The sequence below is a fragment of the Streptococcus mitis genome (assembly GCF_002096845.1).
GTDB lineage: Bacteria > Bacillota > Bacilli > Lactobacillales > Streptococcaceae > Streptococcus > Streptococcus mitis_A.
The window spans coordinates 9,446-66,134 of the sequence record NZ_NCVK01000004.1; the positions used below are offsets into that span (position 1 = coordinate 9,446).

Consider the following 56,689-nt stretch of genomic DNA (forward strand, 5'->3'; position numbering starts at 1 on the left):
AAACACAAAATAACCGAGGAATTCGCTCAAATTAATGAGCGATTCCTCGGTTTTCACTTTATTAAAAGTAAGAGACCTATTTTTTCAGTGGACTCGCTTAAACTCCTCTATCGTCAGGAAAAGGCAGACAAAGGTTTGATAAGCCTAGATGGAAAGCCTCTGGAACAATGGAGGCTCAAAGAAACAGCCAAGCAAATGGCGGTCGTTACCCAGTTTAATCAATTGCAGTTTGATTGTACAGTTGAGGAAATCGTCTTGCTGGGAAGAACTCCCCATCTCTCTTTTTTACAGAAGGAAAAGGAAAGGGATTACGCTCTCGTTCAAGATGCCCTCGTTAAGGTGGATATGCTTGAGAAGAAAACTCGTCTCTATTCGTCTCTGTCAGGGGGAGAGAAACAGCGGGTCTTACTAGCCCGTGCCTTAGCGCAAGAACCGACTCTCTTACTCCTAGACGAACCAACCAATCACCTGGATATCAAGTATCAGTTAGACTTGTTGGCCATTGTGAAGGAGCTCAAGGTCAATGTTCTAGCTGTTCTGCATGATATTCAACTTGCTTGTCGCTATTCGGATTATCTCTATCTAATGAAAGAGGGAGAAATCCTTTACCAAGGGACTCCAAAGGAGACCGTCACCCCTGATTCATTGCAAACTGTATACGGAGTTCAAAGTCAGGTGACTTGGACCGAGGATCAGCAAGCCATGATTCACTATTTATAAAAATGAAAAGGAAAATAAGATGAAAAAAACACTAAGCATTTTACTGGTAACAGTAGCTACCTTAACTTTGGCAGCTTGTGGTAACACTACTACAGAAAAAGCTACCACACAATCAAGCGCAGCAACAAGTCAAAAGGCTAACGCAGAGACGACTTATCCGCTAACTATCAAAACTTATGATGCTAAGGGAAATGAAGTCGAACAAGTTTTTGACAAGGCACCTGAAAAAGTTATCACCAACAATCTTTCAACCACTGAAATCTTATTGGAGTTGGGGTTGAAGGATAAAATTGTTGGCATGCTCAATCCAGACAATGCTGTGATGGACAAATACAAGGACGCGATTGCGACTATTCCTCAAATTGGGGATAAAAAAACAGTCTCACAAGAGACAGTCCTTTCTTATGAGCCAGACGCTGTGATGGGTCGAAACATGATGTTTTCTGAAAAATCCTTGGGGACAGTTAGCACTTGGAATGAAAATAAAATCCCAGTTTATACACAAAAAGCCTCTCTCTCAACGATTCAGCAAGATTTGGGGAATATCGTAGAAGATGTCAAAAATCTTGGAATGATTTTTAATGTTCAGGACAAGGCTAATGAATACGCGACCCAATTACAAACTAAAATTGACGCTGTTAAGAAAGCAAACCCAGCAAGCCAAGGTGAAAAGAAAAAGGCTTTGATTATGGTTGCTTATAATGATGAAACCTTTGGTGCCTACAAGTCTGCTTTGCAAGAAAGTTTGCTGAACCAACTTGGTTATACAAACGTTGCTACGGGGACATCGGGCTTGACCTTGGAAAACCTCGTGTCAATGGATCCTGAATTGATTATCTATGTAACCAGCGACCGCAATAAAAAATTGGATGAAAAAGCAGTAGAGTTGATGAAGGCAAATGCTGTTTTGGAAAGCGTTCCTGCTATTAAGAATCAAAAAATCATGACTATTTCTTACGATGAGTTGATGGATTATGGTCCAGCAGTGATTGATTCCCTTGAGAAAATCAATGACTTTATCAATAAATAATGAGTTTGATTGGGAAGGAATTCAAGTCAAAATCAGCCTTCCTTCTAACTACGACCCCAATCAAACTTATCCGGCTATTTTATTGAATGATGGAAACTTGGATTTCCTATCGTCCCTTTCCGAATCTGTGATTTTAGTGGGCTTGACCTCTAAAAATCGCTTAGATGACTACACTCCCTGGGTGACATCGGCTCTGAGAGATGGATTTTCAGATTTTGGAGGTCAGGCCAATGTCTATCATGATCATTTATTTGGAGGTCTTTTAGACAAGTTGCAGTCGCTTTATCGACTGGATGAAAATCGCCTTGCTTATGGAGGTTATTCACTAGGTGGTTTGGCGGCAGTATACAGTCTTTTCAGCTTTGACAAGGTTTCCTGTGTCTTTTCGATCTGCGGTTCCTTTTGGTATCCTGATTTTGTGACTTACTGCAAGGCAGAGACAGTGAAAAATCTAGACTGTTTGCTGTATTTACAGAATGGTCAATCAGAAGGAGCACACCATACTAATCGCTTGGCTCAAGCACCAACCTATGCTGAGCAGATTCATACCAGTCTTCAGAAACGCTATCCGAACGGTCAGTTTGTCTTTGATTCTTATGGACACCATGAACAAGTGGATGAGCGATTTCTAGCCTTTTCCAGCTGGTTGGCCCAAAAATGGAAAATCGAATAAAAGATTTATCCCTTGGCTTTTGCCAAGGGATTGTTGTATTTATTTAACCAAGTTTTTCTCTCTTTTTATCTGGATTCCATACGAAGCTTGCGATAAAGCTAAAGATGATAGTTAGGATAGCGAGGATAATCGCAAGGATGAGGGCAGGAATGCGGATAAACCACCAGAGTGGATTTGGTTTTTTATCGTTGTGCCATTGTTTCGTTTCTTGGTCCAAACGTTGGAATTCTGTTTGGATACGATTGGCGACTGTTTCAATGCCTTCATCATTCATTTTCTTGATATCTGAGATATCGATTGGATTTCCAAAGTTCATATCGACACGTTCGCGGCTAACCAAGCCTTTTAAGGTCATAGGACCTGTATAGGTAACCGGCATGATACGAACCTTGGCCATTTTGGCAATTAGAGCTACGCCACCCTTGACATCGTTTGAGTGACGGCTACCACTTGGAAACATGATGAGAGAGCGATCACTTTTTTTAAGAACATTGATAGGGTATTTGATGGCTGAGGCGCTAGGATTTTCCCGGTCGATGGGAAAGGCACCACACATACGAATCCACCAACCAAATATACGGTTGGCAAAGAGTTCTTTTTTGGCCATAAAGATAAACTGTTTTGGTTTGGTCGCAAAGGCCATGTAAACAGGATCCCACCAGGTGCGGTGAGGTGCAACCAGAATATAATTTTCATCTTGATTAGGAATTTTATCAGTATTATGATAGTGGGCATTGCCATTGATGGACCATAGGAGCAAGACAACCAATCCACGTAAATAAGTATAAAACATGCGGTCTCCTTCGATTATTTTCTTGTTATTATTATACCTTATCAAAGGAGGGCTGGCAAACTTTTCCCTTAACTAGGTGTATATTTGGGATGAGATTAGAATTCTTTTAGAAAAAATGATATGATAGAGTTTATGGATAAAAATAAGATTATGGGATTAACCCAAAGAGAAGTCGAGGAAAGACAGGCTAAGGGCTTGGTCAATGATTTTACTGCATCGGCCAGTACCAGCACTTGGCAAATCGTTAAACGAAATGTCTTTACCCTTTTTAACGCTTTGAACTTTGCCATTGCTTTGGCCCTTGCCTTTGTGCAGGCTTGGAGCAATCTGGTCTTCTTCGCTGTTATCTGCTTTAACGCTTTTTCTGGGATTGTGACCGAGCTGCGGGCTAAACACATGGTGGACAAGCTTAATCTCATGACCAAGGAAAAGGTCAAGACTATTCGTGATGGCCAAGAAGTGGCTCTGAATCCTGAAGAATTGGTGCTAGGAGATGTCATTCGTCTGTCTGCCGGAGAGCAGATTCCCAGTGATGCCTTGGCTTTGGAAGGCTTTGCGGAAGTCAATGAAGCCATGTTGACGGGGGAAAGTGATTTGGTGAAAAAGGAAGTGGATGCCTTGCTTTTGTCAGGAAGTTTCCTAGCTAGTGGGTCAGTTTTAGCTCAAGTTCACCATGTCGGTGCAGACAACTATGCTGCCAAACTCATGCTGGAAGCCAAGACCGTTAAACCGATCAACTCTCGTATCATGAAATCGCTGGACAAGCTAGCAGGTTTTACTGGGAAGATTATCATTCCTTTTGGTCTGGCTCTCTTGCTAGAAGCTTTGATTTTAAAAGGCTTGCCTCTTAAGTCATCCGTTGTAAATTCGTCGACAGCTCTTTTAGGAATGTTGCCCAAGGGAATCGCCCTTTTGACCATTACTTCGCTCTTGACTGCGGTGATTAAGCTTGGTTTGAAAAAGGTCTTGGTGCAGGAGATGTATTCTGTTGAGACCTTGGCGCGCGTGGACATGCTCTGTCTGGACAAGACGGGCACCATCACCCAAGGAAAGATGCAGGTGGAGGCTGTTCTTCCACTGACCCAAGAATATGGTGAGCAAGTGATTGCCAGCATCTTGGCCAGCTATATGGCCCATAGTGAGGATAAAAATCCAACAGCTCAAGCTATTCGCCAGCGATTCCAAGGTCAAGTAGCCTATCCTATGCTTTCCAATCTCCCCTTCTCAAGCGACCGCAAGTGGGGAGCCATGGAGTTAGAAGGTTTGGGAACAGTTTTCTTAGGGGCGCCTGAGATGTTGCTGGACTCTGAGGTCCCTGAAGCCAGAGAGGCCTTGGAGAGAGGTTCACGTGTCTTGGTCTTGGCTTTCAGTCAGGAAAAACTGGACCATCATAAACCACAGAAACCTTCTGATATTCAGGCTCTGGCCTTGCTGGAAATCTTGGATCCGATACGAGAAGGAGCAGCAGAGACGCTGGACTATCTCCGTTCTCAGGAAGTGGGTCTTAAGATTATCTCTGGTGACAATCCAGTTACGGTGTCCAGCATTGCCCAGAAGGCTGGTTTTGTGGACTACCATAGCTATATAGATTGTTCAAAAATCACTGATGAAGAATTGATTGCTATGGCTGAAGAGACAGCTATTTTCGGACGTGTTTCCCCTCATCAAAAGAAACTCATCATTCAAACGCTGAAAAAAGCAGGGCATACAACAGCTATGACAGGGGACGGGGTAAATGATATTCTGGCCCTTCGTGAGGCGGATTGTTCCATCGTAATGGCGGAAGGGGATCCAGCGACTCGTCAGATTGCCAATCTGGTTCTCTTGAACTCTGACTTTAATGATGTTCCTGAGATTCTCTTTGAAGGTCGTCGTGTGGTCAATAACATTGCCCATATTGCACCGATTTTCTTGATAAAAACCATCTATTCCTTCCTCTTAGCAGTCATCTGTATTGCCAGTGCTTTACTAGGTCGGTCTGAATGGATTTTGATTTTTCCTTTCATTCCGATTCAAATTACCATGATTGACCAGTTCGTGGAAGGTTTCCCACCATTTGTTCTAACTTTTGAGCGAAATATCAAACCTGTTGAACCAAACTTCCTCAGAAAATCCATGCTTCGTGCCCTACCAAGTGCTCTTATGGTCGTCTTCAGCGTTCTATTTGTCAAAATCTTTGGGGTTAGCCAAGGCTGGTCTGAAATAGAAATCTCAACCCTCCTCTATTATCTCTTGGGGTCAATTGGTTTCTTATCCGTATTTAGAGCCTGCATGCCATTCACGCTTTGGCGTGTCCTCTTGATTGTCTGGTCAGTAGGAGGCTTCCTAGCTACAGCTCTCTTCCCAAGGATTCAAAAACTACTTGAAATTTCGACCTTGACAGGACAAACGCTACCTGTTTATGGTGTTATGATGTTGGTCTTTACGGTAATTTTCATCCTGACCAGTCGCTATCAAGCTAGAAAATAAAGACAGACTGCAATCTGTGGATTGTGGTCTTTTTTAGCTGCAAGATAGCTAGCTGAAATGTGGTATAATAAGAGGGAATAGAGTTTTGGAAAGTGAGAGAAGATGATTTCAAAGAGATTAGAATTGGTAGCTTCCTTTGTGCCACAGGGAACCATTTTACTAGATGTGGGGAGTGACCATGCTTATCTGCCTATCGAGTTGATTGAAAGAGGACAGATCGAAAGCGCCATTGCAGGTGAGGTTGTGGAAGGTCCCTACCAATCTGCAGTCAAAAATGTTGAGGCGCACGGCCTAAAGGAGAAAATCCAAGTCCGTTTAGCAAATGGATTAGCAGCTTTTGAAGAGGCAGATCAAGTATCGGTCATCACCATTGCTGGTATGGGTGGTCGTTTGATTGCTAGGATTTTAGAAGAAGGCTTGGACAAGTTAGCTAATGTAGAGCGTTTGATTCTCCAGCCCAATAATCGTGAAGACGACTTGCGTATCTGGTTGCAGGACTACGGTTTTCAGATTGTAGCCGAAAGCATCTTAGAAGAAGCTGGCAAGTTTTACGAGATTTTGGTGGTGGAAGCTGGACAAATGAAGTTATCAGCCAGCGATGTCCGCTTTGGTCCTTTTTTGTCCAAAGAAGTCAGCCCAGTCTTTGTCCAAAAATGGCAAAAAGAAGCTGTTAAGCTAGAGTTTGCCCTCGGACAAGTCCCAGAAAAAAATCTGGAGGAACGTCAAGTTCTAGCAGATAAAATTCAAGCCATCAAGGAGGTGCTCCATGTTAGCAAGTGAAGTGATTAAAGCGTATGAAGCTTTTTGCCCTCAGGAATTTTCTATGGAAGGAGACAGTCGCGGCTTGCAAATTGGCACTTTGGACAAGGATATCCAAAGAGTCATGATTGCTCTCGATATTCGTGAAGAAACGGTGGCTGAAGCCATTGAAAAGGGTGTGGATTTGATTATTGTCAAGCACGCACTGATTTTCCGTCCCATCAAGGATTTGGTAGCTAGCCGTCCGCAAAATCAGATTTACATTGATCTCATCAAGCATGACATTGCAGTTTATGTCAGCCATACCAATATTGACATCGTTGAAAATGGCCTCAATGACTGGTTCTGCCAGATGCTAGGAATCGAGGAGACGACTTATCTACAGGAGACAGGTCCTGAACGTGGAATTGGACGTATTGGGAATGTTCAGCCTCAGACATTTGGGGAAATGGCCCAACATGTCAAGCAAGTCTTTGGCCTAGATAGCCTTCGAACGGTGCATTATCAAGAGAATGACTTGCAGAAGCCTATTTCAAGAGTGGCCATCTGTGGTGGTAGCGGGCAGTCTTTCTATAAGGATGCTTTGGCAAAGGGGGCAGATGTTTATATCACTGGTGACATCTACTACCACACTGCCCAGGATATGTTGTCTGATGGCTTGTTGGCGTTGGACCCAGGCCACTATATCGAAGTGCTTTTTGTGGAAAAAATTGCAGAGCTCCTTAATCAGTGGAAAGAGGAAAAAGGCTGGACTATCGATATTGTACCTAGTCAAGCATCGACCAATCCTTTCCACCATATCTAGTTAGAAAGTGAAAACAATGAAAAAAGTTGCCATTATCGGAGCAGGGATTGTAGGTGCAACAGCTGCCTACTACCTCTCTAAAGAAAGTGACCTAGAGGTGACCGTTTTTGACCATGGACAAGGTCAAGCTACCAAGGCCGCAGCAGGAATTATCAGTCCTTGGTTTTCCAAACGCCGCAATAAGGCCTGGTACAAAATGGCGCGCTTGGGGGCTGACTTTTATGTGGATTTATTAACTGATTTAGAAAAGTTAGGGCAAGAAATTGATTTTTACCAGCGTTCGGGAGTCTTTCTCCTGAAAAAGGATGAAACTAAGTTGGAAGAACTCTATCAACTAGCCCTCCAGCGTAGAGAAGAATCTCCTTTGATAGGGCAATTAGCCATTCTGGACCAAGCATCAGCTAATGAATTATTCCCTAGCTTACAGGAATTTGACCGCCTACTCTATGCTTCTGGTGGAGCGAGAGTAGATGGTCAACTCTTAGTGACTCGTTTGCTAGAAGCCAGTCAGGTCAAGCTGGTCAAAGAAAAAGTGACTCTGACACCTTTAGCATCAGGTTACCAGATTGACGAAGAGGTGTTTGATCAGGTTATTTTGGCGACGGGAGCTTGGTTGGGGGATATGTTAGAACCCTTGGGTTATGCTGTGGATGTCCGTCCTCAAAAAGGACAACTCCGAGATTATCAGCTGGCCCAAGACATGGAAGCTTACCCTGTGGTTATGCCAGAAGGGGAGTGGGATTTGATTCCTTTTGCAGGTGGGAAATTATCCCTAGGCGCTACTCATGAAAATGACATGGGATTTGATTTGACGGTAGATGAAACCTTGCTCCAGCAAATGGAGGAGGTGGCCTTGCATCATTATCCAGTTTTATCTAAAGCGACTTCAAGAACTGAGCGTGTGGGAATCCGTGCCTACACCCGTGATTTCTCTCCTTTCTTTGGGCAGGTGCCAGAATTGGCAGGTGTCTATGCAGCCAGTGGACTAGGTTCATCAGGCCTCACAACTGGTCCTATCATTGGCTACCATCTAGCTCAACTGATCCAAGGCAAGGAGTTGACCTTGGACCCTCTAAACTACCCAATTGAAAACTATGTCAAACGAGTAAAAAATGAATAAGCATTTTACTGAAATTTTAGTCTCCCCTCTAGGATGGCAAATGACATTCCCTATCAAAAATGGTAAAATAAGAAAAAATAATCCGAGAATCGAGGAAAGAAGATGCAAGAAAAGATTTTAGTAACGGGTGGAGCAGGTTTTATCGGAACCCACACTGTTATTGAGTTAATCCAAGCAGGTCATCAGGTTGTTGTGGTGGATAACCTTGTTAACAGCAACCGTAAAAGTTTAGAAGTTGTTGAGAGAATTACAGGAGTTGAAGTGCCTTTCTATGAGGCTGATATCCGTGATACAGATACTCTTCGTTACATTTTCAAACAAGAAGAACCAACAGGGGTCATTCACTTTGCTGGTTTGAAGGCTGTCGGTGAATCTACTCGTATCCCTCTTGCCTACTATGACAACAATATAGCTGGGACTGTTAGCCTTTTGAAAGCTATGGAAGAAGCCAACTGTAAAAACATCATTTTCAGTTCTTCTGCTACAGTTTACGGAGATCCGCACACAGTACCCATCTTGGAAGATTTCCCACTTTCAGTGACCAATCCATATGGTCGCACTAAGCTTATGCTTGAGGAAATTTTGACCGATATTTACAAAGCAGACTCAGAATGGAATGTGGTCTTGCTTCGTTACTTTAACCCAATCGGAGCCCATGAGAGTGGTGATTTGGGAGAAAATCCAAACGGTATTCCAAATAACCTCTTGCCATATGTGACTCAAGTAGCCGTTGGAAAATTAGAGCAGGTGCAAGTGTTTGGAGACGATTACGATACGGAAGACGGAACTGGTGTTCGTGACTATATCCACGTTGTTGATTTGGCTAAAGGTCACGTTGCAGCTCTACAAAAAATCCAAAAAGGTTCAGGCCTAAACATTTATAACCTTGGAACAGGTAAAGGCTACTCAGTTCTTGAAATTATCCAAAACATGGAAAAAGCAGTGGGACGTCCTATTCCTTACCGCATTGTAGAACGTCGCCCAGGTGATATCGCAGCCTGCTATTCAGATCCTGCAAAAGCCAAAGCAGAACTCGGTTGGGAAGCAGAACTCGACATCACCCAAATGTGTGAAGACGCATGGCGTTGGCAAAGCAAGCATCCAAATGGATTCGAAGACTAAGATGGTGATATCAATCATTGTCCCCTGTTTAAACGAAGAGGAAGTACTTCCTCTTTTTTATCAGGCTTTGGAATCCTTAATTCCTGACTTGGGAGCAAAACTCGAGTATGTCTTTGTCGATGATGGATCGAGTGATGGGACCTTGGAACTCTTAAAGGCCTATCGAGAGCAAAATCCGGCAGTTCATTATATTTCTTTCTCGCGAAATTTTGGCAAAGAAGCAGCCCTCTATGCAGGCTTGCAATATGCGACAGGAGATTTGGTGGTGGTGATGGATGCAGACCTCCAGGATCCTCCTAGTATGTTGCTTGAGATGAAAAATTTACTAGACCAGAATGCAGATTTGGACTGCGTAGGAACACGGAGAACCAGTCGGGAGGGAGAACCCTTCTTTCGTAGTTTCTGTGCTGATATCTTTTACCGCCTTATGCAAAAAATTAGTCCAGTAGCCTTGCCGTCAGGTGTCCGTGATTTTCGCATGATGAGAAGGTCTGTGGTCGATGCCATTTTAGCTTTGACCGAGTCCAATCGTTTTTCAAAGGGGCTCTTTGCCTGGGTGGGTTTTAAAACCCACTATCTGGACTATCCAAATGTCGAAAGGCAGGCTGGCAAGACCAGTTGGAGTTTTAGGCAACTCTTTTTCTACTCCATTGAGGGTATTGTCAATTTTTCAGACTTTCCCTTGATTATAGCTTTTGTTTCAGGTCTTCTATCTTGTTTCATTTCTCTGCTTATGACCTTTTTTGTTGTGGTTCGGACTCTCATTTTGAGCAATCCGACATCTGGTTGGACATCTCTGATGGCTGTTATTCTCTTTCTTGGAGGCATTCAACTTTTGACCATTGGGATTCTCGGAAAGTATATTAGTAAGATCTATCTAGAGACTAAAAAAAGACCACTTTATCTCATCAAAGAAAAAAGCGACCTTCCTGATTTTACAGAAAAAAATAAAGTGAAAAGACTATAATTTTACATGGAAATGTGCTAAACTAGAGGGAGTGGGTTATCGCCATTGATTTAGGCTTCCTGGTTTCCAATTAGGGCGCGAGTTGGGCAATTTTTAACAGCCTCTAAGACATCCTGACTAGGAGAAATTTCTTTTTCCAGTTGGTCAGGGTCATCGTAAAAACGCACGATTCCATTATCGTGGTAATCAAATAAATCAGAATAAGTTTGGCAAAGCCCACAGGCGATACATCGTTCAGGTATAAGTGTGATTTTCATATTTATATTGTAATAAGAAAAGTAAAAAAAAACAAGGAGTAAGGTATGGCAAAAGAACCGTGGGAAGAAGATATTTATGAAAATCAAGAAGAAACAAGATCAGACCGTCGTTCGCGATCACAGGGTGGTGGAGTTATAGCGAATCGTATCTTGACTATTTTAGCTAGTATTTTCTTTGTGATTGTAGTCGTAATGATCATTGTTCTCATCTATCTTTCATCAGGTGGGAGTAATCGCACAGCGGCCTTGAAAGATTTTCATGATTCTGATGCAAATGTAGTACAGATTTCATCATCTAGTAGTTTCCAGCCTGAACAGAGTTCAGAATCTTCTTCTGAACACTCGGAGGAAGCTACAGATCCAGAAGGGACGACAAAAGTCTTAGCTGGAGAAGGAGAAGCAGCCATTGCAGCTCGCGCTGGGATTTCGATTGCTCAGTTAGAGGCCTTAAATCCTGGGCATATGGCTACAGGATCTTGGTTTGCTAATCCAGGTGATGTTGTCAAAATAAAATAGGAGTTGATATGAAAACAATTCAAATTGCTATTGACGGCCCTGCTTCAAGTGGTAAGAGTACGGTCGCAAAGATCATTGCCAAGGATTTTGGATACACCTACCTAGATACAGGTGCTATGTATCGTGCAGCTACCTATATGGCTCTCAAGAACCAGTTAGGAGTAGAAGAAGTTGAAGCACTTCTAGCCTTATTGGACCAGCATCCAATCAGTTTTGGGCGCTCAGAAACTGGAGAACAGCTTGTCTTTGTAGGAGATGTGGATATTACCCATCCCATTCGTGAGAATGAAGTGACCAATCATGTTTCAGCCATTGCGGCAATTCCTGAAGTGCGTGAGAAACTAGTTTCTCTCCAACAAGAGATTGCCCAGCAAGGTGGAATTGTCATGGATGGTCGTGATATTGGAACGGTTGTATTACCACAAGCAGAAATGAAAATTTTCCTAGTAGCTTCGGTAGATGAACGAGCAGAACGCCGTTACAAGGAAAATATTGCCAAGGGAATTGAAACAGACCTTGAAACCCTAAAAGAGGAAATTGCTGCGCGTGACTACAAGGATAGTCATCGTGAGACTTCTCCACTCAAACAAGCAGAGGATGCAGTTTACCTTGATACAACAGGTTTGAACATTCAAGAAGTAGTTGAAAAAATCAAAGCAGAAGCTGAAAAAAGAATGTAAATATAGAAAAGCCGATAGATTGATATCGGTTTTTTTCTAAATTTGTCAAAATGCTGATTTTAGGGTATAATAGTTGCTGTTCGAGAAATTTTGATTTTCAAAGAATAGTGAATGATGATAAGGAGAAACTATGAACAACTTACCAAATTGCCCAAAATGTAACTCAGAGTATGTCTACGAAGACGGTGCCCTACTGGTTTGCCCAGAGTGTGCTCATGAGTGGAATCCTGCTGAAGTTGCAGAAGTAGAAGAAGGCCTTGTTGCTATCGATGCCAACGGAAATAAATTGGCTGACGGTGATACAGTAACTCTCATCAAGGACTTGAAAGTAAAAGGTGCGCCAAAAGATTTGAAACAAGGGACGCGCGTGAAAAATATCCGCATCGTAGAAGGCGACCACAATATCGACTGTAAAATCGATGGCTTTGGTGCTATGAAACTTAAATCAGAGTTTGTGAAGAAAATTTAAGCATGTCAAAGCACTATAAATTTGTATTTTATAGCCGTATCTTCTTGTTTCTAGCGGCTTTTACGGGAGTTTATCTTGAAATCGCCAAGCATGGCGGATTTGGGATGCTTCTCTATTATACGGTTCTGTCAAATCTGTTAGTAGCGATTTTTACGCTCTATCTCCTAAAGGTTATGAGCCGTTTAGGTGAAAACTGGCAAAGTTCAAGCCTCTTGCGGCTAAAAGGTGGGGTCACCATGAGTATCATGATTACCTGTGTGATTTACCATTTCCTTTTAGCACCCATTGCGACTAATTTCTATACTCTAGAAAATTTCCTTTGCCACTATATCGTCCCCCTTTGGTTTTTAGCGGATACCCTCTTTTTTGACAAACAGGGTCAATACAAGATTTGGGATCCAATCGTGTGGACGATTTTACCCTTGCTATATATGATTTTTGCTCTTTTTAATGGCTTGGTACTGAAACTAGACATTCCTAATTCTAAGGTTAGTCCTTTCCCTTACTTCTTTTTGAATGTGAACAAGGGTTGGGATGTCGTGTTCAAGTGGTGTCTGATTATCTTTGTTGCCTATATGGTAGCAGGATTTATCTTCTACTTTATTAAGCAAATCAAGAGAAAGTCATCCTAAGACACAAGGGATTCATTTTCGAGTTTAAGAAGGAGTCTATACACCAAAGAGGCTTCTTCTTTTCTTGCTTGTTTGATAACTATCAAAAAAGTAGAAGATTAAGAGAAATATAGAAAGAGATTTTATGAAACAATTTTTAGAACGGGCCAGTATTTTGGCTCTCTCCCTCGTTTTGATTACCTCCTTTTCCATCTCAAGTGCCCTACCAGCCATGTTTGACTATTATCAAGGCTATCCTAAGGAACAAATTGAGCTCTTGGCGAGCTTGCCATCTTTTGGGATCATGATTATGTTACTACTAAATGGTTTTTTAGAAAAAATATTCCCTGAGCGTTTACAGATTAGTTTGGGATTGCTGATTTTATCACTGAGTGGAACAGCACCCTTTTGGTATCAAGCATATCCCTTTGTCTTTGGAACAAGGATTCTTTTTGGTTTGGGTGTTGGGATGATCAATGCCAAGGCCATTTCCATTATCAGTGAACGCTATCAAGGAAAAATGCGAATTCAGATGTTAGGGCTACGCGGTTCTGCAGAGGTTGTTGGGGCTTCTCTCATCACCTTGGCAGTCGGCCAGTTATTGGCCTTTGGTTGGACAGCTACTTTCTTAGCTTATAGTGCTGGATTTTTGGTGTTGACCCTTTATTTGCTCTTTGTCCCTTATGGAAAAGAAAAGAAAGAAGTCAAGAAAAAAACGAAGGAAGCAAGTCGTTTAACTCGAGAAATGAAAGGCTTAATTTTTACCCTAGCTATTGAAGCGGCAGTTGTAGTTTGTACCAATACGGCTATTACTATTCGTATTCCAAGTTTGATGGTGGAAAGAGGACTTGGAGATGCCCAGTTATCTAGTTTTGTCCTTAGTGTCATGCAGTTGATCGGTATTGTGGCTGGTGTGAGTTTTTCTTTCTTGATTTCTATCTTTAAAGAGAAACTGCTCCTCTGGTCGGGTATTACCTTCGGATTAGGGCAAATCGTGATTGCCCTGTCTCCATCCTTGTGGGTGGTAGTAGCAGGAAGCATTCTGGCTGGTTTTGCCTACAGTGTAGCCTTGACGACGGTCTTTCAGCTTGTCTCTGAAAGAATTCCAGCTAAACTCCTTAATCAAGCAACTTCATTTGCAGTTTTAGGCTGTAGTTTCGGAGCCTTTACGACCCCATTCGTTCTAGGTACGATTGGGTTACTAACTCACAATGGAATGTTGGTCTTCACCATTTTAGGATCATGGTTGATTGTAACCTCTATCTTTGTCATGTACCTACTTCAAAAGAGAGCTTAGGATTGATTCCTAAGTTTTTCTTTTTTAAGTTTTGTACCCAGATAGTTATGAATTTTCTAGCTTGTTATTGGATTAATTTCTTGATAAAATAGAAGTTATGACAAGATACAAAGCAACTATCTCCTATGACGGTTATGCCTTTGCTGGCTTTCAGCGCCAGCCTCATGCACGGAGCGTTCAGGAAGAAATTGAAAAAACCTTGACTAGATTGAATAAGGGGCAAGCCATCACTGCTCACGGTGCTGGTAGGACTGATAGTGGAGTTCATGCTCTGGGACAGGTGCTTCATTTTGACTTGCCCTATCAAATGGATGAGGAAAAACTTCGCTTTGCTCTGGATACCCAGTCCCCTGAAGATATTGATGTGATTTCGATTGAGCTTGTGGCGGATGATTTTCATTGTCGTTATGCCAAGCACAGCAAGACCTATGAGTTTATCGTGGATAGGGGCCGTCCTAAAAATCCCATGCGTCGTCACTATGCTACTCACTTTCCTTATCCGCTTGATGTGGAGCGGATGCAGGAAGCTGTCAAAAAGCTAGAGGGCACCCACGATTTCACAGGCTTTACAGCCTCTGGAACTAGTGTTGAAGACAAGGTTCGCACCATCACAGAAGCTAGTCTCAGGGTTGATGAGACAGGACAATTTTTGACCTTTACCTTTTCAGGAAATGGTTTCTTGTATAAACAGATTCGCAATATGGTGGGGACGCTGCTCAAAATCGGCAATAATCGCATGCCAGTAGAGCAGATTGATCTCATCTTGGAGAAAAAGGACAGGCAACTTGCAGGTCCAACAGCAGCACCAAATGGCTTGTATTTAAAGGAGATTCGTTATGAAGAATAATCGTATTTTAGCACTTTCAGGAAATGATATTTTTAGTGGTGGTGGTTTGTCAGCTGATTTGGCTACCTATACCTTGAACGGCTTGCATGGCTTTGTAGCAGTAACTTGTTTGACAGCCTTAACAGAAAAAGGATTTGAAGTCTTTCAAACTGACAATACCATTTTTCAACATGAATTAGATAGTTTGAGAGATGTGGAGTTTGGGGGAATTAAGATTGGTCTTCTACCAACTGTCAGTGTGGCTGAGAAAGCATTAGACTTTATCAAACAGCGCCCAGGTGTGCCTGTAGTATTGGACCCTGTCTTGGTTTGCAAGGAAACGCACGACGTGGCTGTCAGTGAACTCTGCCAAGAGTTGATTCGCTTTTTCCCTCATGTCAGTGTGATTACGCCTAATCTTCCTGAAGCAGAATTATTAGCTGGTCAGGAAATCAAAACCTTGGAAGACATGAAAGTTGCAGCGCAGAAATTGCATGACTTAGGCGCGCCAGCAGTCATTATCAAGGGAGGCAATCGCCTTAGTCAGGACAAGGCTGTAGATGTCTTTTATGACGGACAAACCTTTACAGTCCTAGAAAATCCTGTCATCCAAGGCCAAAATGCTGGTGCAGGTTGTACCTTTGCATCAAGCATTGCCAGTCGCTTGGTTAAAGGTGATGAACTTTTACCAGCAGTAGAAAGCTCGAAGGCTTTCGTTTACCGTGCCATTGCACAAGCAGATCAATATGGAGTAAGACAATATGAAGCAAACCAAAACAACTAAAATCGCCCTTGTATCCCTCTTAACCGCCCTTTCTGTGGTTCTAGGTTATTTCTTGAAAATCCCAACACCGACAGGCATTCTAACTCTTTTAGATGCGGGTGTCTTCTTTGCGGCCTTTTACTTTGGCAGTAAAGAGGGAGCCGTCGTTGGAGGATTAGCCGGTTTCTTGATTGATCTCTTATCAGGCTATCCTCAGTGGATGTTCTTTAGCTTGCTCAACCATGGCTTGCAGGGATTTTTCGCAGGATTTAAAGGCAAAACTCAGTGGCTAGGCCTTATCTTAGCAACGATTGCCATGGTAGGGGGTTACGCCTTGGGTTCTACATTGATGAATGGCTGGGCAGCAGCCCTACCAGAAATTTTACCAAATTTCATGCAAAATATGGTAGGGATGATTGTAGGATTTATCCTTAGTCAAAGTATCAAGAAGATTAAGTAATACTCTTCGAAAATCTCTTCAAACCACGTCAGCTTCCATCTGCAACCTCAAAACAGTGTTTTGAGCAACCTGCGGCTAGCTTCCTGGTTTGCAAGTATAAAGAGGCTGAGTAAAAAGTCTTTCGAATAAGAAAAACGCATAGTATCAGGTGTTGAAAGCTTGATACTATGCGTTTTATTGTGGGAAGATTTTCGAAAAATATTAATCAAAATAAAGCAAGTCTTTGCTGGTGCTTGTAAAGAGGTCGAAGCCATCCTTGGTAACAACACCGCAGTCTTCGATACGGACACCGACTTTACCCGGGATATAGATACCTGGTTCAACAGAGAAGCACATGCCTTCTTCGATGACCATGTCGTTTCCTTCCATGATAGATGGGAATTCGTGGACATCCATACCGATACCGTGACCGAGACGGTGGTTGAAGTACTCGCCGTAACCAGCTTTTTCGATGACTTCACGGGCAGCGCGGTCCACTTCATGGGCAGTCACACCCGGCTTGATAAAGTCAAGAGCAGCTTGTTGGGCTTCAAGAGTCAAGTTGTAAATGTCTTTCTTGAATTGCTCAGGTTTACCGACAGCGACTGTACGAGTCATATCTGAAGCATAGCCGTTGACCAGAACACCCAGGTCAAAGAGGAGAAGAGCATCATTTTCAACCTTATTAGCTGCTGGAATACCGTGTGGATTTGCAGCATTATCACCAGTCAAGACCATGGTATCAAAACTCATTTCATAGCCTTCATGTTTCATGGCAAAGTCGATTTGAGCGATGATATCTGTCTCTGTCTTATCAAGAGAAATATTATCAAAACCAACATTAACAGCCTTGTCCGCATAGAGACCTGCAACCATCATTTTTTGCACTTCATCAGCTGATTTGATGAGGCGCATGCGTTGGATACGAGGAGTGAGGTTTTCAAACTCAGCAGTCTCAAAAACGGTTTTCAAGCCATGGTATTTGGTCAAGATGAGATTGTCAAACTCAACAGCTACACGTTTGAAGTCAAGTTGTGGAAGAGCATGTTTCATTTTTTGCCATGGATTTTCAGAATCCACATAGCCCACAACTGGGAAGGAAACAGTGCTAGTAGCACGCTCAACTTCAAGGGCTGGGACAAAGAGGAGGGGTTCTTGATCCGCTAGGATAAAAAGGAACATTTGGCGTTCATGGGGATCACTGTAAAAGCCAGTGAGGTAATTAATTGTGACGGGGTCAGATACGACAGCGACGTCTAGTTTTTCTGATTCAAGATATGTTACGATTTGTTGTAATTTAGACATATGCTACCTTCTTTCTACTCCTCTATTTTGGCAAAAAATGAGAGAAAATGCAAGGGAGAAGGGTAAAAGAAAAGACAAAAAGAACTCCGACAAGATAACGGAGTTCTTTTGATATAATTTCACTTTGTTTAAGAAAAGTCAGCTTTGCTTTTGACGTCGCTGTATTCCTCAGCGATTTCTTGGCTGAGAATGTCCTCATAAGCAGGGAGTTGGATATCCTGACCATATTTCTTCTTGAGGGCAATAGTGACTAGGCGATAAGCCAGATTGGCATTACGAGAGAGGATAGGCCCGTGGAAGTAAGAACCGAAAACATTTTTATAATGCACTCCTTCGCCAACCTTTTCTTCGTTATTTCCATTTCCATAGACAACCTGTCCCAGCGGTTTTTGGTCATCCGAGAGGAAAGTACGGCCCTGGTGATTTTCAAAGCCATAGTAGGTTTCATCGAAATCTTCATTGTGAATCTTGATGTCACCGATAAAACGGTTATTGGTCTGGTTGAGGGTGTAGTGGCCCATGACCCCTAGCCCTTCGATGCGTTTGCCTGAAGCTTCAACATAATATTGACCCAATAGTTGGAAACCACCGCAGATAGCCAGAACCACACCGTCGTTTTGGATGTAGTTGTCAATGCTCTCTTTTTTAGCAGGTAAGTCGTCTGCAATGATGCTTTGTTCAAAGTCTTGGCCGCCACCGAAAAAGGCGATGTCGTAGTGATTTTCGTCAAAGTCATCATGGAGAGAAACGATGTCAACCGTCACATGGGCTCCCAGTTTTTCAGCTACATACTTGAGCATGAGAATGTTTCCATTGTCCCCGTAGGTATTCATGAGATTTCCGTAGAGGTGGGCAATGTTGAGCTGATAGGGGTAATTGCCAGCTTTTGAGGAAAGTGAAGTATAAACCATTAGTTCATCTCCTTTCTAACAATCTGACGACTAGCCAGCAGTTCGCGGAATTCCAGCATAGCAGTATAGGTAGCCAGGATATAGGCATGCTTGCAGTCTTGATTCTCAATTGTCTTAAGAACTTGTTCCAGACTACTTGTTTCAGTGATTTTCTCAGCTGGATAGCCTGTCACTCGGAGGCGACGTGCGATTTCAGAATGACGAACACCGCCAGCGTTGATTTCAGGGATGTCCATGTCAGTGATTTGTTCAAAATCAGCATCCCAGATCCAGCTGGTATCAATTCCATCTGCATAGTTGGCATTTAGGAGAACAGATAGACTAAATGGATAAGGTGCTAGTTTAATCATTTCGATAGCTTGAGTTGCACCGACTGGATTTTTAATCAAGACGAGCGTGCATTCCTTGTCACCGATATGGAAGGTTTCTTGGCGTCCAAAGACTGCACGGCTATTATCAAATCCTTGCTTGATTAGTTGTGAATCTGCACCAAGGAAACGGGCGATGGCAACCGCTGCTAGGGCGTTGTAGATATTGTAGAGACCACCGATTTGAATACCGTATTCTTGTCCGTCAATGACAAAGCGAGAGCGATTGTTGGTTAACTCAACCAATTCTGTCAAGCGATAGTCGAGATCAGGACGTTTACATCCGCAGCCTTCACAGATATAGGCACCCAAATTTGCATAAGTATTATGCTCATATTTGAGGATGCCTTGACAGTCAGGGCAGAGGATTCCTTCGGTATTATAGTGAGCCAGCTGGGCTGGACCTTTCTTCAAGTCAAAACCAAAATACTGTACAGGATTTGGAATAGCTGGCTTGTAGAAAAGTGGACTGTCTCCATTAAGGAGAACAGTGGCAGTAGGCACTTTACGAATGGCATCCAAAATCATCTTGTAAGTTGTGTAAATCTCACCATAGCGGTCCATCTGGTCACGGAAGATATTAGTGATAACAAATAGGCTTGGCTGGATATAGTCACAGATACGAGATAGACTGGCTTCGTCAATTTCGAGAACGGCAATATTTTTCCCAGTTTTAGAAGATTTGGCTGTTAAGAAGGTTGTCGCAATTCCTGTAATCATGTTGGCACCGCTTGGGTTGGTCAGAACTTGACCATAAACCTCTTTTAAAATGCCGACAGTGAGGGCAGTTGTCAAGGTTTTTCCATTGGTTCCAGTGACCACGACAATCTCGTAGTTCTTAGCTAGGTTTTGTAAAAGATCTTTATCAAATTGAAGGGCAAGTTTTCCTGGAAGCGTACTTCCACGGCCAAGACGGCTCAAGATGAAGTGAGAAGAACGCCCAGCTAGGAGGCCCAAAGTAGTTTTTAATTTCATGTTTCTATTATATCATAAAAGAGGGAAAAGACAGATTTGATACTCAATGAAAATCAAAGAGCAAACTAGGAAGCTAGCCGCAGGTTGCTCAAAACACTGTTTTGAGGTTGTAGATAAGACTGATGAAGTCAGTAACCATATCTACGGCAAGGTGAAGCTGACGTGGTTTGAAGAGATTTTCGAAGAGTATGAGATTTCGCAGAAATGAAAACAGCCCTCAGAGGGCTGTTAGATACGATTGAATCTCAACTTAAATCGCAAACAAGTCATTCAAGTTCTCAGCCAAGGTTGGGTGAGTGAAGATTTGTTTTGTGAAGTAAGTGTAAGGAATCTTGTTGTCCATAGCAACAGTGATGATGTTGATGATTTCTTGAGAACCTTCTGAGAAGATGCTTGCTCCAAGAATTTCTTTTGTTTCAGTATTAACAACAGCTTTGAAAGCTCCGCGAAGGTCTCCATTTACGTGACCACGAGGCATTGCTGCAACAGGGATTTCCTTAACGGCGTATGGAAGTTTCAAATCAGCTGCTTGGCTTTCAGTCAAACCAACTTGTGAAAGGGCAGGTGTGATAAACATGGTGTTTGGAACATTGAGACGGTCTTCAAGTGTGTAGCTACCATCTCCAGCAAGGTAGCTGTAAACAACACGGAAGTCATCAAGTGAAATGTAAGTAAATTGAAGGCCACCGTTGACATCTCCAACTGCAAAGACACCAGGAACGTTTGTTTGACAATGTTTGTCTACTTTAATAGCGCCACGTTCAGTGAGTTCAATGTCTGTATTTTCAAGTTGAAGTGGTTCTACATTTGGTTTGCGTCCAGTTGCGTAGAGAAGGGCATCGAAACGGTAAGTTTCGTTTTCAGTCACGACAAGGACTTGGTCACCGTCATTTTTAATTTCAGTAGTACGGATATTTTGAAGCAATTCAATACCGTCTTCTTCCATGTATTGTTTAGCAAGAGCTGCGATGGAAGGTTCTGCACGAGGAAGGAAAGTATCCAAGGCATCTAGAACTGTGACCTTGCTGCCAAGTTTGTTGTAAAGTCCAGCAAATTCAAGACCGATGTTTCCGCCACCAAGGACTCCAAGGTTTTCAGGCAATTTGTCCAAGTTTTGGATACCTGTTGAGTCAAAGACGTTTTTGCTTGTAGCAAGTCCTGGAATTGGCAAGACGTTTGAAACAGCACCAGTGTTGATGACGATTGTTTCAGCAGTCAGTTCTTTCTTTTCATCACCAGCTTGGATTTCGATGACTTTATTTGAAAGGAAGTGAGCTTCCGCATCAAAGATATCGACGCCTGTACCAGCAACAGTCGCATAGTTTTTACCGTTGAGGCGACCAGTGATAGTGTTTTTGGTAGCAATCACTTCTTCAAAAGACAAGTCTTTCTCAGCAGCAACTAGCAAAGTTTTAGTTGGGATACAACCAATGTTGATACAAGTTCCACCGTACATAGCTTTGCTACGTTCAATGAGGGCAACTTTTTTGCCAGCTGAAGCCAATTTACCAGCTAGTGTTTTACCAGCTTTACCAAATCCGATAACGATTAAATCATAAGTTAACATTTAGAGTTCCTCCTATTCGAATTTCATTCTAGCATAAGAAAAAAACTTTTGCACAATTCTGCTACGCTTTAAAAAAGTTTATGAAATAGTGGAAATTTCAGCCTTACTTTCTCAGAAAAATCGTTTACATGACATTATCGAAGGATTGGGCTATCTTTTGCTTCTCTCTTGTGTTATACTAGATAGGTTGCAAAGAAAACAGTACTTTTCTTTTGTGGGAAAGAAGCAACACGATTTTGTATCCAGTATATGAAAATACGTCATAAAAAGAAAAGTATAAACTAAGCCCTATAGGGTGGCTTCGCACCACCTTTAGAAAGAAGATGAACGTGAAATTTAATGAATTAAACTTGTCTGCTGATTTGCTAGCAGAGATTGAAAAAGCTGGTTTTGTAGAAGCCAGTCCGATTCAAGAACAAACTATTCCCTTGGCTCTTGAAGGTAAGGACGTTATCGGTCAAGCTCAGACTGGTACAGGAAAAACTGCAGCCTTTGGCTTGCCTACCCTTGAAAAAATCCGTACAGAAGAAGCAACTATCCAAGCCTTGGTCATCGCTCCAACTCGTGAACTCGCTGTCCAAAGTCAGGAGGAACTCTTCCGTTTTGGTCGTAGTAAGGGAGTCAAAGTTCGCTCAGTATATGGTGGATCAAGCATTGAAAAACAAATTAAGGCTCTTAAATCTGGTGCCCATATCGTGGTGGGAACACCTGGTCGCCTTTTGGACTTGATTAAACGCAGGGCCTTGAAATTACAAGATATTGAAACTCTTATCCTTGACGAAGCAGATGAAATGCTCAACATGGGTTTCCTTGAAGACATCGAAGCTATCATTTCTCGTGTCCCTGAAAACCGTCAAACTCTTCTCTTCTCAGCAACTATGCCAGATGCCATCAAACGTATCGGTGTTCAGTTTATGAAAGAACCTGAACATGTCAAGATTGCTGCTAAGGAATTGACAACAGAATTGGTTGACCAATACTATATCCGAGTTAAGGAACAAGAAAAATTTGATACCATGACTCGTCTTATGGATGTGGAACAGCCTGAGCTTGCTATCGTATTTGGTCGTACAAAACGCCGTGTGGATGAATTGACTCGTGGTTTGAAAATCCGTGGCTTCCGTGCAGAAGGAATTCATGGTGATTTGGACCAAAACAAACGTCTTCGTGTCCTTCGTGACTTTAAAAATGGCAATCTTGATGTTTTGGTTGCGACAGACGTTGCAGCGCGTGGCTTGGATATTTCAGGTGTGACTCATGTCTATAACTACGATATTCCACAAGATCCTGAAAGTTATGTTCACCGTATCGGTCGTACAGGTCGTGCTGGTAAGTCAGGTCAATCGATTACCTTTGTTGCTCCAAACGAAATGGGCTACCTTCAAATTATTGAAAACTTGACCAAGAAACGTATGAAAGGTCTTAAGCCTGCAAGCGCAGAAGAAGCCTTCCAAGCTAAAAAACAAGTAGCTCTCAAGAAAATCGAACGTGATTTTGCAGATGAGACAATCCGTGGCAACTTTGAGAAATTTGGTAAGGATGCTCGTAAGTTGGCTACTGAATTTACTCCAGAAGAATTGGCTATGTATATCTTGAGTCTGACGGTCCAAGATCCAGATAGCCTTCCAGAAGTGGAAATTGCGCGTGAAAAACCATTGCCATTTAAACCATCAGGTAATGGCTTCGGTGGTAAAGGTAAGGGAGGCCGTCGTGGAGATGACCGTCGTGATAATCGCCGTGGTAATGGTCGTCGTGATGATTTCAAAAAAGGAAGTCGTGGAAATGATCGTTTTGATAAGGAAAAACGTTACCGTAAGGATAATAAAAAACCACGCACTACTTCAAGCGAAAAGAAAACAGGCTTTGTTATTCGTAACAAGGGCGATAAATAAGAAAAAGCGGTTCAAAATGAATCGCTTTTTTATATAAGGAGACCGAATGGAAAAAGAAAGATAAATAAAATATATATATTATCTTCTTATGATATTATAATACACAAAAATAGGGAGCTTGTCAATAGAAAAGAAGCAATTTAATTAAAAATATTCTTGTTTTTTCAAATTGCAATTAAATAAGCAATTTTCAGATAATAATTGAAAATTCAAGCTGTTTATGTTATAATGATAGCGATTAAATTCGAGGTGAAAAATGGCACATTTATTAGAAAAAACTAGAAAAATTACTTCTATCCTGAAGCGCTCAGACGAGCAGTTGCAGGAAGAACTTCCCTACAATGCGATTACCCGTCAATTGGCAGATATTATTGACTGTAACGCTTGTATCGTCAATAGCAAGGGACGTCTCCTTGGTTATTTTATGCGTTACAAAACCAATACGGATCGTGTAGAGCAGTTCTTCCAAACTAAGATTTTCCCTGAGATATATATTCAGGGGGCCAACATGATTTATGATACAGAAGCCAATCTGACAGTTGATCACGATTTGAGTATTTTCCCTGTGGAAAGTCGTGCCGACTTTCCAGATGGTTTGACGACTATTGCACCGATTCATGTATCAGGGATTCGCCTTGGTTCTTTGATTATTTGGCGCAATGACAAAGAATTTGATGACGAGGACTTGATTCTTGTTGAGATTGCCAGTACCGTTGTTGGGATTCAACTCCTCAACTTCCAGCGTGAAGAAGATGAGAAAAATATCCGTCGCCGTACTGCTGTTACCATGGCGGTTAATACCCTTTCTTACTCCGAACTCCGTGCTGTTTCAGCAATTTTAGGGGAATTAAATGGAAATGAAGGTCAGTTGACTGCGTCTGTGATTGCAGACCGTATCGGAATTACCCGTTCTGTGATTGTCAATGCCCTTCGTAAACTTGAGTCTGCGGGGATTATTGAAAGTCGCTCACTTGGAATGAAAGGGACCTACCTTAAGGTCTTGATTTCAGATATTTTTGAAGAAGTGAAGAAAAGAGATTACTAATGGCAAAGGCTTTAATTTCGATTGATTATACAGAAGATTTTGTTGCTGATAGTGGTAAATTGACAGCCGGCGCTCCAGCCCAAGCTATTTCGGATGCCATCAGCAAGGTGACTCGGTTAGCTTTTGAACGCGGAGATTACATCTTTTTTACCATTGATGCTCACGAAGAAAACGATTGTTTTCATCCAGAAAGCAAGCTGTTTCCTCCTCACAATTTGATTGGAACTAGTGGGCGGAATTTATACGGAGATTTGGGGACCTTTTATCAAGAACATGGTTCAGACAGTCGTGTCTTTTGGATGGATAAACGCCATTACTCAGCTTTTTCAGGGACTGACCTGGATATCCGCTTGAGAGAGCGTCGAATTTCTACAGTTATCTTAACAGGAGTCTTGACGGATATTTGTGTCCTGCATACAGCTATAGATGCCTATAATCTAGGATATGATATCGAGATTGTTAAACCAGCTGTTGCTTCCATCTGGCCTGAAAATCATCAATTTGCCCTAGGTCATTTCAAAAATACACTCGGAGCTAAGTTAGTAGATGAAAATCTAAATGAAATTTCAGAGTAATTTGGTTGATGAAATGAAAAATTTTTGAAAAAAAGTGTTGACAAGCATCCTAAAAGTTGATATACTAGTAAAGTAATCGACGCGGGGATGGCGGAATTGGCAGACGCGCAGGACTAAGGATCCTGTGACCGCTTTAGGTCGTGAGGGTTCAAGTCCCTCTCTCCGCATAGGATAAGAGTTAGCTTAGGCTAGCTCTTTTTTTATCTAATTCAAGTAGAGCAAAAAATGTTTGCTCTTTTTTTATCTAATTCAAGTAGAGCAAAAAATGTTTGCTCTTTTTTTGTATTTCATAAACATTTCATATTTGGATTTTATAATAGTCTTACAAATATGGAGGTGACAAATGAATCCAATCCAAAGAGCTTGGGCTTATGTCAGCAGAAAACGACTGAGAAGTTTTATTTTATTTCTGATTTTATTGGTCCTATTGGCTGGAATTTCAGCCTGTTTGACTCTGATGAAGTCCAACAAAACAGTGGAAACCAATCTTTACAAATCACTCAATACATCTTTTTCTATTAAGAAGATAGAAAATGGTCAGACTTTCAAGTTGTCAGACCTAGCATCTGTAAGCAAAATTAAGGGACTGGAAAATGTTTCTCCTGAACTGGAGACGGTCGCAAAACTAAAAGACAAGGAAGCGGTGAGTGGCGAGCAGAGCGTGGAGCGTGATGATTTGTCAGCTGCGGATAAGAATTTGGTTAGCCTAATGGCGCTTGAGGATTCATCCAAGGATGTCACATTTACCAGCTCGGCTTTCAACTTAAAAGAAGGTCGTCACCTTCAAAAAGGAGATTCAAAGAAAATCATCATCCATGAAGAGCTGGCTAAGAAGAATAGTCTTTCGCTTTATGACAAGCTTCGCTTGGATGCTGGACAGTCAGAAGCTGGTAAAGGACAAACTGTCGAGTTTGAAATCGTCGGAATCTTCTCTGGTAAAAAACAAGAGAAATTTACAGGCTTGTCTTCCGACTTCAGTGAAAACCAGGTCTTTACAGACTATGAAAGTAGCCAAAGCCTTTTGGGTACTGGTGAACCTCAAGTCACTGCAGCCCGCTTCTATGTAGAAAATCCTAAGGAAATGGACGAACTCTTGAAGCAGGTAGAAAATTTGGCCTTGGAAAATCAAGGATACCAAGTCGAGAAGGAAAACAAGGCTTTTGAACAAATCAAAGATTCAGTTGCTACCTTTCAAACCTTCCTAACCATCTTCCTTTATGGGATGTTGATAGCAGGAGCAGGGGCCTTAATTCTGGTTTTGTCTCTCTGGTTGAGAGAAAGGGTCTACGAAGTGGGAATTTTACTGGCACTTGGCAAAGGCAAAAGCTCAATCTTCCTACAGTTCTGTTTAGAGGTAGTTTTGGTATCTCTCGGAGCTTTACTTCCATCCTTTATCGCTGGAAATGCCATTACATCCTATCTGCTCCAAACTGTCCTAGCCAGTGGAGAGCAGGCAAGCTTACAAGATACACTAGCTAAAGCAAGCAGTTTATCAACCAACATCTTATCTTTTGCAGAATCCTATGCTTTTCTGCTATTGATTAGTTGCTTGTCTGTAGCCCTTTGTTTCCTATTCTTATTTAGAAAATCACCTAAGGAAATTTTATCATCTATTAGTTAATACTCTTCGAAAATCAAATTCAAACCGCGTCAGCTTCGCTTTGCCGTACTCAAGTACAGCCTGCGGCTAGCTTCCTAGTTTGCTCTTTGATTTTCATTGAGTATAAGAAGGAGAAATCATGACTTTATTACAATTACAAGATCTTACCTACCGTTATAAGAACACTGCTGAAGCAGTCCTATATCAGATTAATTATCATTTTGAACCCGGAAAATTTTACAGTATTATTGGGGAGTCGGGAGCAGGAAAATCCACTCTCTTATCCCTCCTGGCCGGTCTAGATAGTCCTGTTGAAGGTTCTATCCTTTTCCAAGGAGAGGACATTCGTAAGAAGGGTTATTCCTACCATCGCATGCACCATATTTCCTTGGTCTTTCAAAATTATAACTTGATAGATTATCTTTCTCCATTGGAAAATATCCGCTTGGTCAATAAAAAGGCAAGTAAGGATACACTTCTTGAGCTTGGTTTAGATGAAAGTCAGATCAAGCGGAATGTTCTCCAGTTATCAGGGGGTCAACAGCAACGTGTTGCCATTGCTCGTAGTTTGGTATCAGAAGCTCCAGTTATCTTAGCTGATGAGCCAACAGGAAATCTGGACCCTAAAACTGCTGGAGATATTGTCGAACTGCTCAAATCACTTGCCCAGAAAACAGGTAAATGTGTGATTGTCGTCACCCACAGTAAAGAAGTGGCACAAGCGTCAGATATTACACTTGAGTTGAAGGACAAGAAACTGACTGAAACTCGCAATACTACGAAATAATATGAGCTTTTTCTGTTAGAACTATAAAATAGAACAAAATCTAGAAAGGGAACCTATGTTACACAACGCATTTGCCTATGTTACAAGGAAGTTTTTCAAATCGATTGTCATCTTCCTGATTATTCTCCTTATGGCGAGCTTAAGTTTGGTCGGCTTGTCGATCAAGGGAGCTACTGCCAAGGCTTCTCAGGAGACCTTTAAAAATATCACCAATAGTTTTTCCATGCAAATCAATCGTCGCGTCAATCAAGGAACGCCACGTGGTGCTGGGAATATCAAGGGTGAAGATATCAAAAAAATCACTGAAAACAAGGCCATCGAGTCTTATGTTAAACGCATCAATGCCATCGGAGATTTGACTGGATATGAACTCATCGAAACGCCAGAAACCAAGAAAAATCTGACACCTGACCGTGCCAAACATTTTGGAAGTAGCTTGATGATTACAGGTGTCAATGACTCCTCTAAAGAAGACAAGTTTGTCTTGGGCTCTTACAAACTAGTCGAAGGAGAGCACCTAACAAACGACGACAAGGACAAGATCCTCTTGCACAAGGACTTGGCAGCCAAATACGGCTGGAAAGTCGGGGATAAGGTCAAACTAGACTCCAATATCTACGATGCAGACAATGAAAAAGGTGCCAAGGAAACAGTCGAAGTGACAATCAAGGGACTCTTTGATGGTCACAATAAGTCGGCAGTAACCTACTCACAAGAACTATACGAAAACACAGCTATCACAGACATCCATACGGCGGCTAAACTATATGGTTATACAGAAGAAACGGCTATTTATGGGGACGCAACCTTCTTTGTAACAGCGGACAAGAACTTGGATGATGTTATGAAAGAGTTGAATGGCATCAGTGGTATCAACTGGAAGAGCTATACACTGGTGAAGAGCTCCTCTAACTACCCAGCTCTTGAGCAATCCATCTCTGGTATGTACAAGATGGCCAATCTCCTCTTCTGGGGCAGCTTGAGCTTCTCAGTCCTTCTCCTTGCCCTCTTGCTCAGCCTTTGGATCAATGCCCGTCGCAAGGAAGTGGGAATTCTCCTCTCTATCGGTCTTAAGCAGGCAAGTATCTTGGGTCAATTTATCACTGAATCCATCTTGATTGCCATCCCTGCTCTTGTTTCTGCTTACTTCCTAGCCAACTACACAGCTCGTGCGATTGGAAATACTGTTCTTGCCAATGTCACTTCAGGTGTTGCCAAGCAAGCTAGCAAGGCTGCTCAAACCTCTAATCTTGGTGGTGGGGCAGAAGTAGATGGCTTTAGCAAGACCTTGTCAAGCCTAGATATTTCTATTCAGACATCTGACTTTATCATTGTCTTTGTCCTAGCCTTGGTTCTAGTGGTTCTCGTTATGGCGCTTGCTTCAAGCAATCTCCTTAGAAAACAACCAAAAGAGCTTTTGCTCGATAGTGAATAAAAAACTTGCTACCTATTCTCCCCTAAATGGGGTATAATATAGGTAGCATTTTTATCTATTTTATCTTGATAAGGCCTCTTCCTTGCAGGATGAAATTGAGATGATTTACAAGAAATTTAAAGGAATGTGAAACGTTTTTTCTATGAAAATTTTAATTGTAGAAGATGAAGAGATGATCCGTGAGGGGATCAGTGACTATTTGACGGATTGTGGTTATGAAATTATTGAGGCGTCGGACGGTCAGGAAGCTCTGGAGCAATTTTCCAGCTATGAAGTAGCCCTGGTTTTACTGGATATTCAGATGCCTAAGCTCAATGGGCTAGAAGTTCTAGCTGAGATTCGTAAAACTAGTCAGCTTCCTGTCTTGATGTTGACTGCCTTTCAGGATGAGGAATACAAGATGAGTGCCTTTGCTTCGCTCGCAGATGGCTATCTGGAAAAACCTTTTTCTCTGTCCCTCTTAAAAGTGAGGGTGGACGCGATTTTCAAGCGCTATTATGATATGGGACGAATCTTCTCCTATAAGGATGCCAAGGTGGACTTTGAGAGCTACAGTGCAAGCCTCGCAGGTCAAGAAGTGGCCATTAATGCCAAAGAGTTGGAAATTCTGGATTATTTGGTAAAAAATGAAGGACGGGCCTTGACTCGATCTCAGATTATTGATGCTGTCTGGAAAGCGACAGATGAGGTCCCCTTTGACCGTGTCATTGACGTCTATATCAAGGAACTGCGGAAAAAGCTAGACTTGGACTGCATCCTCACTGTGCGCAATGTTGGTTATAAATTGGAGCGAAAATGAAACGAACAGGTTTATTTACAAAGATATTTATCTATACCTTCTCGATATTTAGTGTTCTGGTTATCTGCCTTCATTTAGCCATTTATTTTCTATTTCCCTCGACTTATCTGAGCCACCGTCAGGAAACCATTGGTCAGAAAGCGACAGCTATTGCCCAGTCCCTAGAAGGGAAAGACAGGCAGAGTATCGAGCAAGTGTTAGACTTGTACTCTCAGACTAGTGAGATTAAGGGGGCTGTCAAGGGCGAGATGACCGAGGACAAGTTAGAAGTCAAGGACAGTCTTCCTCTGGACACGGAACGTCAGACAACCTCTCTTTTTATCGAGGAGCGCGAGGTGACAACGCAAGACGGTGGTACCATGACTCTCCAGTTTCTAGCTTCCATGGATTTACAAAAGGAAGCAGAGCAAATCAGTCTCCAGTTTCTTCCCTATACCTTGCTGGCATCCTTTCTGATTTCCCTCTTGGTGGCCTATATCTATGCTCGGACCATTGTTGCACCGATTTTGGAAATCAAGCGAGTGACCCGTCGGATGATGGAACTAGATACCCAAGTGCGATTGCGCGTGGATTCCAAGGATGAGATCGGTGATCTCAAAGAACAAATAAATAGCCTCTACCAGCATCTTTTGACTGTCATTGCGGACTTGCATGACAAGAATGAAGCTATTCTCCAGCTGGAAAAGATGAAGGTCGAATTCCTACGAGGGGCTTCTCATGAATTGAAAACACCACTGGCTAGTTTGAAAATCTTGATCGAAAACATGAAAGAAAATGTTGGTCGTTATAAGGATAGAGACCACTATCTGGGAGTTGCCTTAGGAATTGTGGATGAGCTCAATCACCACGTTCTCCAGATACTTTCTCTCTCGTCTGTGCAGGAATTGCGAGATGATAGGGAACAAATTGACTTATACCAGATGACGCAAAGTCTGGTTAAGGATTATGATTTACTAGCCAAGGAAAGAGAACTCCAGATAGACAATAGTTTAACCCATCAGCAGGCTTATCTAAACCCATCAGTTATGAAGTTGATCCTATCTAACCTCATCAGCAATGCCATCAAGCACTCTGTTCCAGATGGCTTGGTTCGCATTGGCGAAAGAGAAGGAGAACTCTTTATCGAGAATAGTTGTAGTCCTGAAGAACAAGAAAAACTGGCCCAGTCTTTTTCTGATAATGCTAGTCGCAAGGCCAAGGGTTCGGGGATGGGCCTCTTTGTGGTCAAAAGTCTATTAGAACATGAAAAATTAGCTTATCGTTTTGAAATGCAGGAGAATCGTTTAACCTTCTTCATAACTTTTCCAAAAGTCGCCCAAGACTAGGCAGAGAAAGGGTTTACATAGATGGAGATAGAAGAAATTCAATCGAAACTGCGGGAAAAACTAGATTTTTTTGTCAAAAAGTGATAAAATGAACAATGTAAATGGGATGACCCATAAAAATATACAGGAGGCCTGATAAAATGGCAATCGTTTCAGCAGAAAAATTTGTCCAAGCAGCTCGTGACAACGGTTATGCAGTTGGTGGATTTAACACAAACAACCTTGAGTGGACTCAAGCTATCTTGCGCGCAGCAGAAGCTAAAAAAGCTCCAGTTTTGATCCAAACTTCAATGGGTGCTGCTAAATACATGGGTGGTTACAAAGTTGCTCGCAACTTGATCGCTAACCTTGTTGAATCAATGGGTATCACTGTACCAGTAGCTATCCACCTTGACCACGGTCACTACGAAGATGCACTTGAGTGTATCGAAGTTGGTTACACTTCAATCATGTTTGACGGTTCACACCTTCCAGTTGAAGAAAACCTTAAATTGGCTAAAGAAGTTGTTGAAAAAGCACACGCTAAAGGTATCTCAGTAGAAGCTGAAGTTGGTACTATCGGTGGTGAAGAAGACGGAATCATCGGTAAAGGTGAATTGGCTCCAATCGAAGACGCTAAAGCAATGGTTGAAACTGGTATCGACTTCTTGGCAGCTGGTATCGGTAACATCCACGGTCCTTACCCAGCAAACTGGGAAGGTCTTGACCTTGACCACTTGCAAAAATTGACTGAAGCTCTTCCAGGATTCCCAATCGTATTGCACGGTGGTTCAGGTATTCCTGATGAGCAAATCCAAGCAGCTATCAAACTTGGTGTTGCCAAAGTTAACGTTAACACAGAATGCCAAATCGCATTCGCTAACGCAACTCGTAAATTTGCTCGTGACTACGAAGCAAACGAAGCAGAATACGACAAGAAAAAACTCTTCGACCCACGTAAATTCTTGGCTGACGGTGTAAAAGCTATCCAAGCATCAGTTGAAGAACGTATCGACGTATTCGGTTCAGAAGGTAAAGCATAATCTAGCTGAACAGTACAGATGAAACCTGCCCATTGGGTGGGTTTTTTGTGTGTGAATATATTGTAGAAGAACCAATATTAAGTTGCTAAAAGGTTCTATTTTTTGTACAATAATGCTATGAAAATACTGAAAAAATGGTTTCTTGGCTTTCTTAGTTTCATTCTTTTGTTTTTACTCGCTACATTCATCTTTCACCGTATCAGTTTGGAAAAGGAACAAGCCTCACTGAAACCTATGGGACAACAAGTTCTCGTCGATGGTCATCAAATGAATGTTTACGTTGAAGGGGATGGTCCTGAGACTATAGTAGTTCTCTCAGGTGCTGGTATTGCTTTTCCTATATTGGACTTTAAAGAAGTATCGGAATCCTTATCGAAACGGTATAAGGTAGTCATCGTGGAGCGAGCAGGATATGGTTATAGTGATGATAGCAATCATTCAAGAGATGTGATAGAGGTTTTGTCTGAGACGCGTCAAGCTCTTTCACAAGCAAATGTCAAAGGTCCTTTTATCATTTTGTCTCATTCCATGGCTAGTCTTGAGAGTTTAGCTTGGCAGGAAAAATATCCTGATGAAGTAAAAACCTTGGTTGGGTTAGATTGGGCACTGCCAGCTAGTTATGAGAATTTAAAGTAAAATCAGGCCTTAATCACTGTGATATTTTGGAGTAGCAAGATTGGCCTATTACGCTACTTTCCTGAGTCCTTTTATATAAAAAATCCAACTCTGATTGAAACTGAACGAAAACAATATAAAATTCTAGCTTATAAGCAGTTGATATCACAAGTCATGCTTCATGAATCCCAAACGGTAAAGGAAAATGCCAAGAAAGTTCCCTCAAGCATCAATCTGAAAATTCCCACCTTATTACTGGTGTCTAACGGTGAACGCACTAGTTTTAGCCAATCAGAATGGCAGCATTTTGCAGAGGAATTTGTAAGTGACCAGCCTAATGTGAAAGTCATCTATATGGATACACCACACGACCTTTATCATTATAAAAATCATAAGGGTATATGCAAAATTGTATAATTAACATAGAAAAGTAACTATGAATTTATATTCTACAATCTTATTTTGAAAGTAAATAAGGAGAAAATTTATGGATAATACATTTATAAGATTAAAATATTTTTTAGAAGATACGAACAATTTTGAAGAACTTTTAGAATCAGATAGTCTTATATGAGTCGATCATAGAGAATATGATGAAGATATCATCTCTTATGTGAATGAAAAACTAGAAGATAAGATAGAAATAGTATTAAAAGATAATGGGAAACCTTATGGAGAAGATATTTATTTAAAACATAAAGATAAGTCATTTATGATACCATATAAGGAAAAAATGGATAGAGATACAACCATTAAATCTATAAATGAGTTTATTCAACCCAAGTATGAAATTCGTTTTTGTCTTGAAAGTCTTGGGAATGATACTTTGGCATTTGTGGTATTAACTAAAGATTTATGGAAACAATTAGAAAATGAATTCGACAAAGAAAAAGTGAGCTATTATTTTGAAGAAATAAATTTCAAATGCAGATGTTTGATATGGATGTGGATACTATTTTTAAAATACGTGGTGAAAGATTAGGAATAGCGTAGAACGATAAATTTTTAAAGGAGTATATATGAATACAACAAAAGAATGGATTGAAAAATATGAAACAGTAAAACATTTATTAGTTGCCCCTATGAACTATGCAGAAGTTTTTGAAAAAAATGAAATTCATGGAAAAAAATTATTTGTTTTAGAAATGGGAGAAATCATATTTCCTACGGGAGAACTTTTGGTAAGAGATCCTTTGGTTTGGCTGAGTAGAGCAGAAAAACCTTACTTAACCAAAGTACCAAGAGGAAAGTATAGCATTGAAACTTTGGTAGCAGAAATCGAAGAAGACCACTATCGTTATGTACTTACAAGAGTAAAATTTAATGAAAATAAGCCTGTGATTTATTACGAAGCTTTAAAAGGTGATGAAAACCTAGAAGGTGTAGATAATAAAAGTATTTTTGGATTTATGGTTGATGCAGGATTGGCAACTATAGTTGATGTAGAAACAAGAGATAAATATTGTGATTTTGTAGAGAAGTGGTATAAAGAAAATACTGAAAAAAATATTTATAATGATTTTTTTGCAAAGGAATTTAAAGAAAATGCCATGAAAAATCCAAAATTTCAAAGAGAAGATGGAGACTGGATAAACTTTAAAATTCCTAATACAGATTTATCAATTCCTATGATTCAGTCAGGTTTTGGAGATGGACAGTATCCTGTATATTTTGGGTATGATGAAAAGGGAAATCTTTGTGATATTGTTTTAGAGTATATACCGATAAATTAATTTCAAAGGGGAATATATGAACTATTTATTAAATAAAGAAGATTTTATTTTATATGAATCCAAGTATGTTTCGACTTATGAATTTGATGATGAAAATATTAATGTAACCATTTATAAAGACGATTTCACACAGGAAGAAATTGATTTTATTAACAAGCTAATTAATCTTTATGAGAAGAATTTACCTAAAATAGCTTTGGCTTGTGTAAATTCAGATACTTTTAAATATTGTTTTCCCGAAGAAACTGTAGAAAGTATTATCCCTAAACTTGGGAAGCCGATATTTAGAAGAATGAGAAATACAACATTATTAATATATACGGAGCATACTATTGACAATGATCATATTTTAGATATTGAATTTGAGGGCTTGTATGAAGATATTTTTGATGTAGGAATTGATGGCTAAAATTAACAAATAGTGTAGTGGTGATAAATATTTTACTTAAAGAATATAATATTAAAAAATATCGAAGCCTATATGAAAGTTAGGGGATAAAATGAAAAAATTTGATTCAGAATACATTAGCAATAAAAAAGCGGATATAGAAGAAATTAAAGAGATTATAAAAAATCTGTTTACAGAAAATAGTGAGGAGTGGATATCTATCATTGACACTTCTAAGAAAAATCCTAACTATATTCAAGTTCATTCAGATATAGGAATACTCGATGATTTAAAACCTGTAGTGAAGTTTATCAAGTCTAATTTAAATTATGAAGCAAATGCTATAGATGAATTAGATTTTTACATAATAGAATATAGAAAATATGAACATAAAAAGAACTTTAAGCATTATCGAGCTTTCTTTGATAAATCAGAAACTATTATTTCTTATCTTGAAAAGTATTTAAACGATGAAGAAATTGATGCAGAAAAATGGATAGATGTAACAAGTGAATTTACAGAATAAATAAAAATTGTAATGAGGTAGAATATGGAAAAAATAAAACATGAATTTTTTGGAGAATTAGATTTAGTAAATGGATTAGACGATGGTATGGGATTTAGTAACGATGTTGTTGTATTGTGGGAAGAAGAGGTAAATGGAATTAATACAACACTTTGGTATGGTAAACCAGCTAAAATCACAACAGAATTATTCGCTAATTTTACGAAGTTTTTACAAAATTTTGATGAATATAACATAAAAGCTAGAAAAGTAATAGGAGAATATCTATTAGAAGATAATACATATATTACATTTCATAAAGAAGAATTAGAACTTGATTTACCAGAAGATGTAAATGAATTTGTACAATGTATGAAAGTTACGAATATTGGATTATGGACAGATGGAGAGAATGTAATGATTGTAGATTATATGATTTCTCCAGAAGAAAGTGATGAAATTTTAGCTGTTAAATTTGATGATAGTCTTGATATTATAGATATTTCTTGGGAAAGTTAAAATTTAAAATTAAAGGGTAACTATTAGAACATTTTGAAAATATCGTGAATTGTCAAGTTAAGTGCAATAAACGCTAACTTTTCCTACATACCTAATTTAACTTCATATTTACAATGTATTTTGATTCAAAACAAACAAATATACTAATAGCCCCATAGGGGGTTCGGGCCAAATTTTTGGCGCTTTTTTCTTTCCAAATAGACTTGATTGATAAGATTCGTCTATTTCGCTTCTAACTGTTCTAAGAGTTCGCTTGAACTTAAGAAGCCCAATAGTTTTCTTGGACGATGATTGATGGCAGCTACATATACCCGTAGTTCCTCATCTGTTAATGTATTAAATGACTGACCTTTAGGAAAAAACTCTCTTAGTAGCCCATTAAAATATTCATTTGTACCTCTTTCGTGAGAAGAGTAAGGATGTGCATAAAAAACATCTTCCACGCACTTTAATTCTCCTAATTTAGAAAATTCTACACCGTTATCAGCTGTAATAGTTTTAAAATCTAATTCTTGATATTGCGTAACGATTTTATTGATTTCATGATTAACAAGATCTGCGGACTTAAATGGTAATTTTCTAGCAATCGCAAATCTAGTCTTTCTTTCAACAAGCGTTAGTAGAACAGCTTCATTGATAAATTTCTTCCCTATCATTAAATCAATCTCCCAATGTCCAAATTCTGAACGAGTTTGAATAACCTCAGGACGTTCATCAATGGATTTACCAGCTAATCGTTTATGAGTAGATGAACGTTTTTTTCGTTCTTGGTTTCATTCTAGTAGCACGAGGTAAATCGATTCGTTTAATCTCTAGTAATCCTTGATTGATGTAGTTATAAAGAGTTTTGGTACTTGGAATAACTTCATCCTCACAAACTTTCTCATATCTTTTTACAAATGATTCAACACTATGTATACAAACTTTTTTCTTCATTTCTTTTGTAAACTTTGTTAGAAACCGTTTAGACGTCTTTTTTAGTTTAAGGTAATAAGAATTTTTTCGATTATTTTTATAACGTGCTTGTTCAGTTTCGGCAAAATATTCCTTGTAATAAATGATCTTTTCGTTTTGATTCTTCATTTGTGTAGCAGTACCACGTTTTAATTCACGACTAATCGTAGAACGATTTCTACCAAGTTCTCGTGCAATTTCTGATTGAGATTTTCCTTGTTTATGAAGCAACTCAATATTTCCTCTTTCAATGGCTGAAAGATGATTGTAAGATTATTTTGTGGTATTATTTTGTTTAGACATAACTATCTCTCCTATGCTTTGTTTTCGTCGACTTAAGTATATCAAATAGTTATGTTTTTTTGTTGCACTTCATTTTACAATTCAGCATTTATAGAAGATTTAGAAAACATGTATAAATAAGCTTCTCGAGTATTGAAAAAGGGTGGACTGTTAATGGTCGGATTTATGAATCCTTTGATATACATGTATGATGCTGACATTATATGGGATAAACTCGATGAGGAATTACTTTTAAAGTATTCAATCCCTTTTAATTCAAAAGATCTGGAAGAGGAAGGCCAATTAACCATAAATCCAGAATATGGATATGAATTTAGCCATACCTTAGAAAGTCAGATTAGAGGACAACTGAAAAATGGTCTTGCTATGATCGATTTTTATGAATCATGTGATAAAAGACATCGATTATCACGTTATGGAAATGACTATATAGCTATACTTAGTATTAAACTATATTCAAGAGAATAGCACGTTTTATGTTCTGTGAGGTGAGGGTTAAAATCTAAATCTCAGTTTGTCGAAGTACAATAATCAAATAAAATTATCGAGATGAAGTAAAAGTAGCAAATAGCCGATACTTCCTTTTTGTTGTCAAACATTCAAAAACGGAAAGGAGGATTTATGGAAAAACCGAAAAACGCAGATTAAAAGCAATAGCACAAAGAGAAAGATTGGAAAGACAACCGATGAGCTTAATGTATATTTCAATGAAAATGCAACTGAAACAATCCAAGATAGACTGACAAGAATAATACTGAAGGAGCTTAGGAGAAAATTGGATGAAAAGATGATTTTGAATTAAAAATAGCATTTTAAGAGAGAAATCTCTAATTTCATAAACTTTAAGCAAACGCTTGCATTCTAGTTTTTATTGGACTATAATAGGTTGGTATAAAACTTTCTGTAGCAATAACATGTAGAAGGTGTAGAAAGTAAGGACTTAGAATATTTGTAGTCAAAAATACAATGTTGCTATTCCTTGCGATAGGGAGATAGATATGGCAATGATAGAAGTGGAACATCTTCAGAAAAATTTTGTGAAGACAGTGAAGGAACCGGGATTGAAGGGGGCATTACGTTCCTTTATTCATCCTGAAAAGCAGACCTTTGAAGCGGTTAAGGATTTGACCTTTGAGGTTCCCAAGGGGCAGATTTTAGGCTTTATCGGGGCTAATGGTGCTGGGAAGTCGACAACCATTAAAATGCTGACAGGAATTTTAAAGCCGACATCTGGTTTTTGTCGGATTAACGGCAAGATTCCCCAGGATAATCGTCAAGATTATGTCAAGGATATTGGGGTTGTTTTTGGACAACGTACCCAGCTATGGTGGGATTTGGCCCTGCAAGAGACCTACACGGTTTTAAAGGAGATTTACGACGTGCCAGACTCGCTCTTTCATAAGCGCATGGATTTTTTGAATGAAGTCTTGGATTTGACGGATTTTATCAAGGACCCTGTGCGGACTCTTTCATTGGGACAGCGCATGCGGGCGGATATTGCAGCTTCCTTGCTCCACAATCCCAAGGTTCTCTTTTTAGATGAGCCGACTATTGGTTTGGACGTTTCGGTCAAGGATAACATTCGTCGGGCTATTACTCAGATCAATCAGGAGGAAGAAACCACCATTCTCTTGACCACTCACGACCTGAGCGACATTGAGCAACTTTGTGATCGGATTTTCATGATTGACAAGGGACAAGAGATTTTTGATGGAACGGTTAGCCAGCTCAAGGAAACATTTGGCAAGATGAAGACGCTCTCCTTTGAACTGCTACCAGGTCAAAGTCATCTCGTCTCTCACTATGAAGGCCTGCCTGATATGACCGTTGATAGACAAGGAAATACTCTCAATATTGAATTCGATAGTTCCCGCTACCAATCAGCTGATATTATCAAGCAAACCCTGTCTGATTTTGAAATCCGCGATTTGAAGATGGTGGATACGGATATTGAGGATATTATCCGTCGCTTCTACCGAAAGGAGCTCTAAGATGGTCAAATTGTGGAGACGTTATAAACCCTTTATAAATGCAGGTGTTCAGGAATTGATTACCTATCGAGTCAACTTTATTCTTTATCGGATCGGCGATGTCATGGGTGCTTTTGTGGCCTTTTATCTCTGGAAGGCTGTCTTTGATTCTTCGCAAGAGTCCTTGATTCAGGGCTTTAGTATGGCAGATATCATCCTCTACATCATCATGAGTTTTGTGACAAATCTTCTGACTAGATCAGATTCGTCCTTTATGATTGGGGAGGAGGTCAAGGATGGTTCCATTATCATGCGATTGTTGAGACCAGTGCATTTTGCAGCCTCCTATCTTTTCACTGAGCTTGGTTCCAAGTGGTTGATTTTTATCTCTGTTGGCCTTCCATTTTTAAGTGTTATTGTCTTGATGAAAATCTTATCTGGGCAAGGGATTGTAGAAGTGCTAGGATTGACGGTCCTTTATCTTTTTAGCTTAACGCTGGCCTATCTGATTAACTTTTTCTTTAATATCTGTTTTGGTTTTTCAGCCTTTGTGTTTAAAAATCTTTGGGGTTCCAATCTACTCAAGACTTCCATAGTGGCTTTTATGTCTGGAAGTTTGATTCCCTTGGCTTTCTTTCCAAAGCTTGTTGCAGATATTCTGTCCTTCCTGCCTTTTTCATCCTTGATTTACACTCCAGTCATGATTATTGTTGGGAAATACGACGCCAGTCAGATTCTTCAGGCGCTCGCTTTGCAGTTTTTCTGGCTCTTAGTGATGGTGGGCTTGTCTCAGTTGATTTGGAAACGAGTCCAGTCCTTTATCACCATTCAAGGAGGTTAGTATGAAAAAATATCAGCGTATGCATCTGATTTTTATCAGACAATACATCAAGCAAATCATGGAATACAAGGTGGATTTTGTGGTTGGAGTACTGGGAGTCTTTTTGACTCAAGGTTTGAACCTCTTGTTTCTTAATGTCATCTTTCAACACATCCCATCCCTAGAAGGTTGGACTTTTCAAGAAATCGCCTTTATCTATGGTTTTTCCTTGATTCCCAAGGGATTGGACCATCTCTTTTTTGATAATCTCTGGGCTCTGGGACAGCGCTTGGTGCGAAAAGGGGAGTTTGACAAGTACCTGACGCGTCCTATCAATCCCCTCTTTCACATCCTAGTTGAGACCTTTCAGATTGATGCCTTGGGCGAACTCTTGGTCGGTGGTATCCTACTGGGAACAACCGTGACCAGCATTGCTTGGAGCTTTCCAAAATTTTTACTTTTCCTAGTCTGCATTCCTTTTGCGACCTTGATTTATACTTCCTTGAAAATCGCGACAGCTAGTATTGCTTTTTGGACCAAGCAGTCAGGAGCAATGATTTACATTTTCTATATGTTTAATGACTTTGCTAAGTATCCGATTTCGATTTACAATTCGCTTCTTCGATGGTTGATTAGCTTTATCGTACCTTTTGCCTTTACGGCCTACTATCCTGCCAGCTATTTCTTGCAGGACAAGGATGTACTCTTTAACATTGGAGGTTTGATGTTGATTTCCCTTGTTTTCTTTGTCATTTCCCTTAAACTTTGGGATAGGGGCTTAGATGCCTACGAAAGTGCAGGGTCGTAAATAATAGAATATCAAAACCTTGTCTCAGGACAGGCTTTTTCTAATAGAGATAAAAATTCCTTGCAATCTATTCTCAGAGTGCTATACTGTAAGTGTAATCGCCGATTTAGCTCAGTTGGCAGAGCAAGGCACTCGTAAAGCCTAGGTCACAGGTTCAATCCCTGCAATCGGCAAAGTGAAGGAACTCATTCTACTGGGTTTCTTTTTTTAACTATTCAACCACTTAGACCGATATAGAGACCAGATAGGCAAAAGAACTTGTTCTTGAAACTGACCTCTGCTATAATGATTTTTGTAAGGGACATGAGGCGTCACTATCAGATAAGTCAAGTTCCTAAAAAAGAAATTGGAGATAAACAAATGAAAAAATTATTGGGGATTGTCTTTTTAGTAGCAGCAGCGACAGTATTGTATTTTGGTTCTGTTGGCTGGCCAAGTTTGGATATCAACCTCTGGTCATTGATTCCGGTAGGTTTGTTCCTCTTTTTCACTCTAGAGAATCTTTTGAAAAAAGACTACAAGGCTAGTCTGATGTGTTTGATTATTGCCTTTATCATCGCAAATGCAATTTTGGATCTTTTGCCAATTTCAAGTGGCTTGGTGATTGGAGCAGGTGTGCTAGCTTGTGTAGGGATTGGCTATCTCTTTCCTGATAAAGAAGGAAAATAGGAATTGATGAAAAAATAGATAAAGAAAAACACTTCAATCATTGTATTTTAGTTTGATTGAGGTGTTTTCGATTTAGTTTTTTATTTCTGAGCCATCAATTCAACAATCATCTCGATATACATGACAAGGGTTAATAAGAATCCTGCGCGCCAGAAGAATTTGATGAATTTAGGATAGTAAAAGCTACGTTTTTTCAAAAGAAAGAAAAAAACGAGAATAATAGCTAGGAGTGAGAGGGCTAGGCCTAGTCTAGGGAGAAAATTATGAGTAAAGGTTTTAGCTGTAATCAGGTAATACTCAAATACCAAGACTGGAAAGGCCAGATCCGCAAAATTTCGGCCTAGTTTTTTTAATCTAAAAAGTTTGGTTATGATAATGCAGACTACTAAAGTCAGTATCAATAATAAAATAGATGCTAATTTCATTAAAATCATACCCATATTGTATCATAAAAAATGGCTAATGGAAACGAGAAACAGAGGAATTTATAGGAAAGTCAGGCTTTTGAGATTGTGGGTGTTTTTTGTTATAATGAAGGTTATGAAATCTTATAATACCTTGAATGATTATTATCGAAAACTCTTTGGAGAAAAGACTTTTAAAGTCCCTATTGATGCGGGATTTGACTGTCCCAATCGTGATGGAACTGTAGCTCATGGGGGCTGTACTTTTTGTACGGTTTCTGGTTCTGGAGATGCTATCGTAGCACCGGACGCGCCTATCCGTGAGCAATTTTATAAGGAAATTGACTTTATGCACCGTAAGTGGCCGGATGTTCAGAAGTATCTGGTTTATTTTCAAAATTTTACCAACACCCATGAAAAGGTGGAAGTCATCCGAGAGCGCTATGAGCAGGCTATCAATGAGCCAGGTGTAGTAGGAATCAATATCGGAACGCGCCCAGACTGTTTACCAGACGAAACCATCGAATATTTGGCTGAGTTGTCGGAGCGCATGCATGTGACGGTTGAATTGGGCTTGCAGACTACTTATGAAGCAACCTCTGATCTGATTAATCGGGCCCACTCCTATGAATTGTACGTGGAAACGGTCAAGCGTTTGAGAAAGTATCCCAAGATTGAGATTGTTTCTCATTTGATCAATGGTTTACCTGGTGAAACCCATGAGATGATGATTGAAAATGTCCGCCGCTGTGTTACGGATAACGATATTCAAGGAATTAAACTGCACTTGCTCCACCTTATGACTAATACACGTATGCAACGGGATTACCACGAGGGACGTTTACAGTTGATGAGTCAGGAAGAATATGTAAAGGTCATCTGTGATCAACTGGAAATCATTCCCAAGCACATTGTCATCCATCGAATTACAGGAGATGCACCTAGGGATATGCTGATTGGACCTATGTGGAGCCTCAATAAGTGGGAAGTGCTAAATGCTATTGAAACTGAAATGCGACGTCGTGGAAGTGTTCAAGGATGCAAGGCTGTAAAACAGGAGTTTGAAAATGAAAAGACCACTTGAAATGGCACATGATTTTTTGGCTGAGGTTGTGAATCAGGATGATATCGTTGTGGATGCGACAATGGGAAATGGCCACGATACCCTTTTTTTAGCCAAGCTAGCCAAGAAAGTCTATGCCTTTGATATCCAAAAGCAAGCCTTGGAAAAGACGCAAGAGCGTTTACATCAGGCTGGCCTGACAAATGCCCAGTTAATCTTGCAAGGTCATGAGACGCTGGACCAGTTTGTGACAGAAGCCAAAGCAGGAATTTTTAATCTGGGTTATCTGCCGTCGGCCGATAAGTCCGTCATTACCCAACCTCAGACAACTATTGAAGCATTAGAAAAGCTGTGTCATTTGCTTGTCAAAGGTGGACGGATTGCTATTATGATTTACTATGGTCATGATGGAGGCGACCTCGAGAGGGATGCTGTCTTGGATTTTGTTAGCCAGTTGAACCAACAAGAGTACACAGCTGCCATTTACCGAACTTTAAACCAAGTCAACAACCCACCATTTTTAGTGATGATTGAGAAATTAGAGAGATATAGACATGGATAAACAATACCTACGTGAAAAGCTAGATGCCATGCGCCAGAATTTTGTTGAGTCAACAATCCACGAACGTGCGGTGGGTGTGTTAGACCAAGCGCATATGAGCAAAAAAATGCTTAAAATCAAGAAAAAATTAGTAGCTCTTGAAATGGAACGGTGCCAGCGAAAAATTGAGCACAAAGATTGTTCCAAGATTGATCAAAAGATTAAAGAGCAGAAGGAGATATTTGAATCCTGTTGTAAAAAAGATTAAGGAGGACGTGCGTGGAATTACTGATTTACCTCATCCTATTTTTACTGGTCTTGATTGTCTCGAGTACAACCAATAAGCTCCTGCCCTTTTTGCCCCTTCCTTTGGTGCAAATTCTGTTGGGAATTGTGATTGGTCTCTTTTTACCCAATACCGACTTTCACCTTAATACGGAGCTGTTTTTGGCCCTGGTTATCGGACCCTTGCTTTTTCGAGAGTCGGAGGAAGCAGATATTACGGCTATTTTAAAACACTGGCGAATCATTATCTATCTCATATTTCCAGTGATTTTCATCTCGACCCTGAGTTTGGGTGGCTTGGCTCATCTTCTTTGGCTCAGCCTTCCCTTGGCAGCTTGCTTGGCTGTTGGGGCGGCACTTGGCCCTACGGATTTGGTTGCCTTTGCCTCTCTTTCTGAGCGCTTTAGCTTTCCAAAGCGCGTGTCCAATATTCTTAAAGGTGAAGGACTCTTGAATGATGCTTCTGGATTGGTTGCCTTTCAGGTAGCTTTGACAGCTTGGACAACTGGAGCCTTTTCCCTTGGTCAAGCGAGTAGTTCGCTCATCTTTTCAATCCTAGGCGGTTTTTTGATTGGCTTTTTAACAGCCATGACCAACCGCTTCCTCCATAGTTTCTTACTTAGTGTGAGAGCAACGGATATCGCTAGTGAGCTCCTTCTGGAATTGAGTTTGCCCTTGGTAACCTTCTTCCTGGCAGAAGAAGTCCACGTTTCAGGGATTATTGCCGTTGTAGTTGCTGGGATTTTAAAGGCAAGCCGTTTTAAGAAAATCACGCTCCTCGAAGCCCAAGTGGATACGGTAACCGAGACGGTCTGGGACACAGTGAACTTTATGCTCAACGGTTCTGTCTTTGTGATTTTAGGGATGGAGCTGGAAATGATAGCAGAACCTATCTTGGCCAATCCAATCTATAATCCCTTACTGTTATTGCTATCTCTTGTCGCCCTGACCGTTGTCCTCTTTGCCATTCGTTTTATCATGATTTATGGCTATTATGCCTATAGGACTAGACGTCTCAAGAAAAAGCTAAATAAGTATATGAAGGACATGCTTCTCTTGACCTTCTCAGGAGTCAAGGGAACCGTGTCCATTGCTACGATTCTTCTGATACCAAGTGATTTGGAGCAGAAATATCCAATCTTACTTTTCCTTGTTGCAGGTGTGACGCTTGTCAGCTTTTTAACAGGTCTCGTGGTCTTACCTCATCTTTCTGATGAACAGGAAGAAAGTAAGGATTATCTCATGCATATCGCTATTTTAAATGAGGTTACTTTGGAGTTAGAAAAGGAACTTGAAACTCATAAGAATAAGCTCCCTCTCTATGCAGCCATTGACAATTATCATGGACGAATAGAGAACCTTATCCTGAGTCAAGAAAATAAGGGGGCTCAAGAAGACTGGGAGGCCTTGAAACTTCTCATCCTCAGTATTGAAAGTGATGGTTTAGAACAGGCTTACGAAGAGGACAAGATGAGTGAGCGTGCCTATCGAGTCTACCAGCGTTATTTGAAAAACATGGAACAAAGTATCAATCGTAAGTTTGCGTCACGATTGACCTATTATTTCCTTGTTTCCTTGCGGATTTTACGTTTTCTCCTTCACGAAGTCTTTACCTTAGGCAAGACCTTTCGCAGTTGGAAAAATGAAGAATCACAGAAACTCAGAGCCCTTGACTATGACCAAATTGCAGAGCTCTATCTAGAAAATACAGAGATGATTATTGAAAGTTTGGAGAACCTTAAAGGAGTTTATAAGAGTTCTTTAATCAGCTTCATGCAGGATTCTCGTCTCCGAGAAACAGCTATTATCACCAGTGGTGCCTTTGTCGAACGAGTTATCAATCGTGTTAAACCCAACAATATCGATGAAATGCTGAGAGGCTATTATCTGGAGCGCAAGTTGATTTTCGAATACGAAGAAAAACGGTTGATTACGACCAAGTATGCCAAGAAGTTACGACAAAATGTGAATAACTTAGAGAACTATTCTCTGAAGGAAGCTGCCAATACCCTGCCTTATGATATGGTGGAATTGGTAAGAAGAAATTAGTTAATACTCTTCGAAAATCTCTTCAAACCACGTCAGCTCTATCTACAACCTCAAAGCAGTGCTTTGAGCAACCTGTGGCTAGCTTCCTAGTTTGCTCTTTGATTTTCATTGAGTATCAGATTATAAGTGAAGGAGTGTGACATGAAAAAGTGGTGGAAAGAGCTGATAGATAAGCCTTTATTAAAAGCTTTTTTGCATTATTATCAAGCATCAGATAGTGAGTTGACCAGTGTCGCAGTAGCCTACTATTGGTTGATTTCGATTTTTCCCCTGCTTTTGGTGGTAGTTAATATCCTCCCCTATTTTCAGATTCCAGTTTCTAATTTTTTAAAAGTCGTCAATGAATTCTTGCCAGAAACCATGTATGATGTGGTCGCAAAGATTATTACAGAAGTGCTGACCCAACCTTCAACGGGCCTGTTGAGTTTTGCTGTTTTGTCAGCCCTCTGGACCTTTTCAAAATCCATGAATTTCCTACAGAAAGCCTTTAATAAAGCTTACGGAGTAGCAAAAAATCGAGGGATGATTTCTCATCAACTCATGAGTTTGTTTGTCAGTTTTGGTTTGCAGATTCTCTTTGCCTTGGCTCTCTTTCTGAGTGTTTTTGGCCGCATGCTCCTCAACCTTATCAAAAGCTACTGGCAATCGGATAGTCCTCTCTTTGATTACCTGCAGGATCTAACAGGTCCCTTGGTCTATGCCTTGATTTTTGCCATCTTGGTTATGCTTTATTATTTCCTTCCCAATGTTAAGGTGCGACGAATTCGACATGTATTGCCAGGAAGTGCCTTTGTCTTGTTGACCTTGGTCTTCCTGCTCAATATCTTTTCAGTTTATATCAACAACTATGTTAATCACCTCGTGGACGTCCGTTTTTTCAGTTCCATCGTCGTGGTGGTCATGATGTTCTGGTTTATTCTTATTGCTAAGATTTTGATTGTCGGCGCGGTGATCAATGCCAGTGTGCAGAGCTTGAAAGATCCGAGCTTGAGAATAAATTAACTCAATTTTTATCCATTACAAAACGCATAGTATCAAGGTTTTAATGCCTGATAATATGCGTTTTTTGATTATGTAAATCAATAGATAAACATGGCGTCACCGAAACTAAAGAAGCGGTAGTGTTCTTGGATGGCATGGTGATAGGCCTCTAAGACTAATTCACGGCCTGCAAAGGCAGAAACCAACATGACCAGAGTTGATTTTGGCAGGTGGAAGTTGGTTGAAAAGGCATCGACAACCTTCCATTGGTAACCAGGTTTGATAAAGATATTGGTCCAGCCAGAATCTGCTTGTATTTGTCCATCAAACTTGGAACCAATAGTCTCCAAGGTGCGGATAGAAGTAGTTCCAACAGCGATGACACGCCCACCATTTTCCTTAACAGTGCGAAGAGTGGCAGCCGCTTCCTCAGAAAGCTGGTAGAATTCTGAGTGCATTTCGTGTTCGTCCAGATTGTCCACAGATACAGGTCTAAAGGTTCCGAGTCCTACATGAAGAGTCAGATAGACCAGATGAACCCCCTTGGCTTGGATTTCTGCCAGTAGTTCTTTGGTGAAGTGAAGACCAGCAGTCGGTGCTGCAGCAGAGCCACTTTCCTTGGCGTAAACGGTTTGATAGCGTTCACGGTCATCCAGCTTTTCGTGGATATAAGGCGGTAGCGGCATTTCTCCCAGACTTTCCAAAACTTCTAGGAAAATTCCTTGGTATTCAAAGCGGACAATGCGGCCCCCGTGAGTCAATTCTTCCGTAACAACAGCGCTGAGACGGCCATCACCAAAGCTAACGCGAGTGCCGACCTTGAGGCGTTTGGCAGGTTTTGCCAGAACTTCCCACTCGTCTCCAGCAGTATTTTTGAGCAGGAGAAGTTCCACATGGCCTCCTGTTTCTTCCTTTTGACCATAGAGGCGGGCAGGGAGAACGCGGGTGTCGTTCATAACGAGGGCATCACCAGGTTCCAGCATATCAATAATGGAGTGGAAGTGTTTATCCTGCATTTCTCCCGTCTCACGGTTGACAATGAGGAGTTTAGAGGCATCTCGTTTTTCAAGGGGCGTTTGAGCAATCAATTCCTCGGGTAAGTAGAAATCAAAATCAGCTGTATTCATATATTTGTTCATTCTTTCTAAGTTCTAATCTTATCCATTATAACATGTTTCAAGTTTGGACGCTCTTTTTTTGAAAATTAAACCGTTTTCACTTGACAAAAATTGGTCTATACCATATAATAAATATAGATTGAAACGGAGGATGAAAAGATGAAAGTTATTAAAGTTGAAAACCAAATCGAAGGTGGAAAAGTTGCTTTTGAGATTTTGAAGGAAAAATTAGCCAATGGAGCTCAAACCCTAGGACTTGCGACAGGAAGTAGCCCACTTGAATTTTACAAGGAAATTGTTGAGAGTGACCTTGATTTTTCAAATCTAACCAGTGTCAACCTTGATGAGTATGTAGGCCTTGATGGGGACAACCCACAGTCTTATCGTTACTTCATGCAAGAAAACTTGTTTAACCAAAAACCATTTAAAGAAAGTTTCTTGCCTCGTGGGGTTAAGGACAATGCTGAAGCTGAAGTAGAACGCTACAACCAAATTTTGGCTGACCATCCAGTTGACCTCCAAATCTTGGGAATCGGTCGCAATGGACATATCGGCTTTAATGAGCCTGGTACTCCATTTGACAGTCAAACACATCTAGTCGAACTTGACCAGTCTACTATCGAAGCCAATGCTCGCTTCTTTGACAAGATTGAAGATGTTCCAACCCAAGCCATTTCAATGGGGATTAAAAACATCTTGGATGCCAAGTCAATCCTTCTCTTTGCTTATGGTGAATCAAAAGCAGAAGCCATTGCTGGAACCGTGTCTGGTCCAGTGACTGAGAACTTACCAGCAAGTAGCCTACAAAACCACCCTGATGTGACTATTATTGCAGATGCAGAAGCGCTTAGCTTGTTAGAAAAATAAAAAGTATAAAAACCACTTGCTCTTTGGAGTGAGTGGTTTTTTACTTCAAATGTTCACTATCCTGCTAAAAGAAATTTTTCTGTAAATTCCCGTAACAGTTGTCGATATTTCATATAAAAAGGTATCCAATAGAAAATTATTAAATGTCTGTAAACTGTGATATAATCGTATTGACTATTTTTTATGATACTATACGATTTTTATTAAGACAGTCGATAGTTGTTGATGCTGGAAACCATGATATAACTGGCAATTCCTGACATGTGAAGAAAGGTTGAAATCCAGCCTGTTATATTTGGTAGAAGCATGGTGAGAGATAGAACGATTAAAAGGATATAAAATAGTTTTAATCCTAAATTGAAATTTTTCCATATACTAAACATATTCATCACCCCACCCGTTACAAAAGCATAGCCAATAGCAGAGATACCCGATGCCTGAATTTCTTGATTCTGTGTTAATATATGGAATGCAATTGAAGATATTATCATAGAAGTAATAAAAACTAAAAATACATATTTTGATCCCCTTTTATACTCCAATAGCCCACCAAAAGGAAGTAACATTAAAGTATTTAAAACTAAATGAAACCATATAAACCATACTGGTGCTTCTTTACTTCCATGCATAAATGTACCACTAAAGTATTGCCAACAATAAATTGGCTTTGAATGAAATGCAAATAAGTCATACATTACACTTCCCAAAAAGGTAGTAAGAATTCCTAGCAATAAACAAATTACAACTAAAATACTGACCACAGGGCAAATTTTTATGATTCTTTTCATGTTATAGATTCACTTCTAAATAATACTAATTTTTGCTAATCAATATGTGCCACTATTATATCATTTTCATCTATAAATGTTAATCAATTTTAACAAGATTAAAATTGAAGATAATATAAGTTTATGGCAGTTTTTTCTTGACAATTATTCCTTTTACGTGTAAAATAGAATAGATCTTGAACTTGAAGGGAGTGAAAAAAATGTCTAAAACAGTAGTACGTAAGAATGAATCTCTTGACGACGCACTTCGTCGTTTCAAACGTGCGGTTACTAAAGCTGGTACTCTTCAAGAAACACGCAAACGTGAATTCTATGAAAAACCTTCTGTAAAACGTAAACGTAAATCAGAAGCAGCTCGTAAACGTAAAAAATTCTAATTAGAAATGAAAGGCTAGAGAAATCTAGTCTTTTTCTTTTAAATAAATACTTCAAAGCCTGCAAAAATCTCAAATATCCTACTACAATTTGATATAATAGAGAGAAGAACTCATTTGAAGGAGGAAATGATGTCGGTTTTAGTAAAAGAAGTGATTGAAAAGCTTAGACTAGACATTGTCTATGGCGAACCAGAATTACTTGAAAAGGAAATTAATACCGCGGACATTACGCGACCTGGTCTTGAAATGACTGGCTATTTTGACTATTATACGCCTGAGCGAATCCAGCTCTTGGGGATGAAGGAGTGGTCCTACCTCGTTTCGATGTCCTCTCACAACCGTTACCAAGTCTTGAAAAAAATGTTTCTACCTGAGACACCTGCGGTAATTGTTGCCCGTGGTTTGGTGGTTCCGGAGGAAATGTTAAAGGCAGCCAGAGAATGTAAGATTGCCATTTTAACCAGCCGTACGGCAACCAGTCGTTTATCTGGAGAGTTATCTAGCTATCTGGATTCACGTTTAGCAGAACGGACCAGTGTGCACGGTGTCTTGATGGATATCTATGGAATGGGTGTCTTGATTCAGGGCGATAGTGGAATCGGTAAGAGTGAGACAGGTCTAGAGCTTGTCAAACGTGGTCACCGCTTGGTAGCTGATGACCGTGTCGATATTTTTGCCAAGGACGAGATTACTCTTTGGGGTGAACCGGCTGAAATCTTGAGACACCTGATTGAAATTCGTGGGGTTGGGATTATCGATGTCATGAGCCTCTACGGTGCCAGTGCTGTCAAGGACTCTTCACAAGTCCAGCTGGCTGTTTATTTGGAAAATTACGATACACATAAAACCTTTGATCGTCTGGGAAACAATGCAGAGGAACTTGAAATTTCTGGCGTAGCCATTCCTCGTATTCGTATTCCAGTTAAAACAGGTCGTAATATCTCTGTCGTGATTGAGGCTGCTGCCATGAATTATCGTGCTAAGGAAATGGGCTTTGATGCGACGCGTTTGTTCGAAGAACGCTTGACAAAACTTATTGCTCAAAACGAGGTGCCTAATGCTTGATCCAATCGCTATTCATCTAGGCCCTCTAGCTATTCGTTGGTATGCCTTGTGTATTGTAACAGGCTTGATTCTTGCGGTTTATTTGACCATGAAAGAAGCGCCTAGAAAGAAGATCATACCAGACGATATTTTAGATTTTATCTTGATTGCCTTTCCTCTGGCTATTTTAGGAGCCCGTCTCTACTATGTCATTTTCCGTTTTGATTACTATAGTCAGAATTTAGGAGAGATTTTTGCCATTTGGAATGGTGGTTTGGCCATTTACGGTGGTTTGATAACTGGGGCTCTTGTACTTTATATCTTTGCTGATCGTAAACTCATTAATACTTGGGATTTTCTAGATATTGCAGCGCCTAGCGTCATGATAGCCCAAAGTTTGGGTCGCTGGGGCAATTTCTTTAACCAAGAAGCCTATGGTGCAGCAGTGGATAATCTGGATTATCTACCTGGTTTTATCCGTGACCAGATGTATATAGAGGGGAGCTACCGTCAGCCGACTTTCCTTTATGAGTCTCTATGGAATTTACTTGGCTTTGTCTTGATTCTGATTGTTAGACGAAAATGGAAGAGTCTCAGACGAGGTCATATTACTGCTTTCTACTTGATTTGGTATGGTTTCGGTCGTATGGTCATCGAAGGCATGCGAACAGATAGTCTCATGTTCTTTGGCCTTCGAGTGTCCCAATGGGTATCAGTTGTCCTTATCGGACTAGGTATTTTTATCATTCTATATCAAAATCGAAAGAAGGCCCCTTACTATGTTACAGAGGAGGAAAACTAAATGTTAGAAGTTGCATATATTCTTGTAGCCCTTGCTTTGATTGTATTTTTAGTGTATCTGATTATCACTGTACAAAAGCTTGGACGTGTTATTGATGAAACAGAAAAGACGATTAAAACCTTGACTTCAGATGTGGATGTGACCTTGCATCACACCAATGAATTGCTGGCTAAGGTTAATGTCTTGGCAGATGATATCAATGTCAAGGTGGCAACGATTGATCCACTCTTTAATGCTGTTGCAGATTTATCTCTATCTGTTTCAGACCTCAATGACCATGCGCGTGTCTTAAGCAAGAAAGCTTCATCAGCTGGTTCAAAAACACTCAAGACTGGGGCAAGTTTGTCAGCTCTGCGTCTTGCCAGTAAATTTTTCAAAAAATAAAAAAGGAGAATCCTTATGGGTAAACTATCCTCAATCCTTTTAGGAACCGTTTCAGGTGCAGCTCTTGCCTTGTTTTTAACAAGCGACAAGGGCAAACAAGTTTGCAGTCAGGCTCAAGATTTTCTGGATGATTTGAGAGAAGATCCAGAGTATGCCAAGGAGCAGGTCTGTGAAAAACTGACAGAAGTTAAGGAGCAGGCTACAGATTTTGTTCTGAAAACCAAAGAACAGGTTGAGTCAGGTGAAATCACCCTTGATACTATCCTTGAAAAAGCAAAATGTTGCGCTCATCAGGCAACAGAAGCTTCTAAAGAGACCTTGAACAGTTTCAAAGAACAACTGGAAGAAAAAGTGGTTGTGGAAGAACAAGAAGGTCAAGAAATCGTCATCGAGATTCAAGAAGATTAAAATCAGCATACCGTTTCTTGGTTTTTTATAAAATCAAGAAATGGTTATTTTTTTCCTTTAATGAACCCTTTGTGATATAATGGCAGTATAGAACGTGCAATATTTTGATTTATTCCATAATATAGTAAAATTTTAATAGCAGGTTATTGATTGTCATACGGATGGGGAAATGGACCTAGATGATAAAAGAGAAAAAGATAACCTTGGTTCTTTTTTACAGAGTTGTTTGGTAGTCTAAAATAAGCGGTTCTGTCCGTAACCTAAATAACCCGTCTGATGAACTGGGTGACTGGGTTGAGCTATTACAACAAATAGTAATTTAAAAATTGAAAGGATTTAAAATGTGATGTATTAAGCGATGTATTAAAGTATAGTAAAGTTCCTAAATTTTAGGAGATGAAAAAATTATGATTTTGTTAACAGAAAATGTTAGCGTTTTCTATATTGTGTATGAAAAATAGTTAGAAAGAAATTTGATTAAATGAAAGATATTTTTAATAAGCGACAACGTTTTTCGATTCGAAAGTTTTCTGTTGGAGTGGCATCTGTACTAATAGGGGTTTCCTTATTTGCTCCGACTCAAGGAGTCTTGGCTTCTACGGAAAATTCTCTACCTTCTGTGGAGAAAAGAGAAGCAGTGCAACCTATATTAGATAATCAAAATAATCCTTCTTCTGAGTTAGATACCAGAGATGTTCCAATAGGATCTACAAGGACTACAGAACCCGGCAGATCTGGGGATACAGAAAATAATAGTTTGACCACAAGGGATTTCGTGGCGGGTGAAGACAGATCAAGCACTCCAGCGGTGAGAGCAGCATCAGTTCCCTCTTCCGATATTAAAAAATATGAATTGACTGAGGAAGATGCTAAAAAAATCAAAGCAGGAATAATCGGTTCAGAAGGTGATAAGTATGATAGCCTATTACTAGATGGAGAACAGTTAAAACCGAATGGTTATACAGATAACGATTATTTGAGTGATAAAGATGAAATCTATATTTATGAAAAAAATGGGAAAAAGTATGTAGGCTATAACAGTCATCCGTTACTAGAAGATACTGATGGTGATGGTATTATTGATAGTGACGAAAAGTCAGATGAAAAATTAAAATGGAACGTAAGCGAGCGCGATATGATTATGTTCATGGAATTGTCCTACCGTGATGATGCTTATATTGATAAAGTTTTAAATCATAAGAAGATATTAACAGAGGCGGACTTATATAAAAAGAGTGGTGATACAAAGCCGCGCTATGAGTTCATGATGATGAATAATGAATTAGCTCCTTATTGGAAAAGAAAGAAAAGCTATCATACATCTAGCGGACTAGATGCAGTGTTATTTGAAACAAAGAGTGATTTTCCGTTTTTACCAAATGGCACTGCTCAAGTATTAGCGTTTCGAGGAACAAGTGATGGGAAAGATATTGTGGCTGATGGAGTACTTGGAACAGGTAGCAATCCTCAGCAAGGGAAAGACGCAGAAGAGATTATGCGGGAACTGGCTAAGGATAAGAGTATCACCAATCTTTATCTAACAGGACATTCTTTAGGAGGATATTTGGTTCAGCGTGCCATGGTTGAAGCCTATGAGTTGGCATATTCTGACAGAAGAGTCATGTCTAATAAAGAACAGTTGGCTTATAGAAACTTTTATGATAATGTATTAAAAAAAGGAACAACATTTAATGCTCCAAAAGTAAGAACAGGTCTTTTCTCCTCATCTGAATTTTGGCAAAAAGGTTTGGATAGTAAAAAAATAGCTAAGGCTGGGAAAATGACTCATTATATAGTCGATAATGATTCCGTAATAGGGAAAAGTGTGAGTAATGATAGAGATGTTGTTATAAATGTTGGACCAACAAGAGGAGGTCATAGCTCACGTTCTTATTTTGAAAATGATCTGATTAATAGGGAACCGAAATTCATATCAGGAAAACGTGTTTCTTTAGATGGGATAGGTTTTCGAAATCCTAAGATTACTACAGCCAAGTCTCTAGAAAAAGTTGGCGAAACTGCTGTATACAGTAAACGCGGAGATGACATCATTAAGTCAACAACTGTTAGTATCAAAGATCCTGATACAGGACAGATTACTAAAAATACACTTGATGAAGTGTTCAAGAAAGATGGTGCCAAATCAACAGTTGTGGTTACGTCACTTGAGCCAATTGTTCGTTATGAAAAAGACGCAACGAAGGTCAAAGGTGAAGCTAATGTAACAACAGCTGGTACTTCAGGTACTAGAACAGTAACCACAACCTATACTGTGAATCCGACAGATGGTAGCCTTGTTCCACATGAAGAACCGGCAGTAGTAGTCCCATCAAAACCGACAGTAGTCAAAGTCCCAGCTAAGGATGAGGTTGCATACCTCAAAGAAGGCGATGATGTGGTTAAGAAGACTACAACTTACGCGGTCAATGCCAGTACAGGTGCTCTTACTCCAACAGAAAAAAAGGAAATCTTCAAACAAAATGGTGCCAAGGCTAAGGTTGTTGTTACGCCATTACAGCCAAGTGTTCGTTATGAGAGAGACGCTACGAGAGCTAAAGGCGGAAAAAATGTAACAACAGCTGGTACTTCAGGCACTAGAACAGTCACTACAACTTATACTGTGAATTCGACAGATGGTAGCCTCATTCCGCATGAGGAACCGGCAGTAGTAGTCCCATCAAAACCGACAGTGGTCAAAGTCCCAGCTAAGGATGAGGTTACATACCTCAAAGAAGGCGATGATGTTGTTAAGAAGACCATAACTTACGCGGTCAATGCCAGTACAGGTGCTCTTACTCCAACAGTAAGGAAAGACGTTGCCAATCCAAAAGGTGCCAAATCTAAAGTTGTGGTTACACCACTTAAGCCAAGTGTTCGTTATGAAAAAGACGCAACGAAGGTCAAAGGTGAAGATAAAATCACAGTAGCTGGTACTTCAGGTACAAGCACAGTAACTACCACCTACACGGTTAATCCTACAGATGGTAGCCTCATTCCGCATAAGGGCAAACCCGTTATCAAACAGTCAACTCCTACAGTGGTCAAAGTCCCAGCTAAGGATGAGGTTACATACCTCAAAGAAGGCGATGATGTTGTTAAGAAGACCATAACTTACGCAGTCAATGCAAGTACGGGTTCCCTTACCTCAATAGAGAAAAAGGAAGTGTTCAAGCAAGATGGCGCCAAATCTAAAGTTGTTGTTACGCCAATCGAGCCAATTGTTCGTTATGAAAAAGACGAAAGTCGTGACAAAGATTCAGAACCAGTTAGAAAAGAAGGAACTCCTGGAGAAGACACCATCACCACAACGTACACAGTAGATCCTAAGACAGGAGCTATTACTCCAACAGTAGGCAAGCCAGTTCGTACGAAAGAACCGACTAATACTATTATCAAAGTTCCAGCGAAGGATAAAGTGGAAACAACCGAACTCCCATCACCTAAGAAATACGTAAAAGATGATACACGCGACAAAGGCCAAGACAATGTAGAAGAAGTAGGACAAGCGGGTTCACGCACAACAACAACTACTTACGAAGTAAATCCAGAAAATGGAACCATTACAGAAAGAGTAGGAGAACCAGTAGTAGTAAATCCAACAGCAACAATTGTCAAAGTCGCAGCGAAGGACAAAGTAGTAGAAACCCCGATTGAACCAGAAGTTGAGTATGTTAGAGATGGTGAACGAGAAGTTGATACACCTAATGAACGCGTTGAAGGAGCTAAAGGTAAAACAGTTACAACAACCACTTACGATGTAGATTCAAACGACGGTCATATCACAGAACACGTTGGTAACCCAGTCGTCACCCCAGCAGGTAAGACAATCGTTAAAGTAGGAGCTAAAACTAAGGTTGAACAATCTAAAGATTCTGAAGGTCGTGATGTGATTGATACCACTACCTATGCAGTTGATCCAAAAACAGGTAAGGTAACTCCAACAACCGTTCGAACTTATGGAACAACAAAAGAACCAACAGTTGAGAAGAGAGTAGTACCATCACTTGTTGTCTATGAAAAAGATGATACGAAAGAAAAAGGTACAGCCCCAACTACTGTTAAAGGTGAAGATGGTGAAGACACTATCACAACAACTTACACTGTTGATCCTAATACTGGAAAGATTACAGCAAGTGAAGGTCACCCAGTTCGTACGAAAGAACCAACTAATACTATTGTCAAAGTCGCAGCGAAGGATAAAGTAGAAACAACAGAACTACCATCACCTAAGAGATATGTGAAAGATGATATACGCGACAAAGATCAACCAAATGTGGAAGAAGTAGGACAAGCGGGTTCACGCACAACAACAACTACTTACGAAGTAAATCCAGAAAATGGAACCATTACAGAAAGAGTAGGAGAACCAGTA

General features: G+C 40.2%; 58 protein-coding genes, 2 tRNA genes and 3 pseudogenes (1 of these 63 only partly in view). 53 read left to right on the plus strand and 10 right to left on the minus strand.

All coding sequences use genetic code 11. The features are described 5' to 3' along the window. The 3 genes from B7695_RS11030 to B7695_RS01140 form a co-directional block, all read left to right on the plus strand. On the plus strand, window positions 1-720 hold a 720-nt coding region (locus tag B7695_RS11030; protein WP_419991784.1), incomplete at its 5' end, for an ABC transporter ATP-binding protein. A gap of 19 nt (window positions 721-739) precedes the next feature. Further along, entirely contained in the window at window positions 740-1,750 is a 1,011-nt protein-coding gene (locus B7695_RS01135; protein ID WP_084889378.1) for an ABC transporter substrate-binding protein, read from the plus strand. Next, window positions 1,731-2,423: an alpha/beta hydrolase-fold protein gene (locus B7695_RS01140; protein WP_084889379.1), complete on the plus strand. Its 693-nt coding sequence runs from the start codon at window positions 1,731-1,733 to the stop codon at window positions 2,421-2,423. The genes B7695_RS01135 and B7695_RS01140 overlap by 20 nt, the downstream gene beginning before the upstream one ends. Before the next feature lie 43 nt (window positions 2,424-2,466). Here the strand turns inward: B7695_RS01140 and B7695_RS01145 are convergent, their stop codons facing one another. Further along, window positions 2,467-3,216, minus strand: a complete 750-nt coding sequence (locus tag B7695_RS01145) for a lysophospholipid acyltransferase family protein (RefSeq protein ID WP_084889380.1) — start codon at window positions 3,214-3,216, stop codon at window positions 2,467-2,469. Window positions 3,217-3,348: 132 nt separating this feature from the next. Between B7695_RS01145 and B7695_RS01150 the strand changes: the two genes are divergently transcribed. From B7695_RS01150 to B7695_RS01175, 6 genes are all read left to right on the plus strand, one after another. After that, on the plus strand, window positions 3,349-5,685 hold the full coding sequence (locus tag B7695_RS01150) for a cation-translocating P-type ATPase (protein ID WP_084889423.1): 2,337 nt from the start codon (window positions 3,349-3,351) through the stop codon (window positions 5,683-5,685). Window positions 5,686-5,787: 102 nt separating this feature from the next. Beyond that, complete coding sequence (locus B7695_RS01155) at window positions 5,788-6,465, plus strand: tRNA (adenine(22)-N(1))-methyltransferase (protein WP_084889381.1); 678 nt, start codon at window positions 5,788-5,790, stop codon at window positions 6,463-6,465. Next, the gene (locus tag B7695_RS01160; protein WP_084889382.1) at window positions 6,452-7,249 is read left to right on the plus strand and encodes a Nif3-like dinuclear metal center hexameric protein; all 798 of its coding nucleotides are present in this window, start codon (window positions 6,452-6,454) and stop codon (window positions 7,247-7,249) included. Before B7695_RS01155 ends, B7695_RS01160 begins: the two co-directional genes overlap by 14 nt. Window positions 7,250-7,265: 16 nt before the next feature. Continuing rightward, window positions 7,266-8,369, plus strand: a complete 1,104-nt coding sequence (locus B7695_RS01165; RefSeq protein ID WP_084889383.1) for an NAD(P)/FAD-dependent oxidoreductase — start codon at window positions 7,266-7,268, stop codon at window positions 8,367-8,369. Window positions 8,370-8,471: 102 nt separating this feature from the next. Then, window positions 8,472-9,491, plus strand: coding sequence for a UDP-glucose 4-epimerase GalE (gene galE / locus B7695_RS01170; RefSeq protein ID WP_084889384.1), 1,020 nt, complete (start codon window positions 8,472-8,474; stop codon window positions 9,489-9,491). A gap of 1 nt (window position 9,492) precedes the next feature. Next, window positions 9,493-10,458, plus strand: a complete 966-nt coding sequence (locus B7695_RS01175) for a glycosyltransferase family 2 protein (protein ID WP_084889385.1) — start codon at window positions 9,493-9,495, stop codon at window positions 10,456-10,458. Between the two features lie 50 nt (window positions 10,459-10,508). Here the strand turns inward: B7695_RS01175 and B7695_RS01180 are convergent, their stop codons facing one another. After that, window positions 10,509-10,715 (minus strand): ferredoxin, encoded by a 207-nt coding sequence (locus B7695_RS01180; RefSeq protein WP_000705155.1) that lies wholly within the window; start codon window positions 10,713-10,715, stop codon window positions 10,509-10,511. 45 nt (window positions 10,716-10,760) lie between these two features. Between B7695_RS01180 and B7695_RS01185 the strand changes: the two genes are divergently transcribed. The 8 genes from B7695_RS01185 (at window position 10,761) to B7695_RS01220 (ending at window position 16,337) form a co-directional block, all read left to right on the plus strand. Continuing rightward, a complete protein-coding gene (locus B7695_RS01185; RefSeq protein ID WP_192855703.1) occupies window positions 10,761-11,231 on the plus strand; it encodes an SAG1386/EF1546 family surface-associated protein in 471 nt (156 codons plus the stop codon). 8 nt (window positions 11,232-11,239) lie between these two features. Next, the gene (gene cmk, locus B7695_RS01190; RefSeq protein WP_084889387.1) at window positions 11,240-11,911 is read left to right on the plus strand and encodes a (d)CMP kinase; all 672 of its coding nucleotides are present in this window, start codon (window positions 11,240-11,242) and stop codon (window positions 11,909-11,911) included. A gap of 130 nt (window positions 11,912-12,041) precedes the next feature. Continuing rightward, window positions 12,042-12,380 (plus strand): zinc ribbon domain-containing protein YjdM, encoded by a 339-nt coding sequence (locus tag B7695_RS01195; RefSeq protein ID WP_001061590.1) that lies wholly within the window; start codon window positions 12,042-12,044, stop codon window positions 12,378-12,380. 2 nt (window positions 12,381-12,382) lie between these two features. After that, window positions 12,383-13,012: a Pr6Pr family membrane protein gene (locus tag B7695_RS01200; protein ID WP_084889388.1), complete on the plus strand. Its 630-nt coding sequence runs from the start codon at window positions 12,383-12,385 to the stop codon at window positions 13,010-13,012. Window positions 13,013-13,136: 124 nt separating this feature from the next. Beyond that, a complete protein-coding gene (locus B7695_RS01205; RefSeq protein ID WP_084889389.1) occupies window positions 13,137-14,288 on the plus strand; it encodes an MFS transporter in 1,152 nt (383 codons plus the stop codon). 97 nt (window positions 14,289-14,385) lie between these two features. Next, window positions 14,386-15,135, plus strand: coding sequence for a tRNA pseudouridine(38-40) synthase TruA (gene truA, locus B7695_RS01210; RefSeq protein WP_084889390.1), 750 nt, complete (start codon window positions 14,386-14,388; stop codon window positions 15,133-15,135). Next, window positions 15,125-15,898, plus strand: a complete 774-nt coding sequence (locus B7695_RS01215; protein WP_084889391.1) for a bifunctional hydroxymethylpyrimidine kinase/phosphomethylpyrimidine kinase — start codon at window positions 15,125-15,127, stop codon at window positions 15,896-15,898. Before truA ends, B7695_RS01215 begins: the two co-directional genes overlap by 11 nt. Further along, window positions 15,876-16,337, plus strand: coding sequence for an ECF transporter S component (locus B7695_RS01220; RefSeq protein WP_084889392.1), 462 nt, complete (start codon window positions 15,876-15,878; stop codon window positions 16,335-16,337). The genes B7695_RS01215 and B7695_RS01220 overlap by 23 nt, the downstream gene beginning before the upstream one ends. A 201-nt stretch (window positions 16,338-16,538) precedes the next feature. Here B7695_RS01220 and B7695_RS01230 read toward each other — a convergent pair whose 3' ends face one another. The 3 genes from B7695_RS01230 to murT form a co-directional block, all read right to left on the minus strand. Beyond that, a complete protein-coding gene (locus B7695_RS01230; protein WP_084889393.1) occupies window positions 16,539-17,621 on the minus strand; it encodes a M24 family metallopeptidase in 1,083 nt (360 codons plus the stop codon). Between the two features lie 128 nt (window positions 17,622-17,749). Then, window positions 17,750-18,532, minus strand: a complete 783-nt coding sequence (gene gatD / locus B7695_RS01235) for a lipid II isoglutaminyl synthase subunit GatD (RefSeq protein ID WP_084889394.1) — start codon at window positions 18,530-18,532, stop codon at window positions 17,750-17,752. Further along, window positions 18,532-19,875 carry a lipid II isoglutaminyl synthase subunit MurT gene (murT, locus tag B7695_RS01240; RefSeq protein ID WP_084889395.1) on the minus strand — a complete coding sequence of 448 codons (1,344 nt, stop codon included), beginning with the start codon at window positions 19,873-19,875 and terminating at the stop codon, window positions 18,532-18,534. Before murT ends, gatD begins: the two co-directional genes overlap by 1 nt. 46 nt (window positions 19,876-19,921) lie before the next feature. Between murT and B7695_RS11325 the strand changes: the two genes are divergently transcribed. Beyond that, window positions 19,922-20,083: a hypothetical protein gene (locus tag B7695_RS11325; RefSeq protein WP_084889396.1), complete on the plus strand. Its 162-nt coding sequence runs from the start codon at window positions 19,922-19,924 to the stop codon at window positions 20,081-20,083. A 42-nt stretch (window positions 20,084-20,125) separates the two neighbouring features. On the opposite strand, the gene B7695_RS01250 is transcribed toward B7695_RS11325, so the two are convergent. Then, window positions 20,126-21,442, minus strand: coding sequence for an FAD-containing oxidoreductase (locus B7695_RS01250; RefSeq protein WP_084889397.1), 1,317 nt, complete (start codon window positions 21,440-21,442; stop codon window positions 20,126-20,128). A 329-nt stretch (window positions 21,443-21,771) separates the two neighbouring features. Between B7695_RS01250 and cshA the strand changes: the two genes are divergently transcribed. The 16 genes and pseudogenes from cshA to B7695_RS01335 all read left to right on the plus strand — a co-directional run bounded on the left by cshA (window position 21,772) and on the right by B7695_RS01335 (window position 35,682). Further along, entirely contained in the window at window positions 21,772-23,334 is a 1,563-nt protein-coding gene (gene cshA / locus B7695_RS01255; protein ID WP_084889398.1) for a degradosome RNA helicase CshA, read from the plus strand. A gap of 256 nt (window positions 23,335-23,590) precedes the next feature. Beyond that, on the plus strand, window positions 23,591-24,379 hold the full coding sequence (codY, locus tag B7695_RS01265) for a GTP-sensing pleiotropic transcriptional regulator CodY (protein ID WP_084889399.1): 789 nt from the start codon (window positions 23,591-23,593) through the stop codon (window positions 24,377-24,379). Beyond that, window positions 24,379-24,954 carry a cysteine hydrolase family protein gene (locus B7695_RS01270; protein ID WP_049510656.1) on the plus strand — a complete coding sequence of 192 codons (576 nt, stop codon included), beginning with the start codon at window positions 24,379-24,381 and terminating at the stop codon, window positions 24,952-24,954. Before codY ends, B7695_RS01270 begins: the two co-directional genes overlap by 1 nt. Before the next feature lie 81 nt (window positions 24,955-25,035). Then, window positions 25,036-25,121: transfer RNA gene (locus B7695_RS01275), tRNA-Leu, on the plus strand. A 176-nt stretch (window positions 25,122-25,297) separates the two neighbouring features. Continuing rightward, window positions 25,298-26,575, plus strand: coding sequence for an ABC transporter permease (locus B7695_RS01280; RefSeq protein ID WP_084889400.1), 1,278 nt, complete (start codon window positions 25,298-25,300; stop codon window positions 26,573-26,575). A gap of 118 nt (window positions 26,576-26,693) precedes the next feature. Then, window positions 26,694-27,341: an ABC transporter ATP-binding subunit Vex2 gene (gene vex2 / locus B7695_RS01285; protein WP_049512209.1), complete on the plus strand. Its 648-nt coding sequence runs from the start codon at window positions 26,694-26,696 to the stop codon at window positions 27,339-27,341. Window positions 27,342-27,396: 55 nt separating this feature from the next. Next, window positions 27,397-28,776, plus strand: coding sequence for an ABC transporter permease subunit Vex3 (gene vex3, locus B7695_RS01290; protein ID WP_084889401.1), 1,380 nt, complete (start codon window positions 27,397-27,399; stop codon window positions 28,774-28,776). Window positions 28,777-28,918: 142 nt separating this feature from the next. Further along, window positions 28,919-29,575, plus strand: coding sequence for a response regulator transcription factor VncR (gene vncR / locus B7695_RS01295; protein ID WP_084889402.1), 657 nt, complete (start codon window positions 28,919-28,921; stop codon window positions 29,573-29,575). Beyond that, window positions 29,572-30,900 carry a sensor histidine kinase VncS gene (vncS, locus tag B7695_RS01300; protein ID WP_084889403.1) on the plus strand — a complete coding sequence of 443 codons (1,329 nt, stop codon included), beginning with the start codon at window positions 29,572-29,574 and terminating at the stop codon, window positions 30,898-30,900. Before vncR ends, vncS begins: the two co-directional genes overlap by 4 nt. 140 nt (window positions 30,901-31,040) lie before the next feature. After that, window positions 31,041-31,922, plus strand: coding sequence for a class II fructose-bisphosphate aldolase (locus B7695_RS01305; protein ID WP_001019001.1), 882 nt, complete (start codon window positions 31,041-31,043; stop codon window positions 31,920-31,922). Between the two features lie 117 nt (window positions 31,923-32,039). Beyond that, window positions 32,040-32,954 (plus strand): annotated as a pseudogene (locus tag B7695_RS01310) (alpha/beta fold hydrolase). A 196-nt stretch (window positions 32,955-33,150) separates the two neighbouring features. Further along, entirely contained in the window at window positions 33,151-33,519 is a 369-nt protein-coding gene (locus B7695_RS01315; RefSeq protein ID WP_084889404.1) for a hypothetical protein, read from the plus strand. A 37-nt stretch (window positions 33,520-33,556) separates the two neighbouring features. Then, complete coding sequence (locus B7695_RS01320; protein ID WP_084889405.1) at window positions 33,557-34,270, plus strand: DUF4241 domain-containing protein; 714 nt, start codon at window positions 33,557-33,559, stop codon at window positions 34,268-34,270. 16 nt (window positions 34,271-34,286) lie between these two features. Beyond that, the gene (locus tag B7695_RS01325; RefSeq protein ID WP_084889406.1) at window positions 34,287-34,679 is read left to right on the plus strand and encodes a hypothetical protein; all 393 of its coding nucleotides are present in this window, start codon (window positions 34,287-34,289) and stop codon (window positions 34,677-34,679) included. A gap of 91 nt (window positions 34,680-34,770) precedes the next feature. Then, on the plus strand, window positions 34,771-35,184 hold the full coding sequence (locus tag B7695_RS01330; RefSeq protein WP_084889407.1) for a hypothetical protein: 414 nt from the start codon (window positions 34,771-34,773) through the stop codon (window positions 35,182-35,184). A 24-nt stretch (window positions 35,185-35,208) separates the two neighbouring features. Further along, the gene (locus tag B7695_RS01335; protein WP_084889408.1) at window positions 35,209-35,682 is read left to right on the plus strand and encodes a DUF2004 domain-containing protein; all 474 of its coding nucleotides are present in this window, start codon (window positions 35,209-35,211) and stop codon (window positions 35,680-35,682) included. Between the two features lie 221 nt (window positions 35,683-35,903). Here the strand turns inward: B7695_RS01335 and B7695_RS01340 are convergent. Beyond that, window positions 35,904-36,888, minus strand: a pseudogene (locus B7695_RS01340) (IS30 family transposase). A gap of 141 nt (window positions 36,889-37,029) precedes the next feature. Between B7695_RS01340 and B7695_RS01345 the strand changes: the two are divergent. The 7 genes and pseudogenes from B7695_RS01345 to B7695_RS01380 form a co-directional block, all read left to right on the plus strand. Further along, window positions 37,030-37,407: pseudogene (locus B7695_RS01345) on the plus strand (class I SAM-dependent methyltransferase); the annotation flags it as partial. A 202-nt stretch (window positions 37,408-37,609) separates the two neighbouring features. Then, window positions 37,610-37,741, plus strand: coding sequence for a transposon-encoded TnpW family protein (locus tag B7695_RS01350; protein ID WP_239822255.1), 132 nt, complete (start codon window positions 37,610-37,612; stop codon window positions 37,739-37,741). 196 nt (window positions 37,742-37,937) lie between these two features. Continuing rightward, window positions 37,938-38,930: an ABC transporter ATP-binding protein gene (locus tag B7695_RS01360; protein WP_084889410.1), complete on the plus strand. Its 993-nt coding sequence runs from the start codon at window positions 37,938-37,940 to the stop codon at window positions 38,928-38,930. A 1-nt stretch (window position 38,931) separates the two neighbouring features. Further along, the gene (locus tag B7695_RS01365) at window positions 38,932-39,750 is read left to right on the plus strand and encodes an ABC transporter permease (protein ID WP_084889411.1); all 819 of its coding nucleotides are present in this window, start codon (window positions 38,932-38,934) and stop codon (window positions 39,748-39,750) included. Window position 39,751: 1 nt separating this feature from the next. Then, a complete protein-coding gene (locus tag B7695_RS01370; protein WP_084889412.1) occupies window positions 39,752-40,537 on the plus strand; it encodes an ABC transporter permease in 786 nt (261 codons plus the stop codon). A 100-nt stretch (window positions 40,538-40,637) separates the two neighbouring features. Further along, a tRNA-Thr gene (locus tag B7695_RS01375) sits at window positions 40,638-40,710 on the plus strand. A 187-nt stretch (window positions 40,711-40,897) separates the two neighbouring features. Further along, a complete protein-coding gene (locus B7695_RS01380; RefSeq protein ID WP_084889413.1) occupies window positions 40,898-41,206 on the plus strand; it encodes a hypothetical protein in 309 nt (102 codons plus the stop codon). An 80-nt stretch (window positions 41,207-41,286) separates the two neighbouring features. On the opposite strand, the gene B7695_RS01385 is transcribed toward B7695_RS01380, so the two are convergent. Next, window positions 41,287-41,646 (minus strand): DUF3397 family protein, encoded by a 360-nt coding sequence (locus B7695_RS01385; RefSeq protein WP_004242853.1) that lies wholly within the window; start codon window positions 41,644-41,646, stop codon window positions 41,287-41,289. Between the two features lie 91 nt (window positions 41,647-41,737). Here B7695_RS01385 and mnmL point away from each other — a divergent pair, with 91 nt between their 5' ends. The 5 genes from mnmL (at window position 41,738) to B7695_RS01410 (ending at window position 46,550) form a co-directional block, all read left to right on the plus strand. Further along, window positions 41,738-42,694, plus strand: a complete 957-nt coding sequence (gene mnmL, locus B7695_RS01390) for a tRNA modification radical SAM protein MnmL/YtqA (RefSeq protein ID WP_084889414.1) — start codon at window positions 41,738-41,740, stop codon at window positions 42,692-42,694. Then, a complete protein-coding gene (gene mnmM, locus B7695_RS01395) occupies window positions 42,678-43,235 on the plus strand; it encodes a tRNA 5-(aminomethyl)-2-thiouridylate-methyltransferase MnmM (RefSeq protein ID WP_084889415.1) in 558 nt (185 codons plus the stop codon). The genes mnmL and mnmM overlap by 17 nt, the downstream gene beginning before the upstream one ends. Then, on the plus strand, window positions 43,228-43,482 hold the full coding sequence (locus B7695_RS01400) for a hypothetical protein (protein ID WP_033683343.1): 255 nt from the start codon (window positions 43,228-43,230) through the stop codon (window positions 43,480-43,482). The genes mnmM and B7695_RS01400 overlap by 8 nt, the downstream gene beginning before the upstream one ends. An 11-nt stretch (window positions 43,483-43,493) precedes the next feature. Next, the gene (locus B7695_RS01405) at window positions 43,494-45,548 is read left to right on the plus strand and encodes a cation:proton antiporter (RefSeq protein ID WP_084889416.1); all 2,055 of its coding nucleotides are present in this window, start codon (window positions 43,494-43,496) and stop codon (window positions 45,546-45,548) included. 141 nt (window positions 45,549-45,689) lie between these two features. Next, entirely contained in the window at window positions 45,690-46,550 is an 861-nt protein-coding gene (locus B7695_RS01410) for a YihY/virulence factor BrkB family protein (protein ID WP_084889417.1), read from the plus strand. A 77-nt stretch (window positions 46,551-46,627) separates the two neighbouring features. On the opposite strand, the gene queA is transcribed toward B7695_RS01410, so the two are convergent. Next, on the minus strand, window positions 46,628-47,656 hold the full coding sequence (gene queA / locus B7695_RS01415) for a tRNA preQ1(34) S-adenosylmethionine ribosyltransferase-isomerase QueA (RefSeq protein WP_084889426.1): 1,029 nt from the start codon (window positions 47,654-47,656) through the stop codon (window positions 46,628-46,630). Between the two features lie 150 nt (window positions 47,657-47,806). On the opposite strand from queA, the gene B7695_RS01420 reads away from it, so the two are divergent. Beyond that, window positions 47,807-48,514 (plus strand): glucosamine-6-phosphate deaminase, encoded by a 708-nt coding sequence (locus B7695_RS01420; RefSeq protein ID WP_000864591.1) that lies wholly within the window; start codon window positions 47,807-47,809, stop codon window positions 48,512-48,514. 203 nt (window positions 48,515-48,717) lie between these two features. Here B7695_RS01420 and B7695_RS01425 read toward each other — a convergent pair whose 3' ends face one another. After that, window positions 48,718-49,302, minus strand: a complete 585-nt coding sequence (locus B7695_RS01425; protein ID WP_000821238.1) for a rhomboid family intramembrane serine protease — start codon at window positions 49,300-49,302, stop codon at window positions 48,718-48,720. Window positions 49,303-49,502: 200 nt separating this feature from the next. On the opposite strand from B7695_RS01425, the gene rpsU reads away from it, so the two are divergent. The 6 genes from rpsU to B7695_RS01455 form a co-directional block, all read left to right on the plus strand. Beyond that, on the plus strand, window positions 49,503-49,679 hold the full coding sequence (rpsU, locus tag B7695_RS01430; RefSeq protein ID WP_000048054.1) for a 30S ribosomal protein S21: 177 nt from the start codon (window positions 49,503-49,505) through the stop codon (window positions 49,677-49,679). A 129-nt stretch (window positions 49,680-49,808) separates the two neighbouring features. Then, complete coding sequence (gene hprK, locus B7695_RS01435; protein ID WP_192855704.1) at window positions 49,809-50,744, plus strand: HPr(Ser) kinase/phosphatase; 936 nt, start codon at window positions 49,809-49,811, stop codon at window positions 50,742-50,744. Next, window positions 50,737-51,525 carry a prolipoprotein diacylglyceryl transferase gene (gene lgt, locus B7695_RS01440; protein ID WP_084889419.1) on the plus strand — a complete coding sequence of 263 codons (789 nt, stop codon included), beginning with the start codon at window positions 50,737-50,739 and terminating at the stop codon, window positions 51,523-51,525. Before hprK ends, lgt begins: the two co-directional genes overlap by 8 nt. Then, window positions 51,526-51,909 carry a DUF948 domain-containing protein gene (locus tag B7695_RS01445; RefSeq protein WP_000895038.1) on the plus strand — a complete coding sequence of 128 codons (384 nt, stop codon included), beginning with the start codon at window positions 51,526-51,528 and terminating at the stop codon, window positions 51,907-51,909. A gap of 15 nt (window positions 51,910-51,924) precedes the next feature. Continuing rightward, the gene (locus tag B7695_RS01450) at window positions 51,925-52,317 is read left to right on the plus strand and encodes a YtxH domain-containing protein (RefSeq protein WP_084889420.1); all 393 of its coding nucleotides are present in this window, start codon (window positions 51,925-51,927) and stop codon (window positions 52,315-52,317) included. Between the two features lie 481 nt (window positions 52,318-52,798). After that, window positions 52,799-56,689, plus strand: part of the annotated coding region (locus B7695_RS01455; RefSeq protein ID WP_084889421.1) for a G5 domain-containing protein (this coding region is incomplete at its 3' end). The annotated region continues 1,694 nt past the right edge of the window; 3,891 of its 5,585 annotated nt are in view.

What these genes read in the sequence shown, in the direction of transcription:
- B7695_RS01370 (WP_084889412.1), top strand. Translation starts at nt 39,752, where the DNA reads ATGAAAAAATATCAGCGTATGCATCTGATTTTTATCAGACAATACATC.
- B7695_RS01185 (WP_192855703.1), top strand. Translation starts at nt 10,761, where the DNA reads ATGGCAAAAGAACCGTGGGAAGAAGATATTTATGAAAATCAAGAAGAA.
- B7695_RS01360 (WP_084889410.1), top strand. Translation starts at nt 37,938, where the DNA reads ATGGCAATGATAGAAGTGGAACATCTTCAGAAAAATTTTGTGAAGACA.
- B7695_RS01150 (WP_084889423.1), top strand. Translation starts at nt 3,349, where the DNA reads ATGGATAAAAATAAGATTATGGGATTAACCCAAAGAGAAGTCGAGGAA.
- hprK (WP_192855704.1), top strand. Translation starts at nt 49,809, where the DNA reads ATGTCGGTTTTAGTAAAAGAAGTGATTGAAAAGCTTAGACTAGACATT.
- mnmL (WP_084889414.1), top strand. Translation starts at nt 41,738, where the DNA reads ATGAAGGTTATGAAATCTTATAATACCTTGAATGATTATTATCGAAAA.
- vex3 (WP_084889401.1), top strand. Translation starts at nt 27,397, where the DNA reads ATGTTACACAACGCATTTGCCTATGTTACAAGGAAGTTTTTCAAATCG.
- galE (WP_084889384.1), top strand. Translation starts at nt 8,472, where the DNA reads ATGCAAGAAAAGATTTTAGTAACGGGTGGAGCAGGTTTTATCGGAACC.
- vncR (WP_084889402.1), top strand. Translation starts at nt 28,919, where the DNA reads ATGAAAATTTTAATTGTAGAAGATGAAGAGATGATCCGTGAGGGGATC.
- B7695_RS01160 (WP_084889382.1), top strand. Translation starts at nt 6,452, where the DNA reads ATGTTAGCAAGTGAAGTGATTAAAGCGTATGAAGCTTTTTGCCCTCAG.
- B7695_RS01175 (WP_084889385.1), top strand. Translation starts at nt 9,493, where the DNA reads ATGGTGATATCAATCATTGTCCCCTGTTTAAACGAAGAGGAAGTACTT.
- B7695_RS01365 (WP_084889411.1), top strand. Translation starts at nt 38,932, where the DNA reads ATGGTCAAATTGTGGAGACGTTATAAACCCTTTATAAATGCAGGTGTT.
- gatD (WP_084889394.1), bottom strand. Translation starts at nt 18,532, where the DNA reads ATGGTTTATACTTCACTTTCCTCAAAAGCTGGCAATTACCCCTATCAG.
- B7695_RS01270 (WP_049510656.1), top strand. Translation starts at nt 24,379, where the DNA reads ATGGCAAAGGCTTTAATTTCGATTGATTATACAGAAGATTTTGTTGCT.
- B7695_RS01195 (WP_001061590.1), top strand. Translation starts at nt 12,042, where the DNA reads ATGAACAACTTACCAAATTGCCCAAAATGTAACTCAGAGTATGTCTAC.
- B7695_RS01325 (WP_084889406.1), top strand. Translation starts at nt 34,287, where the DNA reads ATGAACTATTTATTAAATAAAGAAGATTTTATTTTATATGAATCCAAG.
- B7695_RS01220 (WP_084889392.1), top strand. Translation starts at nt 15,876, where the DNA reads ATGAAGCAAACCAAAACAACTAAAATCGCCCTTGTATCCCTCTTAACC.
- B7695_RS01330 (WP_084889407.1), top strand. Translation starts at nt 34,771, where the DNA reads ATGAAAAAATTTGATTCAGAATACATTAGCAATAAAAAAGCGGATATA.
- mnmM (WP_084889415.1), top strand. Translation starts at nt 42,678, where the DNA reads ATGAAAAGACCACTTGAAATGGCACATGATTTTTTGGCTGAGGTTGTG.
- lgt (WP_084889419.1), top strand. Translation starts at nt 50,737, where the DNA reads ATGCTTGATCCAATCGCTATTCATCTAGGCCCTCTAGCTATTCGTTGG.
- truA (WP_084889390.1), top strand. Translation starts at nt 14,386, where the DNA reads ATGACAAGATACAAAGCAACTATCTCCTATGACGGTTATGCCTTTGCT.
- B7695_RS01410 (WP_084889417.1), top strand. Translation starts at nt 45,690, where the DNA reads ATGAAAAAGTGGTGGAAAGAGCTGATAGATAAGCCTTTATTAAAAGCT.
- B7695_RS01155 (WP_084889381.1), top strand. Translation starts at nt 5,788, where the DNA reads ATGATTTCAAAGAGATTAGAATTGGTAGCTTCCTTTGTGCCACAGGGA.
- B7695_RS01200 (WP_084889388.1), top strand. Translation starts at nt 12,383, where the DNA reads ATGTCAAAGCACTATAAATTTGTATTTTATAGCCGTATCTTCTTGTTT.
- vex2 (WP_049512209.1), top strand. Translation starts at nt 26,694, where the DNA reads ATGACTTTATTACAATTACAAGATCTTACCTACCGTTATAAGAACACT.
- B7695_RS01320 (WP_084889405.1), top strand. Translation starts at nt 33,557, where the DNA reads ATGAATACAACAAAAGAATGGATTGAAAAATATGAAACAGTAAAACAT.
- B7695_RS01305 (WP_001019001.1), top strand. Translation starts at nt 31,041, where the DNA reads ATGGCAATCGTTTCAGCAGAAAAATTTGTCCAAGCAGCTCGTGACAAC.
- murT (WP_084889395.1), bottom strand. Translation starts at nt 19,875, where the DNA reads ATGAAATTAAAAACTACTTTGGGCCTCCTAGCTGGGCGTTCTTCTCAC.
- queA (WP_084889426.1), bottom strand. Translation starts at nt 47,656, where the DNA reads ATGAATACAGCTGATTTTGATTTCTACTTACCCGAGGAATTGATTGCT.
- B7695_RS01205 (WP_084889389.1), top strand. Translation starts at nt 13,137, where the DNA reads ATGAAACAATTTTTAGAACGGGCCAGTATTTTGGCTCTCTCCCTCGTT.
- B7695_RS01445 (WP_000895038.1), top strand. Translation starts at nt 51,526, where the DNA reads ATGTTAGAAGTTGCATATATTCTTGTAGCCCTTGCTTTGATTGTATTT.
- B7695_RS01450 (WP_084889420.1), top strand. Translation starts at nt 51,925, where the DNA reads ATGGGTAAACTATCCTCAATCCTTTTAGGAACCGTTTCAGGTGCAGCT.
- vncS (WP_084889403.1), top strand. Translation starts at nt 29,572, where the DNA reads ATGAAACGAACAGGTTTATTTACAAAGATATTTATCTATACCTTCTCG.
- B7695_RS01180 (WP_000705155.1), bottom strand. Translation starts at nt 10,715, where the DNA reads ATGAAAATCACACTTATACCTGAACGATGTATCGCCTGTGGGCTTTGC.
- B7695_RS01335 (WP_084889408.1), top strand. Translation starts at nt 35,209, where the DNA reads ATGGAAAAAATAAAACATGAATTTTTTGGAGAATTAGATTTAGTAAAT.
- B7695_RS01165 (WP_084889383.1), top strand. Translation starts at nt 7,266, where the DNA reads ATGAAAAAAGTTGCCATTATCGGAGCAGGGATTGTAGGTGCAACAGCT.
- cmk (WP_084889387.1), top strand. Translation starts at nt 11,240, where the DNA reads ATGAAAACAATTCAAATTGCTATTGACGGCCCTGCTTCAAGTGGTAAG.
- B7695_RS01135 (WP_084889378.1), top strand. Translation starts at nt 740, where the DNA reads ATGAAAAAAACACTAAGCATTTTACTGGTAACAGTAGCTACCTTAACT.
- codY (WP_084889399.1), top strand. Translation starts at nt 23,591, where the DNA reads ATGGCACATTTATTAGAAAAAACTAGAAAAATTACTTCTATCCTGAAG.
- B7695_RS01145 (WP_084889380.1), bottom strand. Translation starts at nt 3,216, where the DNA reads ATGTTTTATACTTATTTACGTGGATTGGTTGTCTTGCTCCTATGGTCC.
- B7695_RS11325 (WP_084889396.1), top strand. Translation starts at nt 19,922, where the DNA reads ATGAAAATCAAAGAGCAAACTAGGAAGCTAGCCGCAGGTTGCTCAAAA.
- rpsU (WP_000048054.1), top strand. Translation starts at nt 49,503, where the DNA reads ATGTCTAAAACAGTAGTACGTAAGAATGAATCTCTTGACGACGCACTT.
- B7695_RS01280 (WP_084889400.1), top strand. Translation starts at nt 25,298, where the DNA reads ATGAATCCAATCCAAAGAGCTTGGGCTTATGTCAGCAGAAAACGACTG.
- B7695_RS01230 (WP_084889393.1), bottom strand. Translation starts at nt 17,621, where the DNA reads ATGTCTAAATTACAACAAATCGTAACATATCTTGAATCAGAAAAACTA.
- B7695_RS01380 (WP_084889413.1), top strand. Translation starts at nt 40,898, where the DNA reads ATGAAAAAATTATTGGGGATTGTCTTTTTAGTAGCAGCAGCGACAGTA.
- B7695_RS01400 (WP_033683343.1), top strand. Translation starts at nt 43,228, where the DNA reads ATGGATAAACAATACCTACGTGAAAAGCTAGATGCCATGCGCCAGAAT.
- B7695_RS01420 (WP_000864591.1), top strand. Translation starts at nt 47,807, where the DNA reads ATGAAAGTTATTAAAGTTGAAAACCAAATCGAAGGTGGAAAAGTTGCT.
- B7695_RS01250 (WP_084889397.1), bottom strand. Translation starts at nt 21,442, where the DNA reads ATGTTAACTTATGATTTAATCGTTATCGGATTTGGTAAAGCTGGTAAA.
- B7695_RS01385 (WP_004242853.1), bottom strand. Translation starts at nt 41,646, where the DNA reads ATGGGTATGATTTTAATGAAATTAGCATCTATTTTATTATTGATACTG.
- B7695_RS01425 (WP_000821238.1), bottom strand. Translation starts at nt 49,302, where the DNA reads ATGAAAAGAATCATAAAAATTTGCCCTGTGGTCAGTATTTTAGTTGTA.
- B7695_RS01215 (WP_084889391.1), top strand. Translation starts at nt 15,125, where the DNA reads ATGAAGAATAATCGTATTTTAGCACTTTCAGGAAATGATATTTTTAGT.
- B7695_RS01140 (WP_084889379.1), top strand. Translation starts at nt 1,731, where the DNA reads ATGACTTTATCAATAAATAATGAGTTTGATTGGGAAGGAATTCAAGTC.